This window comes from Stenotrophomonas indicatrix (assembly GCF_050573115.1).
GTDB classification, from domain to species: Bacteria; Pseudomonadota; Gammaproteobacteria; order Xanthomonadales; family Xanthomonadaceae; genus Stenotrophomonas; species Stenotrophomonas lactitubi_A.
In genome coordinates, this window is record NZ_JBNYZT010000004.1 from 171176 (window position 1) to 228698 (window position 57523).

45 protein-coding genes (2 of these 45 cut by a window edge) are annotated in these 57523 nt (G+C 66.5%); 28 read left to right on the forward strand and 17 right to left on the reverse strand.

Going from position 1 to position 57523, the window contains the following annotated elements; genetic code table 11:
- Window positions 1–759, forward strand: partial view of a hypothetical protein gene (locus ACQ5SA_RS11730; RefSeq protein WP_499314323.1) — the end only. The gene continues 807 nt to the left of window position 1, outside the view; only the last 759 of its 1566 coding nucleotides appear in the window; the start codon falls outside the window, past its left edge; its stop codon occupies window positions 757–759.
- Here ACQ5SA_RS11730 and ACQ5SA_RS11735 read toward each other — a convergent pair.
- Complete coding sequence (locus ACQ5SA_RS11735; protein ID WP_499314324.1) at window positions 756–2855, reverse strand: glycosyltransferase; 2100 nt, start codon at window positions 2853–2855, stop codon at window positions 756–758. The two genes, ACQ5SA_RS11730 and ACQ5SA_RS11735, sit on opposite strands and share 4 nt — an antisense overlap.
- Window positions 2856–2950: 95 nt before the next feature.
- Here ACQ5SA_RS11735 and mrcB point away from each other — a divergent pair, with 95 nt between their 5' ends.
- From mrcB to tsaB, 4 genes are all read left to right on the forward strand, one after another.
- Entirely contained in the window at window positions 2951–5392 is a 2442-nt protein-coding gene (gene mrcB / locus ACQ5SA_RS11740) for a penicillin-binding protein 1B (protein ID WP_499314325.1), read from the forward strand.
- Window positions 5389–5925: a hypothetical protein gene (locus tag ACQ5SA_RS11745; protein ID WP_353100124.1), complete on the forward strand. Its 537-nt coding sequence runs from the start codon at window positions 5389–5391 to the stop codon at window positions 5923–5925. The genes mrcB and ACQ5SA_RS11745 overlap by 4 nt, the downstream gene beginning before the upstream one ends.
- Window positions 5926–6497: 572 nt before the next feature.
- Entirely contained in the window at window positions 6498–8546 is a 2049-nt protein-coding gene (yoaA, locus tag ACQ5SA_RS11750) for a DNA repair helicase YoaA (protein ID WP_499314326.1), read from the forward strand.
- A gap of 9 nt (window positions 8547–8555) precedes the next feature.
- Entirely contained in the window at window positions 8556–9269 is a 714-nt protein-coding gene (tsaB, locus tag ACQ5SA_RS11755; protein WP_499314327.1) for a tRNA (adenosine(37)-N6)-threonylcarbamoyltransferase complex dimerization subunit type 1 TsaB, read from the forward strand.
- 520 nt (window positions 9270–9789) lie between these two features.
- Here the strand turns inward: tsaB and ACQ5SA_RS11760 are convergent.
- Complete coding sequence (locus ACQ5SA_RS11760) at window positions 9790–10674, reverse strand: energy transducer TonB family protein (protein WP_230112831.1); 885 nt, start codon at window positions 10672–10674, stop codon at window positions 9790–9792.
- Window positions 10674–11621 carry a glutathione synthase gene (gene gshB / locus ACQ5SA_RS11765; protein WP_165377885.1) on the reverse strand — a complete coding sequence of 316 codons (948 nt, stop codon included), beginning with the start codon at window positions 11619–11621 and terminating at the stop codon, window positions 10674–10676. The genes ACQ5SA_RS11760 and gshB overlap by 1 nt, the downstream gene beginning before the upstream one ends.
- Before the next feature lie 240 nt (window positions 11622–11861).
- Here gshB and pilG point away from each other — a divergent pair, with 240 nt between their 5' ends.
- From pilG to ACQ5SA_RS11800, 7 genes are all read left to right on the forward strand, one after another.
- Window positions 11862–12263: a twitching motility response regulator PilG gene (gene pilG, locus ACQ5SA_RS11770; protein ID WP_005418455.1), complete on the forward strand. Its 402-nt coding sequence runs from the start codon at window positions 11862–11864 to the stop codon at window positions 12261–12263.
- Window positions 12264–12281: 18 nt separating this feature from the next.
- On the forward strand, window positions 12282–12644 hold the full coding sequence (locus tag ACQ5SA_RS11775) for a response regulator (protein WP_025877749.1): 363 nt from the start codon (window positions 12282–12284) through the stop codon (window positions 12642–12644).
- Complete coding sequence (locus ACQ5SA_RS11780) at window positions 12644–13174, forward strand: chemotaxis protein CheW (RefSeq protein WP_025877750.1); 531 nt, start codon at window positions 12644–12646, stop codon at window positions 13172–13174. Before ACQ5SA_RS11775 ends, ACQ5SA_RS11780 begins: the two co-directional genes overlap by 1 nt.
- 41 nt (window positions 13175–13215) lie before the next feature.
- Window positions 13216–15252, forward strand: coding sequence for a methyl-accepting chemotaxis protein (locus tag ACQ5SA_RS11785; protein ID WP_230112830.1), 2037 nt, complete (start codon window positions 13216–13218; stop codon window positions 15250–15252).
- Between the two features lie 100 nt (window positions 15253–15352).
- Window positions 15353–22024: an Hpt domain-containing protein gene (locus tag ACQ5SA_RS11790; protein WP_499314328.1), complete on the forward strand. Its 6672-nt coding sequence runs from the start codon at window positions 15353–15355 to the stop codon at window positions 22022–22024.
- On the forward strand, window positions 22011–23342 hold the full coding sequence (locus tag ACQ5SA_RS11795; protein WP_499314329.1) for a chemotaxis protein CheB: 1332 nt from the start codon (window positions 22011–22013) through the stop codon (window positions 23340–23342). The genes ACQ5SA_RS11790 and ACQ5SA_RS11795 overlap by 14 nt, the downstream gene beginning before the upstream one ends.
- Window positions 23339–23803 carry a chemotaxis protein CheW gene (locus ACQ5SA_RS11800; RefSeq protein WP_230112827.1) on the forward strand — a complete coding sequence of 155 codons (465 nt, stop codon included), beginning with the start codon at window positions 23339–23341 and terminating at the stop codon, window positions 23801–23803. The genes ACQ5SA_RS11795 and ACQ5SA_RS11800 overlap by 4 nt, the downstream gene beginning before the upstream one ends.
- Window positions 23804–24066: 263 nt before the next feature.
- Here the strand turns inward: ACQ5SA_RS11800 and ACQ5SA_RS11805 are convergent, their stop codons facing one another.
- Both ACQ5SA_RS11805 and bioA read right to left on the reverse strand, forming a co-directional pair.
- Window positions 24067–24804: a 16S rRNA (uracil(1498)-N(3))-methyltransferase gene (locus ACQ5SA_RS11805; protein ID WP_117311105.1), complete on the reverse strand. Its 738-nt coding sequence runs from the start codon at window positions 24802–24804 to the stop codon at window positions 24067–24069.
- The gene (bioA, locus tag ACQ5SA_RS11810) at window positions 24795–26186 is read right to left on the reverse strand and encodes an adenosylmethionine--8-amino-7-oxononanoate transaminase (protein WP_499314330.1); all 1392 of its coding nucleotides are present in this window, start codon (window positions 26184–26186) and stop codon (window positions 24795–24797) included. Before bioA ends, ACQ5SA_RS11805 begins: the two co-directional genes overlap by 10 nt.
- A 77-nt stretch (window positions 26187–26263) precedes the next feature.
- Here bioA and nudE point away from each other — a divergent pair, with 77 nt between their 5' ends.
- The 5 genes from nudE (at window position 26264) to ACQ5SA_RS11835 (ending at window position 29184) form a co-directional block, all read left to right on the forward strand.
- On the forward strand, window positions 26264–26827 hold the full coding sequence (nudE, locus tag ACQ5SA_RS11815; RefSeq protein ID WP_265953449.1) for an ADP compounds hydrolase NudE: 564 nt from the start codon (window positions 26264–26266) through the stop codon (window positions 26825–26827).
- The gene (cysQ, locus tag ACQ5SA_RS11820) at window positions 26824–27627 is read left to right on the forward strand and encodes a 3'(2'),5'-bisphosphate nucleotidase CysQ (protein ID WP_499314331.1); all 804 of its coding nucleotides are present in this window, start codon (window positions 26824–26826) and stop codon (window positions 27625–27627) included. The genes nudE and cysQ overlap by 4 nt, the downstream gene beginning before the upstream one ends.
- A gap of 14 nt (window positions 27628–27641) precedes the next feature.
- Entirely contained in the window at window positions 27642–28478 is an 837-nt protein-coding gene (mazG, locus tag ACQ5SA_RS11825) for a nucleoside triphosphate pyrophosphohydrolase (RefSeq protein WP_499314332.1), read from the forward strand.
- A complete protein-coding gene (locus ACQ5SA_RS11830; RefSeq protein ID WP_251476619.1) occupies window positions 28475–28801 on the forward strand; it encodes a YnfA family protein in 327 nt (108 codons plus the stop codon). Before mazG ends, ACQ5SA_RS11830 begins: the two co-directional genes overlap by 4 nt.
- 80 nt (window positions 28802–28881) lie before the next feature.
- Entirely contained in the window at window positions 28882–29184 is a 303-nt protein-coding gene (locus ACQ5SA_RS11835) for an Mpo1-like protein (RefSeq protein ID WP_499314333.1), read from the forward strand.
- A 33-nt stretch (window positions 29185–29217) separates the two neighbouring features.
- On the opposite strand, the gene ACQ5SA_RS11840 is transcribed toward ACQ5SA_RS11835, so the two are convergent.
- Genes ACQ5SA_RS11840 through ACQ5SA_RS11860 form a run of 5 tightly spaced genes read right to left on the reverse strand, consistent with a single transcriptional unit; the run spans window position 29218 to window position 36106 of the window.
- Entirely contained in the window at window positions 29218–30402 is a 1185-nt protein-coding gene (locus ACQ5SA_RS11840) for a GDSL-type esterase/lipase family protein (RefSeq protein WP_499314334.1), read from the reverse strand.
- A 14-nt stretch (window positions 30403–30416) separates the two neighbouring features.
- Window positions 30417–31169: an SDR family NAD(P)-dependent oxidoreductase gene (locus tag ACQ5SA_RS11845; protein WP_499314335.1), complete on the reverse strand. Its 753-nt coding sequence runs from the start codon at window positions 31167–31169 to the stop codon at window positions 30417–30419.
- 46 nt (window positions 31170–31215) lie between these two features.
- Entirely contained in the window at window positions 31216–32520 is a 1305-nt protein-coding gene (locus tag ACQ5SA_RS11850) for an MFS transporter (RefSeq protein ID WP_499314336.1), read from the reverse strand.
- Window positions 32517–34766: an oligoalginate lyase gene (locus ACQ5SA_RS11855; RefSeq protein ID WP_499314337.1), complete on the reverse strand. Its 2250-nt coding sequence runs from the start codon at window positions 34764–34766 to the stop codon at window positions 32517–32519. The genes ACQ5SA_RS11850 and ACQ5SA_RS11855 overlap by 4 nt, the downstream gene beginning before the upstream one ends.
- Window positions 34763–36106 (reverse strand): polysaccharide lyase 6 family protein, encoded by a 1344-nt coding sequence (locus ACQ5SA_RS11860; RefSeq protein WP_499314338.1) that lies wholly within the window; start codon window positions 36104–36106, stop codon window positions 34763–34765. Before ACQ5SA_RS11860 ends, ACQ5SA_RS11855 begins: the two co-directional genes overlap by 4 nt.
- 339 nt (window positions 36107–36445) lie before the next feature.
- Here ACQ5SA_RS11860 and ACQ5SA_RS11865 point away from each other — a divergent pair, with 339 nt between their 5' ends.
- The 6 genes from ACQ5SA_RS11865 (at window position 36446) to gcvH (ending at window position 43942) form a co-directional block, all read left to right on the forward strand.
- Window positions 36446–39337, forward strand: a complete 2892-nt coding sequence (locus tag ACQ5SA_RS11865; RefSeq protein ID WP_499314339.1) for a TonB-dependent receptor — start codon at window positions 36446–36448, stop codon at window positions 39335–39337.
- A 102-nt stretch (window positions 39338–39439) separates the two neighbouring features.
- Complete coding sequence (locus tag ACQ5SA_RS11870; RefSeq protein WP_499314340.1) at window positions 39440–40183, forward strand: FadR/GntR family transcriptional regulator; 744 nt, start codon at window positions 39440–39442, stop codon at window positions 40181–40183.
- Window positions 40184–40304: 121 nt separating this feature from the next.
- Window positions 40305–41264: an SPFH domain-containing protein gene (locus ACQ5SA_RS11875; RefSeq protein WP_191078164.1), complete on the forward strand. Its 960-nt coding sequence runs from the start codon at window positions 40305–40307 to the stop codon at window positions 41262–41264.
- A 1-nt stretch (window position 41265) separates the two neighbouring features.
- Window positions 41266–41700 carry an NfeD family protein gene (locus ACQ5SA_RS11880; RefSeq protein WP_099818856.1) on the forward strand — a complete coding sequence of 145 codons (435 nt, stop codon included), beginning with the start codon at window positions 41266–41268 and terminating at the stop codon, window positions 41698–41700.
- A gap of 639 nt (window positions 41701–42339) precedes the next feature.
- Complete coding sequence (gene gcvT, locus ACQ5SA_RS11885) at window positions 42340–43452, forward strand: glycine cleavage system aminomethyltransferase GcvT (RefSeq protein WP_499314341.1); 1113 nt, start codon at window positions 42340–42342, stop codon at window positions 43450–43452.
- Between the two features lie 94 nt (window positions 43453–43546).
- A complete protein-coding gene (gcvH, locus tag ACQ5SA_RS11890) occupies window positions 43547–43942 on the forward strand; it encodes a glycine cleavage system protein GcvH (RefSeq protein ID WP_089236509.1) in 396 nt (131 codons plus the stop codon).
- Between the two features lie 283 nt (window positions 43943–44225).
- Here the strand turns inward: gcvH and ACQ5SA_RS11895 are convergent, their stop codons facing one another.
- Window positions 44226–44606: a hypothetical protein gene (locus tag ACQ5SA_RS11895; RefSeq protein ID WP_353098580.1), complete on the reverse strand. Its 381-nt coding sequence runs from the start codon at window positions 44604–44606 to the stop codon at window positions 44226–44228.
- Between the two features lie 160 nt (window positions 44607–44766).
- Here ACQ5SA_RS11895 and ACQ5SA_RS11900 point away from each other — a divergent pair, with 160 nt between their 5' ends.
- Window positions 44767–45258 carry a hypothetical protein gene (locus ACQ5SA_RS11900; RefSeq protein WP_346587773.1) on the forward strand — a complete coding sequence of 164 codons (492 nt, stop codon included), beginning with the start codon at window positions 44767–44769 and terminating at the stop codon, window positions 45256–45258.
- A 63-nt stretch (window positions 45259–45321) separates the two neighbouring features.
- Here ACQ5SA_RS11900 and ACQ5SA_RS11905 read toward each other — a convergent pair whose 3' ends face one another.
- Entirely contained in the window at window positions 45322–46242 is a 921-nt protein-coding gene (locus ACQ5SA_RS11905; RefSeq protein WP_499314342.1) for a LysR family transcriptional regulator, read from the reverse strand.
- Window positions 46243–46354: 112 nt separating this feature from the next.
- Between ACQ5SA_RS11905 and ACQ5SA_RS11910 the strand changes: the two genes are divergently transcribed.
- Window positions 46355–47113: an SDR family NAD(P)-dependent oxidoreductase gene (locus ACQ5SA_RS11910; RefSeq protein ID WP_353098583.1), complete on the forward strand. Its 759-nt coding sequence runs from the start codon at window positions 46355–46357 to the stop codon at window positions 47111–47113.
- 119 nt (window positions 47114–47232) lie between these two features.
- Here the strand turns inward: ACQ5SA_RS11910 and ACQ5SA_RS11915 are convergent, their stop codons facing one another.
- Window positions 47233–48633 carry a serine hydrolase domain-containing protein gene (locus tag ACQ5SA_RS11915; RefSeq protein ID WP_089236505.1) on the reverse strand — a complete coding sequence of 467 codons (1401 nt, stop codon included), beginning with the start codon at window positions 48631–48633 and terminating at the stop codon, window positions 47233–47235.
- A gap of 287 nt (window positions 48634–48920) precedes the next feature.
- Here ACQ5SA_RS11915 and ACQ5SA_RS11920 point away from each other — a divergent pair, with 287 nt between their 5' ends.
- Both ACQ5SA_RS11920 and ACQ5SA_RS11925 read left to right on the forward strand, forming a co-directional pair.
- A complete protein-coding gene (locus tag ACQ5SA_RS11920) occupies window positions 48921–50249 on the forward strand; it encodes an NTP/NDP exchange transporter (RefSeq protein WP_499314343.1) in 1329 nt (442 codons plus the stop codon).
- 76 nt (window positions 50250–50325) lie between these two features.
- Window positions 50326–50676, forward strand: a complete 351-nt coding sequence (locus tag ACQ5SA_RS11925; RefSeq protein WP_499314344.1) for a DUF1304 domain-containing protein — start codon at window positions 50326–50328, stop codon at window positions 50674–50676.
- Between the two features lie 501 nt (window positions 50677–51177).
- Here ACQ5SA_RS11925 and ACQ5SA_RS11930 read toward each other — a convergent pair.
- From ACQ5SA_RS11930 to ACQ5SA_RS11940, 3 genes are all read right to left on the reverse strand, one after another.
- On the reverse strand, window positions 51178–51645 hold the full coding sequence (locus tag ACQ5SA_RS11930) for a hotdog fold domain-containing protein (protein WP_499314345.1): 468 nt from the start codon (window positions 51643–51645) through the stop codon (window positions 51178–51180).
- A gap of 64 nt (window positions 51646–51709) precedes the next feature.
- Entirely contained in the window at window positions 51710–54187 is a 2478-nt protein-coding gene (locus ACQ5SA_RS11935) for an acyl-CoA dehydrogenase (RefSeq protein WP_089236501.1), read from the reverse strand.
- A complete protein-coding gene (locus ACQ5SA_RS11940; protein WP_033831779.1) occupies window positions 54184–55101 on the reverse strand; it encodes an alpha/beta fold hydrolase in 918 nt (305 codons plus the stop codon). The genes ACQ5SA_RS11935 and ACQ5SA_RS11940 overlap by 4 nt, the downstream gene beginning before the upstream one ends.
- 142 nt (window positions 55102–55243) lie before the next feature.
- Here ACQ5SA_RS11940 and ACQ5SA_RS11945 point away from each other — a divergent pair, with 142 nt between their 5' ends.
- On the forward strand, window positions 55244–55846 hold the full coding sequence (locus ACQ5SA_RS11945; protein WP_025877807.1) for a TetR/AcrR family transcriptional regulator: 603 nt from the start codon (window positions 55244–55246) through the stop codon (window positions 55844–55846).
- A gap of 138 nt (window positions 55847–55984) precedes the next feature.
- Here ACQ5SA_RS11945 and ACQ5SA_RS11950 read toward each other — a convergent pair whose 3' ends face one another.
- On the reverse strand, window positions 55985–57523 hold the 3' portion of the coding sequence (locus ACQ5SA_RS11950) for a TonB-dependent receptor plug domain-containing protein (protein WP_363732100.1). Its footprint extends 1218 nt past the window's final position; the window shows 1539 of its 2757 coding nt (coding positions 1219–2757); the start codon falls outside the window, past its right edge; the stop codon is at window positions 55985–55987.

Below are 57523 nucleotides of genomic sequence, written 5' to 3' on the forward strand. Positions count from 1 at the left end.
CTGCAGCAGGGCCAGCGTGCGCTCAAACGGCAGCAGCTTGAGACGGCGGCAGACAGTTTCCAGGCCGTGCTGGCGGTCACCTCCGATGATCCCACTGCACTGCGTGGGCGCGAGCAGGCCGTGCAGGCATTGCTGGCGCGCAGCCAGAAGCGGGCCGACGATTTCCAGTTCGAGGCGGCCGACAAGGACGCTGCGATGGCGGCGGGTTTGGGCGCCTCGCAGGTGGCGCAGCAGCAGCTGGCACAGCGCCTGCAGCGTGCGCGGCAGGCTCGCCAGTCGTTGCTGCAGCCGGGCATCAGCGCTGCCCAGCGTGAGCGCCAGCTGCGTGATCGGCTGCGTCAGATCGACCGCGCCGAGCGTGCCGGGCAGTGGATCAGTCCCCCTGGGCACAGTGCCTTCGATGCGCTGCGCGAAGCGCAGGCACTGGCGCCGCGCGACAGCCGGGTCAAAGCAGCGGCAGCGCGCCTGCTGCCCGCCAGCAGGTCCTGTTTCAATGACAACCTGCGACAGAACCGGGTGCAGGCTGCGGGCGCCTGCCTGCAGGCGTGGCAGACGCTGGCGCCGACGGCCGCAGGATTGCCCGATGCGCGTTCCCGTCTTGCCCAGCGCTGGCTGGCGATCGGCAGCGAACGGCTGGGTCGCGGTGATGTGGAATTCGCCGCCTCGGCCGTGGAGCAGGTGCGGCGGTTGCAGCCGGATCTGGCCGAACTTCCCGCGTTCGAGGACCGCCTGCGGCATGCAGGCGGTCACATCGACTAGTCGAAGAACACCCGCTGCACCGTGGCCGACGCAGCATCCAGCGAGAAATGCTCGGCCACGTTGGCCAGGCCAGCGGCGGCCAGCTGCTGCCACAGCACAGGATCCTGGTACAAGCGGATCACCGCATCGGCAAAGCCGGCGGCATCGTCGGCTACCAGCACATCCTCGCCGGCGCGCAGGTGCATGCCTTCCACCGCGCAGGTGGTGCCGACCACGGGCTGGCCATGGGCCATGCTCAGGTTGATCTTGCCCTTCACGCCGGCGCCGAAACGCAGCGGCGCGATGGCGATGCGGGCACCATCCATGTACGGAACGATGTCTTCAACGAAGCCATGCATCACTACGCCTGGCTGGGTAGCAGCCAGGGCAAGCAGCGTGTCCGGTGCGCCGGCACCGATGCAATGCAGGCGCACCTGCGGCAGCGCCGCGCGGATATGCGGGAATACGTCGCCGATGAACCACTCCATCGCGTCCAGGTTCGGCGGGTGGCGGAAGCCGCCGACGAACACCAGGTCGTGGCGCTGCGCGAACGGCGCGCCCGTGCCGGCGACCTCATGCAGGTTGGAGATCAGCTCCACCCGTACCTGGGGTGCATCGGCCTGCAGCTGTTCGCGCTCGGCGGCGCTGACCAGCACAGTGATGTCGCACTGGCCCATCACTGCCAGTTCGCTGGCGCGGGTGCGTTCGGCGTTGCGCAGCAGGCCAGCATCGCCCGCCACTTCCGCACCACGGCGTTCGCGCAGGTAGTGCAGGTCGACGGTGTCGAACACGGTGCGGGCCTGCGGCGCATAGCGCTCGAGCAGCGGCAGGCATTCGTTGGCGACGTGGTGGCGCACCATCATCACCACGTTGAAGCGGGCGCCATGGCTGCGCAGCCAGCCTGCAACACCGTCCAGGAAGGGGGCGTACCAGACTTCCACGCCCATCCGCTGCAGGGCTTCGGTCGCCACGCCGCCGTGTTCGCGCCGTGTGGGCACGAATACCACGTGGGCGCCGCCCTGCAGCAGCAGGCGGATCAGGTTGACCTGCCGCAGCGAGCCGGAGTCGCGCTCCGGGCGCGGCACTTCCTCATCCAGGATCAGCACCTGGCGACGGCCGCGCAGCAACAGCGCCGGCGAGGGTACTTCGCCGATCTTCGGATGGGAGGCCAGTTCAGCGGCCCATCGGGCTGCGAAAACAGCTTGGTTGCGTACCTGGTAGGCCTTTACGCCGCTACCGGTATCGGTGCCATTGCTGGTGCCTTCATCGTGGATTACCCGGCTGGCCGGCTGCACCAGCACGCGCAGGCCCTGTGCCCGCACGCGGAAGGCCAGGTCGGTGTCTTCGTAGTAGGCGGGCTTGTAGCGGGTGTCGAACCCGCCAAGTTGCTGCCACAGCGCACGGGGCAGCATCAGCGCGGCGCCGGAGCAGTAGTCGACGTCGCGCAGACTGGCGAAGCGGGGATCATCGGCCGCTTCGAAACGGCCGTAGCTCCAGCCACTGCCATCGCCGAAGATCACCCCGCCCGATTCCTGCAGGCGTCCGTCGGGGTACAGCAGCTGGCTGCCCACCAGGCCGGCATCGGTGACGGTCGCAAAGGTCTCCAGCAATGCTTCCAGCCAGCCCGGCTGCGGCACCGTATCGTTGTTGAGCAGTACCACGTAGCGGCCGCAGGTGCGCGACACGCCGTCGTTGCAGGCCTCGATGAAGCCACCGTTGCGCTCGCGCACTTCGTAGCGCAGGCCGCTGATCTGCGGCATCCACTGCACCGTTGCGTCGCTGCTGCCGTCGTCCACCACGAGGATCTCGCAGGCCACCGACGGCGGGTGCGCGGCCAGGGCGCGCAGGCAGGCCAGGGTATGGTCGACGTGGTTGTAGACCGGAATGACAATGCTGACGTCCGGCGCATCGCTGGTGGGCACCGCGAAGGGAGCGAACGGCTGTGCCGGTGGCAGGTACAACGGTTTGCGCGGTGCTGGAACGGCGCGCTGGCTGTGCACGCGGATCCGCTGCCAGGTGGCCCGCCAGCCGCGGGTGCGCAGGCTGGCCAGGCTGCGGCGGGCCAAGCCGGTCAGGCGATTGATCAGGTAGCGGATTTCGGCCAGGGACATCGCCATCCGGTTGCAACTCCAGCTTAAGCAGGGGGGACCGGAGAATTCGCCTGCCGCAGCGGCTGGGGTAGACTCGCCAGACCCTACATTGTCGCATTCCCGTGCCCCGACGCTACGATTCAGACGATATCGACGATTTCGACGACGACGACCAGCAGGACACCGGTCCGCTCTGGCGCCGCCGGCTGATTACCTGGAGCATGGCGGCGGTCGCGTTGGGATTGGGTTTCCTGATCCCCTATACGCTGTACCTGAACCAACAGGTGACGCAACGTTTCGGTGAACTGCGCTGGCAGATCCCGACGCGGGTCTATGCACGCCCGCTGGTGCTGTTGCCCGGCAAGGCAATGGATGCGGCGACCCTGAAGACCGAACTGGCCGCCTCGGCCTATCGCGATGATGGCCAAGGCAAGGAGCCGGCAACCTATGCGGTGCAGGGCGGGCGCTTCGTCATCTCCAGCCGCGGCTACAACGATGTCGATGGCCAGGTCACGCCTCGTCGGGTCGAACTGTCGCTGTCCGGCGGCAGCATCGCCTCGCTGCGCGACGCCGACAGTCGCAAGGCGCTGAAGGCGGCCCGCATGGATCCTGCACGCATCGCCACGCTGTACGGGCAGAAGCAGGAAGAACGCCGTCTCATCCGCATGAACGAGGCCCCTGACCTGTTGGTCACCGGCCTGCAGGCGGTTGAGGACAAGGACTTCAACCGCCATCACGGCATCGATCTGTCCGGTATCGCGCGCGCGGTCTGGGTGACGGTCCGCTCGGGTGGGCAAAGCCGCCAGGGCGCTTCCACCTTGACCCAGCAGCTGGCCCGCAGCGGCCTGCTGGGAATCGGCAAGGAACAGACCTATACCCGCAAGTTCAACGAAGTGCTGTACGCCTTGATCATGGAAGCGCGCTATGACAAGCGCACCATCTTCGAGGCCTACCTCAACCAGGTGTATCTGGGCCAGCGCGGCAGCCAGGCGATCCACGGCATGTCCTCCGGTGCCGAGTTCTGGTTCGGGCGCGATCTTTCCTCGCTGGAAACCGAGCAGATCGCACTGTTGATCGGCCTGGTCAAGGGGCCGTCGTACTACGACCCGCGGCGCAATCCCGAGCGCGCGCTGGACCGTCGCAACTTCGTGCTGGGCAAACTGCACGAGGCGACCCTGATTGATGATGCCGAGTACCAGCGGGCGTTGAAGGCGCCGCTGGGCGTGCCCAAGACCCCGGGTCTGGTGGCGGCCAACCGCTTCCCCGCCTACGTCGACCTGGTGCGTCGCCAGCTTGGCCACGACTATCCGGAATCTGCCCTGCAGGGCGCCGGCCTGAGCGTGATGAGCGGCATGTCGCCGTCCGCGCAGGCCTATGCCGAAGGCGCGGTCACGCGCACCATCAAATCGCTGGAAAGCAAGCGTCGCCCCGAGCTGCAGGCCGGTCTGGTGATGACCGACGTGCACAACGGCGACGTGGTGGCGGTGATCGGCAGCCGCGAAGTATCCGAGGTCGGCTTCAACCGCGCCATCGAGGCGCAGCGCCCGGTCGGCTCGCTGCTCAAGCCGTTCGTGTACCTGCTCGCACTGGCGCAGCCGGACCGCTATTCGCTGGCCAGCTGGGTTGATGATTCACCGGTGACCGTGCAGCTCAGCCGCGGCCGCAACTGGAATCCTGGCAATGCGGACAACCGCAGCCATGGCACCGTGCGTCTGATCGATGCGTTGGCTCATTCCTACAACCAAGCCACGGTACGCGTCGGCATGCAGGTCGGCCCGGAACGGGTGACGCAGTTGATCCACGTGCTGGCCGGCATCAAGGCCGAGCCGAATCCGGCGGTGATCCTCGGCTCGACCGACCAGAGCCCGTACGCGATGGCGCAGCTGTACCAGTTCCTGGCATCGGGCGGCGAAATCCAGCCGCTGCACGCGGTGCGTGGCGTCCTCGATCCGCAAGGCAAGCTGCTCAAGCGCTATGACAAGACGCCTGCACCGGCACAGGAAGGTGACTCCATCGCCGCCAACCTGATCAGCATCGGCCTGCAGCAGGTGGTGGCCAGTGGTACCGCGCAGCGTTTAAATGCCGATGGCCTGGGTCGCCTGCAGCCGGCCGGCAAGACCGGCACCACCAATGATGGCCGCGACAGCTGGTATGCGGGGTACACGGGCGACCATCTGGCGGTGATCTGGATGGGCAACGACCAGAACGAACAGGCTGGTTTGTATGGCGCCACCGGCGCGATGCGGGTGTGGTCGGGCATCTTCCAGCGCTTGCCGACGGCGCCGCTGAAGGTCAGCAACAAGGGCCTCGACTGGCAACCGGTTGCAGCGACCGGTACCAACAGCACCGATGAGGGCTGCCCGGGCGCACGGCGATTCCCGTTCGTGGTGGGCTATGCGCCGGCTTACGAGCCGTGTGCACCGGCCGCCGTGCCGGACGCACAGGGCGGTGCGGAAGGTGAGGGCGGCGGCTGGCGCAGCTGGTTCGGCCTCGACCGTAAACCGGAACCTGCCGCCGAACCTGCCGCAGCACCCGCTGCAGCGACTCCTCCTCCAAGCCGATGATGCCGATGACTATCCGTTCGCTGTTCCAGCCCTTGGTCCTGAGTGGCCTTACCCTGGCCCTGGCGGCTTGCGTGAGCAGCGCGCCGCAGGTGGTCAAGCCGGTGGACACCACCACGCCCGCACAGCGACTGGCAGCCGTGGAAGCCGCCGCCGGCCCGGATGACAAGGAAGTGTCGGTGCAGCCACTGCGCGACTCGCAGGTCGAGGATCTGCGGCAGACGGCGCTGAGCCAGCGCCAGTCCAACGATCTGGCGGGCGCGGCTGGCAGCCTGGACCAGGCGTTGCAGATCGTGGCCGGTGATCCGTCAGTACTGCAGGAACGCGCGGAACTGGCGCTGCTGCAGGGCAAGTGGGCAGAGGCGGAAACGTTTGCACGCAAGGCCGTTGACCTGGGTTCGAAGACGGGGCCGCTGTGCCGCCGGCACTGGGCGACGATCGAACAGGCACGCCTGGCGCGGGGCGAGAAGGAGAATGCGGTGTCCGCACATGCGCAGTTGGAAGGCTGCACGGTGCCGGGGATCAAGCGGTACTGAGGTATTCCCCTCCATCGGGCGCTGCCCCCTCTGCGGCGGGCGGGCTGATGGTCTGACGTGGGTTGGCCGGGTGGATGGGCTGGGCAGGGGACGCTGCAAGTACGTCCATGTAAGCTCGGTCGCCGCATCCATGCGGCTCACGCCCCTGCCCAGCCCATCCACCCGGCCACGGACAGTTTCCTGCGGCCGCCGCAGGCAAGAACAAAATCAAAATCAAACGCGGGTCGCGCGCTGCGCGCACTCGCTGAGGGGTCGGATCCGTTTTCCGCAGGAAAACGGATCCGACCCCTTCTACTTTCCCCGTTACACCAACCGCTTCTGCTCCGCCTTTGCCTCCCGTCACCGGGAAACTGTCGAAGGCGGGGGGCTGGGGGTTGCGGGGTGTCCGCGGCATGGATGCCGCGGCCAAGCCCCCATGGATGGGTTCACGGCGTCCCCGCAAACCCCCAGCCCCCCGCCAACCCGCAACAGCAACCCAGAGCCATGAACGCAAGCCGTTGCTGTTGCTTTTGCCTGTGCTCTGGCTTGAAACGGGTGCCGGGCAGCGCCCGGCCGGGTATCCTTTCCACCTGATGTCCGACCTTGTCCATGCCAGCCGCGAAGCCCTCAGCGAAGGCGGCGCGCTCGCCTCCCATCTGGATGCATTCGTCCCGCGTCCTGCGCAGCTGCGCCTGACCGAGGCCATTGCCGCGTCGATGCAGCAGCGCGATCTGCTGCTCGCCGAAGCCGGCACCGGCACCGGCAAGACCTTTGCCTATCTGGTGCCGGTGCTGCTGTCCGGAATGCGCACCATCATTTCCACCGGTACCCGTGCGCTGCAGGACCAGCTCTACCACCGTGACCTGCCGCGCGTGCGCCAGGCGCTGGGCGTCGGCCTGCGCAGCGCGTTGCTGAAGGGACGCAGCAACTACCTGTGCCGCTATCGCCTGCAGCAGGCACGCGGTGAACCGCGATTCTCCAGCCCCGAACAGGCGGCACAGTTCCAGCGCATCCTAGCCTGGTCCGGGCGCTCGGATTCGGGCGATATCGCTGAACTCGATGGCCTGGCCGATGACTCGCCGCTGCTGCCGATGGTCACCTCCACCGTCGACAACTGCCTGGGCAACGAGTGTCCCTTCTGGGATGACTGCTTCGTCGTGCGTGCCCGCCAGCGTGCTCAGGCCGCCGACCTGGTCGTGGTCAACCACCATCTGCTGCTGGCCGACCTGGCGCTCAAGCAGGAGGGCTTCGGTGAGCTGTTGCCCGGTGCGCAGGCCTTCGTCATCGACGAAGCCCATCAGTTGCCCGAGCTGGCCGCGCAGTTCTTCGGCGAGGGTTTCGGCATGCGTCCTTGGCAGGAGCTGGGCCGTGACTGTCTGGTTGAAGCGCGCGGCGTGGGTGGCGCGCAGTCGACGTTGCAGGAACCGGTCGATCATCTGCAGCAGGCCTTGTCTTCGCTGCGTGCTGCGATGGAGGGCTTGCCCGCGCGCGGTACGCAGTGGCGGGCGTTGGCGATGCCGCAGGTACGCGAGGGTTTCGATGCGGTGATGTCCAGCCTGGTGGTGCTGGAGCAGGCATTGCAGCCGTTGCGCGAAGCCGCTGCTGGCCTGGATGCCTGTCATGCGCGTGCACGTGAGGCGATTTCGCGGCTGGGCCGTTGGCTGGGGGATGAGGAACCGGCGCTCGACTTCGATGCCGATCCCGCCGAAGCAACCGCTGCCGCCGGTGACGTGCTCTGGTACGAGCTGACCCCGCGCGGTTTCCGCTGCCAGCGCACGCCGATGGATGTGTCCGCGCCGCTGCGCGAACATCGCGAGCGCAGCCATGCCGCATGGATTTTCACCTCGGCCACGCTGACCGTTGGCGGCGGCTTCGAGCACATCGCCACGCGCCTGGGCCTGGATGATCCGCAGACGCTGGTGCAGCCCAGCCCGTTCAACTGGCCCGAGCAGGCACTGTGCTATCTGCCTGAAGGCTTGCCCGATCCAGCCGCACGCGGTTTCGGAACTGCACTGATCCAGGTGCTGCGCCCGGTGCTGCAGGCGTCGCAGGGCAGGGCGTTCCTGTTGTTCGCTTCGCATCGTGCGCTGCGCGAAGCCGCCGAGGCGTTGCGTGATGGACCCTGGCCGCTGTTCGTACAGGGCGAAGCGCCGCGCGCGACCCTGCTGCAGCGTTTCCGCGAATCCGGCAATGGCGTGCTGCTGGGCTCTGCCAGCTTCCGCGAGGGTGTGGATGTGGTCGGCGAGGCCTTGAGCGTGGTGGTGATCGACAAGCTGCCCTTCGCCACGCCCGATGATCCGGTGTATGAAGCGCGGCTGGAGGCCATCCGTACCCAGGGTGGCAATCCGTTCCGCGACGAGCAGTTGCCGCAGGCGGTCATTGCCCTGAAGCAGGGCGTCGGCCGCCTGATCCGCAGCGAGACCGACCGTGGCGTGCTGGTGCTGTGTGACCCGCGCCTGCTCAACCGTGGCTATGGCAAGGTTTTCCTGCAGTCGCTGCCGCCGTTCCGGCGAACCCGGGCCCTGGCCGATGTGCAGGCCTTCTTTGCGCCACAATGGGCCCCCGTGGCAGATGCCGCAGCCCCGACCACCGCCGTGGCGGGCCCGGAGCCGGCTCCCGGTGCCACGTTCCCCCTGTTCTGACCCGATCCGATGAAACTGCTCGCCTTTGAAACCGCCACCGAAGCCTGTTCCGTAGCCCTGCATGTCGATGGGCAGGTGCTGGAACGCTTCGAGATCGCCCCCCGCCGGCATGCCGAACTGAGTCTGCCGTGGGCGGAGGAGCTGCTGGCCGAGGCCGGCATCAGCCGCCGCCAGCTGGACGGCATCGCGCTCAGTCGCGGTCCCGGTGCGTTCACCGGTGTGCGCCTGGCGATCGCCTTGGCACAGGGCATCGCACTGGCGCTGGATCGCCCGTTGCTGCCGGTGTCGACGCTGCAGGTGCTGGCACTGCGCGCGCCGAAGGAAGAGAACCAGATCCTGTCGGCGATCGATGCGCGGATGGGCGAGTTGTACGTGGCACGCTTCGAGCGCGTGGATGGCCTGCCGGTGGCGCGTGATGCCGAGCGCGTGTGCGTACCGACGGCGGTGTCGTTGCCGGAAGACGCATCCGTCTACGGCGTCGGCACCGGTTTTGCCGCGGCGGAGGGCGCGCTGGTCGCGCAGCTGGGTGCGGGTCTGCACGGCTTCGATGCGACGGCGCTGCCGCATGCAGCGGATGTGCTGGCACTGGCGGTGCCGGCGTTCGCACGCGGCGAAGGCATTGCTGCGGAGAAGGTCGAGCCGGCGTACCTGCGTGACAACGTGGCGCTGACGCTGGTCGAGCAGCAGGCTGCGCGGGCCGCGAAGGCGAAAGCCAACGGCTGAGCCCCTCGTGGCGGGTCGCTGAAAGCAGAAGCCGTGGGTTGGCCGGGCGGGTGGGCTGCGCAGGGGACGCCGTGAATACGTCCCTGTAGGCTCGGGCGCGCCATCCATGGCGCTTACGCCCCTGCGCAACCCACCCGCCCGGCCACGGACAGTTTCCGTGCGCGTCCGCCACGGAAAATCAAAAAAATAAAAATCAAAAGCCGGTCGCTTCGCTCGCATCCACGCATGGCGTGGATCTACCGTGCAGGCATGGCGTGGATACATCGTGTCGACCAAGGTCGACAGCTACCAACAGCGGATTGACGATGCGCCGCGATCTGTCAAAGGTGGGGCGGTGTCGGGTGGCGGGGTATCCGCGGCATGGATGCCGCGGCTAAGCCTACAGGGATGTACTTGCGGCGTCCCCGCCGCCCGACACCGCCCCGCCAAGCTTCAGTACACTGACCGCCGCTCTTGATCTTGCCGTTGCAGTTGCCGTTGCTTCCAGCGGGTCCCGGGCCGCAGGCCCGGGCAGAAACCCTTACCGGTCGTCGCGCAGTTCGCCACCCGGCAGGAATACCCACGTGCGCGTGACCTGCAGGATGTCGATCTGATCATCGCTGTTGGGCAACGGCGGGAACGGCTGCGCCAGCTGGATCACCCGCAGCGCCGCCTCATCCAGCAGTGGCGTGCCGCTGGAGCGCAGGATGCGGCTGCTTTCCACGCTGCCATCGCGGCGCACCCCCACGCTGATCACCACCTGCCCACCCAGCCGGCGCTGCCGCGCTTCGTCGGGGTAGTTCAGGTTGCCGACCTGCTCTGCGCGGTCCACCCACGCGCGAAGGTAATTGGCGTAGGCGTATTCGCGCGTACTGGCCGAAACGAATTTCCGGTTCGGGCGCTTGGCGTACTGCGCCGAACGCAGGTGTACTTCCGCCGCCAGCCGCGCCATCTCGGCATCGCGTTGTTCGCGTGCGGTCAGTGGTGCATCCGGCGTGGGCTGCAACGGGGTAGGGCGCGACTGCGCCAGGGCCACCGTGTCCTCGCCATTGCGGCTGCTGACCACCCGCGCCTGCGGTGGCGGCACCGGTGCTGCCGACTGTTGCTGCTGCGGTACCGGGCTGATGCCGGACTGGGCCTGCGGCACGATGCCGGCCTGGTTGTCGCGAGGACGCTGCGCACGATCATGCTCGCCGCCGCCCTCCTGGCTGGCGGCGGCCAGGAAGTCCGCCTGCTTCGGGGTCAGCGCGGTGCGCGTCTGGCTGAAGATCACTTCCAGGGTCGGCACCAGCGGCGCATCGCCTTTCACGGCAAAGCCGACCCCGAGGATCAGCAGGGCGTGCACCAGCACCGACAGCGCGATGGTGGCGCTCAGCCGCTGCGCTTCGCGCGGCGGCGGGGCGAGGACGGCAGGTGCGGCATCCATCAGTGCAGATCGGCCTCGATCGCGTCGAACAGGGTGCCGGCGATGTTCAGGCCGTACTGTGCGTCCAGTTCTCGCACGCAGGTCGGGCTGGTCACGTTGACCTCGGTCAGGAAGTCACCGATGACGTCCAGGCCGACGAAACGCATGCCACGACGCTTCATCTCCGGGCCGACCTGGGCGGCGATCCAGCGGTCGCGTTCGCTCAGTGGACGGCCTTCGCCGCGGCCACCGGCAGCCAGGTTGCCGCGGAACTCATCGCCCTGCGGAATGCGCGCCAGGCAGTAGTCGACCGGCTCGCCATCGACCAGCAGGATGCGCTTGTCGCCAGCGGTGATGTCGGGAATGAACTTCTGCGCCAGGGCCAGCTTGCGGCCGCCGTCGGTCAGCGTTTCCAGGATCACGTTCAGGTTGGGGTCGCCCTGGCCGCTGCGGAAGATCGATCGGCCGCCCATGCCATCCAGCGGCTTCAGCACGGCCTGGCCGTGTTCCAGCGCGAAGGCCTTCAGCGCCTTGGCATCGCGGCTGACCAGGGTCGGCGGGCAGCACTGCGGGAACAGCAGCGCGGCCAGCTTCTCGTTGTAGTCGCGCAGGCCCTGCGGGTTGTTGACCACGCAGGCGCCGGCGGCGGCAGCGACATCCAGCACCTGGGTGTCGTAGACGTACTCCGCATCGACCGGCGGGTCCTTGCGCATCAGCACGATCTGGCCGGGGCCGAACTCAGTCCGGCTGAATGCGCCCAGCTCGTACCAGCCGGACGGGTCGTCGCGCACCTGCAAGGGGGCGGTCCAGGCCACGGCCACCCCGCCTTCCAGCGCCAGCCCGCCCGGGCGCACATAGTGCAGGGCATGGCCGCGGCGCTGGGCTTCCAGCAGCATGGCGAACGTGGTGTCCTTGGCGATCTTGATGTGGGCGATGGGATCCATCACCACGATGACGTTCAACGGCATGGGCGCACCTGTCAGGCAAGGCGTTGATGGTAGCGGCAACGCCGGCTGTGCGCCTCCCCGGCAATGTGCAACGCAGCGTCCCTTGCCGGGCTGCGCAGTGATTGCCAATCCGGTCACGTTCAGCCCGGCGCCACGCCCCGCGCCACGGACCGCCCTTGAAGCGGGCGCGGGAAGTGCGATATAGATACGCTTTCGCAGCGGCTCCCGCCAAAGATTGGGCCGTGCGCTTGGGGAATGGCAATGACTGAAAACACGACTGCGGGCGGGGAGCTCGCAGGACTCCGGGTGATGGTCATCGATGACTCGAAGACCATCCGCAGGACTGCGGAAACGCTGCTGAAGCGCGAAGGCTGCGAAGTAGTGACCGCGACGGACGGTTTCGAGGCCCTGGCCAAGATCGCCGACCAGCAGCCGCAGATCATCTTCGTCGACATCATGATGCCGCGTCTGGATGGCTATCAGACCTGCGCACTGATCAAGGGCAACCAGCTGTTCAAGGCGACCCCGGTGATCATGCTGTCATCCAAGGATGGTCTGTTCGACAAGGCGCGGGGGCGCATCGTCGGCTCGGAGCAGTACCTGACCAAGCCATTCACGCGCGAAGAACTGCTGGGTGCCATCCGCACATACGTCAACGCCTGACCAGGGGGGAAAGGCACAATGGCTCGTATCGTCCTGATCGAGGATTCACCGACCGACCGCGCGGTGTTCACCCAATGGCTGCGCCGTGCCGGCCATGAGGTGCTGGAAGCGGACAACGCCGAAGATGGCCTGCAACTGGTCCGCGACCAAGTGCCGCAGCTCGTCCTGATGGACGTGGTGCTGCCGGGCATGAGCGGTTTCCAGGCGACCCGGGCGATGGCCCGCGACGCAGCGATCAAGCACATCCCGGTCATCATCGTCAGCACCAAGGCGATGGAAACCGACAAGGCCTGGGGGCTGCGCCAGGGTGCCGCTGACTACATCGTGAAGCCGCCGCGCGAGGAAGAACTCATCGCGCGGATCAACGAGCTGGTGGCCTGATGCGCTCGCCCTTCGACATTCTTGAAGCCTACGAACGGCGCAGTCTGGCCCACGCGGTGCAGCTGCCTGGGCGACAGTTCGCCCAGGACCTGTGGCGTGGCGTCGGTTTCCGTGTCGGCCAGCGCCGGCTGGTGTCCGATTTCCGCGAAGTGGTGGAGATCGTGCCGATGCCGCCGGTGACCCCGGTGCCCTGCGCGCAGCCATGGCTGCTGGGCGTGGGCAACCTGCGCGGCAACCTGTTTCCGGTGGTCGACCTGAAGTACTTCCTGGAAGGTGCGCGCACCGTCCAGCAGGAAGGCCAGCGCGTGCTGATCATGCGCCAGGCCGGTGGCGACGTCGCCCTGACCATCGACGAACTGTTCGGCCAGCGCAGTTTCGAGCTGACCCAGCAGATCGAGGCTGGTTCTCTGGCCGAAGGACGCTACGGGCACTTCGTCGATCGCGCTTTTCATGCCGATGGCAACGACTGGGGCGTGTTCTCGCTCTCGCTGCTGTCGCGCACCCCTGAATTCCGGCAAGCCGCGGCCTGAGGCCGGGCATAGCCCCCTGCATTGAAAATCGAGGTTGAACGATGAGTACTGCTTCGGATGCCACCAAGTCCGGCAAGCTGCGGCTGGGCGGCAGCAACCTCTGGCTGGCGCTGTTGGCGCTGTCGATGATCCTGTTCGGCGTGAACACGGGTGTGTCCACCTGGCAGGGCAGCCGCCTGGCCGATGCCGGTTCCAAGGCGGCGGACCTGCAGGTGCTGTCGCAGCAGCTGGCCAACCAGGGCCGTGACGCGGTCGGCGGCAACGCGCAGGCCTTCACCGCCTTCAAGGCCACCCGCAACGCAATCGAGCAGAACGTGTCGACCCTGCAGGGGCGCTACGGCAACGAGCCCGGCGTGTCGCGGGCGATCTCGACCCTGGCCGACACCTGGACGCCGCTGGGCAAGCAGGCAGGCCAGCTGGTCGCCAGTGAACCGGCGGTGTTGGCGCTGGCCGGCAACGCCAACAACTTCTCCGGCGCGGTGCCGGGCCTGCAGGCCCAGTTGAACGAACTGGTGCGTGCGATGTCCGCCTCTGGCGCCCCGTCCTCGCAGGTCTACAGTGCCCTGCAGCAGGTGGTGGTCGCCGGTTCGATGGCGCGTCGCGTTACTGAAATCCGCGCCGGCGGCACGGCCGCAGCCGCTGCCGGTGACGCGCTGGCCCGCGATATCACCGTGTTCTCGCAGGTGCTCGATGCGCTGCGCACTGGCAACGAGGATCTGGGCATCACCGCCGTGCGCGGCGCTGCCGCCGTGGCTGCGCTGGAGCAGTCGCAGCAGAAGTGGGAGGCGATGAAGCAGGACGCCGACGCGATCCTGGCCAGCTCGCGTCAGCTGTTTGCCGCGCAGTCCGCTGCCGCCACGCTGGGCCAGGGGTCGGCGAAGATGCTGACCGACAGCCGCAAGCTGTTCGAAGCGTTCTCCTCGTTCGGCTCGGTGTCCGACACCCGCCTGTTCCCGAATTTCTGGATCGGCGTGGTGTCCGGTGCGCTGTCGCTGATCGCGATCATCGGCTTCGTCTCCACCAACGTGCGCAGCCGCTCGCGCGAGCAGGAACTGCGTTACCAGACCCAGGTGGAGTTCAACAGCCGCAACCAGCAGGCGATCATGCGGCTGCTGGATGAAATCTCCTCGCTCGGTGAGGGCGACCTGACGGTGAAAGCCTCGGTGACCGAGGACATGACCGGCGCGATCGCAGACGCCATCAACTACGCGGTGGATGAACTGCGCCACCTGGTGACCACCATCAACGACACCTCGGCCAAGGTCGCGCTGTCGACCCAGGAAACGCAGGCAACGGCGATGCAGCTGGCCGAAGCGGCCGGCCACCAGGCCAACCAGATCACCTCGGCGTCGGACCGGATCGGCGAAATCGCCGCCAGCATCGAGCAGGTATCGCGCAACTCGGCCGAGTCGGCCGACGTGGCACAGCGTTCGGTGGTAATCGCCGCCGAGGGTGCCGGCGTGGTCCGCGAGACCATCCAGGGCATGGACCAGATCCGCGACCAGATCCAGGAAACCTCCAAGCGCATCAAGCGCCTGGGCGAGTCCTCGCAGGAGATCGGCTCGATCGTGGAACTGATCAACGACATTTCCGAGCAGACCAACATCCTGGCATTGAATGCGGCCGTACAGGCTGCTTCGGCCGGTGAGGCCGGTCGTGGTTTCGCGGTCGTGGCCGACGAAGTGCAGCGACTGGCAGAGCGCACCTCCGGTGCGACCCGACGCATCGAGAACCTGGTGCAGGCCATTCAGGCCGATACCAACGAAGCGGTCACCTCGATGGAGCAGACCACCGCCGAAGTGGTGTCGGGTGCACGCCTGGCCGAAGACGCTGGTACCGCACTGACCGAGATCGAGCGCGTGTCCAACGCACTCAACACCCTCATCAAGAACATCTCCATCGCCGCCCAGCAACAGTCGTCGGCGGCGTCGGACATCACCCGCACGATGGGCGTGATCCGCCAGATCACCGGCCAGACCTCGCAGGGTGCCGGGCAGACCGCCGAGTCGATCGGCCACCTCGCGCAGCTGGCGGCCGACCTGCGTCGTTCGGTCGCCGACTTCAAGCTGCCGGCGTGACGCGGGCAGGGCGGCGAGCAAGGAACCAGTCGATGAAGCATTTCCATTTCCCACGCCAGGATCCGCGCGACCGTCGCGCGGCGGCGACCGGAGCGCATCCATGAGCAGCCTGCGCGATGCGATGAGCCACGCGGCATTGGGCTGGGTCAAGCCCGAGCTGGACGAGACCCTGCGCCTGGTGCGCAACGAGGTCGAGTACTTCGCCGAAGACCCGGGCGACAGCAGCCGCATGCGCATCTGCGCCGGCTACCTGCACCAGGTGCAGGGCACGCTGCGCATGGTTGAACTGTATGCGCCGGCAATGGTGGCCGAAGAGCTGGAACAGCTCGCCATTGCTGTCGGCAAGGGCGAGGTGGCCGAGCGCGATGAGGCCTGCGCCACCCTGATGCGTGGCAGCGTGCTGCTGCCTGATTACCTGGAGCGCCTGCAGAACGGGCACCGTGACATTCCGATCGTGCTGCAGCCCCTGCTCAACGAGATCCGCGCCGCCCGTGGCGAAGCGCTGATCAACGACAGCGTGCTGTTCGCGTTCGCGCCCGATTCGGTCACTGCCACCGAAGCGGAACTTGACCACGCACGTGGCAGCCTCAGCGGCCGCAACCGCGAGCTGCTGGACACCGTTGGCAACGCGGTCAAGGAAGAACTGCTGCAGGTCAAGGACGCGCTGGACCTGCACCTGCGTACCGACGGCGCGCCGCAGCAGCTGCAGGAGCAGGTGACCAAGCTGGGCTCGGTGGCCGATACGCTGGGCATGCTCGGCCTGGGCGCCGCGCGCGGCGTGGTCGTGCAGCAGCGCGACGCGCTGCGTGGGGTTGTCGAAGGCCGCCAGCAGATCGACGAAGACATGCTGCTGGATATCGCCGGTGCGCTGCTTTATGTCGACGCGTCGCTGGACGACCAGGTCGCACACCTGGGTGCCAGTGGCAGTGGCCAGGATGATCCGAGCGCGGTGGAGAACCGGCGCACGGTGGAAGTGCTGGCACACGAGGCGATTGCCAATTTCGCCGCCGCCCGCGAGCATTTTGTCGCTTTCATTGAAACCAGCTGGAACCATGCGGAGCTGCAGGATGTGCCGCGCCTGCTCGGCGATGTCTCCGGCGCACTGCGCATGCTCGACCTGGGCACCGCCGCCGACTACCTGCGCGGCGTGCAGCAGTACATCGAAGCCGAACTGATCGGCCGCCAGCGCGTGCCCAGTGGGCGCCAGCTGGACACCCTGGCCGACGCCATGGCCAGCCTGGAGTACTACCTGGAAGCCCTGCGTGACCGCCGTCCGGGTCGCGAGGACATTCTCGACATCACCCGCAGCAGCCTGGAAGCCCTGCGCTACTGGCCGCTGCCCGAGCGCGGCGTGGTCGTTGCCGAACCTGTGCAGCCGGTTGTACGCGAAGCCGTGGCCGTGTTGGCCGCGCCGCTGCAGGTCGAACCGCTGGACGCCATCGTGCAGACCGCCGCGCCGGTTCCGGGCGACGTGCCGGCCTCGCTGCCCGATTTCACCTTCGATCCACTGCCGGAGGCCCCGGCCGCCGACAACGGCCTGATGTTCGGATCGCTGGGCACGCCGGCCGTCCCTGCTGAACCGCGCGACACCCCGGCACCACTGTTGTTTGCCGCCTCCACCGCACCCGCGCCGGAAGTGCCGCAGTGGGAACTGGGTGGATTCGACGCGTCGGCTGATGCGGCTGCGGAAGCCGACGACGAACGTGCGCCGACATTCGACAGCTTCGACCCGGTCAGCTTCGATCCAGTGTCCGCCGAACAGTCCAACACCGCTGCCTGGACGCTGTCCGAAATGCCGGTGTTGGAACAGGCCGATACGCAGGTAGCCGCCGTGGACGGCAACGATGACGCCCTCCTGGCGACGTCGTTGGACGAGGCATCGTTTGCTGCGCCGCTGGATGCGGTCAATTCGCCGGCATTCGATCCGGTCGCCGCCGAGCAGGACGGCCAGCCGCTGAACGACGATGTCGTGTTCCGTTTCGACAGCAGCCTGCTGGACAACGCCGATGACGTGCTGTCGCTGGAGGCGATGGAAACGCTGTCGTTGGACGACGAACCGCAGTCGCCTGCGACGCTGGAAATTGTCGATGTTGTTGCGTCCCCGCAGCTTGACGATGGCCTGGTTGTCGCCGAGGTCGCCGACGCCACCGGCGAGACCGAGCCTGAGGCTTACGTCACGCCTACCGCTGATCTGCCCGCGTCCGAAGACCTGCCGGCATTGGCGGCTGTGCCGACCGTGACTGTGGTCGATGTGGACACCATTGCGCCGATCGACTTCAGCGAGGCCGATGCGCAGTTCTTCGCAGAGCTGAATGCCGCCGCCGCCGGCTTCAATCCCCAGGCCATGCCGGCCGCCGTCGAGCTGCCCGGAAACGTGCCGCCGACCGTGGCCGAGATCGGGTTCGATGCGGGGTTCGACGACGATGCCGAGAACATCGACCAGGACATCCGCGAGGTGTTCCTGGAAGAGTTCGACGACGAGCTGGGCAATCTCGGCACGCTGCTGCCGGCATGGCGCATGCAGCCGGACAACATGGATCGGCTGCGACCGATCCGGCGCATTTTCCACACACTGAAGGGCAGTGGTCGCCTGGTTGGCGCACGTACCCTGGGTGAGTTCGCGTGGAAGATCGAGGGCATGCTCAATCGCGTGCTCGATGGCACCCGTGCCCCCACGCCGGCGGTGCTGGCGATGGTCGATCACGCTTATACGGCACTGCCGCAGTTGAACGCGGCACTGCGCGATGGCCAGCGGGTCAGCGTCGACCTGCAGGCGATGCAGGCCATCGCCGATCGCGTGGCTGCAGGCGAAGAGACGTTCTACGTTGCGCTGCCGGGCGCTGCGGCGCCGACGGTGGTGGCAGCGGCCGATGCTGTCGAGCCGCTGGGCGGCACCGAGCCGGTTGTCGATGTCCCGGCAGAGAGCGCTGTCGAAGTGGCAGGAACTCCGGCCAACATCGACAGCGTGCTGCGCGAGATCCTGGAGGCCGAGGTGGAACTGCACCAGGCCACCCTGCAGGGCTGGCTGCGCTCGGCGCAGCAGGCACCGCAGCCGGTCAGCGACGCGTTGCTGCGTGCGGTGCACACCATGAACGGTGCCTTCGCGATGACCGAAGTGCCGGAAATCACGGCTGTTACGGGCGGCGCCGAGTCGTACATCAAGCGCGCCCTGGCTGCCGAAGTGGTGCCGGGTGATGACGCCGTGGCGGCACTGGACGAGACCGCGCAGGCGATCAACGCGACCATGGACGCGCTGCAGGCCGAACAGCCGCGGATTGCGCCGCAGGCTGAACTGGCGCAGCGCCTGCAGGCGCTGGCCGGCGAACTGCCGGAAGCACGCTGGCCGATGGCCGGGCTGGATGTCGAGGATGAAGACGAAGACGATCAGCTGCTTTCGCTGGTCGCCGATGCCGATGCCGATGCCGACGTGGTCGAGTCGCCACATGGGCTTGAGATCGAGCCGGAAACCGTACGTGACACCGATAGCGCCGATACCGACGCTCTGGACGCACCGCAGGTCAGCGAGCATTCGCTGAGCGATGCAGGTCTGGAGTCGGCTGAATTGACGGGCAGCGATGATCTGTCGCGTTACTTCGATGCAGGGTGGCCGTCGATGCCGGACGTGCCGGCGCCGGAATCGACGTCGGAGTTCGCTGCTTCCTCCCTCGTCGGCGCGGAGATCGAAGCCGGGCCGGCAGTGCCGGCAGTGCCGGCATCGGAAGAAACCGTGCTGGAAGACACCGCGCTGACTGCGGTGGATGATCTGTCGCCGTATCTGGATGCCAGCGCGCTGCCGGTTGACGACCGCGATCTGGATGTCGCAAACGACCTGAATACGCCGCTGCCGTTAACACCTGAAACGGCGGTGGATGACGACGCTGCTGCAGTGCCGCTCGACAGCGGGCTGTCCAGCCTGCAGGATGAAATGGCTGTGCCGGGCTTCGCAGACCCGGTCACGCTGGAAGCCGCGCTCGAGGCCGGCCTGCACGTGATCGACGAGGAGCAGGGCCAGGACGAAGACGGGCAATGGCCCGTGCTCGGCCTGCAGGCCAGCGAACTCGCGCCTGGCGAGGCGGAAGCCTTTGCCGAGGATGCGGACGTCGGCGGGGAGGCGGCGGTCGGTGAAGGAGAGAGCACTGACCAGCCGTCCCCGGCGACGGTGGAAGACGTCGAGACTACGGATTCGGCGCAGGACGCCGTTTCGCCCTCGCGTTTCTTCGAACTGGAGGATGCTCCGGGACAGCCTGCCGTGGCGGACAGCGGCATGATCGTGGTGCCGGTCGCGATGGAGGCTGCGGCGATCGACGCCGAACCTGTCGCTGCCGACAGCGCCGATGCGTTGGTGCCGGTGGATACGGCTGTGCTCGAGGCCCAGACCGAATCCGAGTCTGAGACCGAGTCCGAAGACAGCGCCGACCTGCTCGACTTCAGCGTCTATGACCGCGAGCTGGTCGACATCTTCGTCGAGGAAGGCAAGGACCTGCTGGATCATTGCGATGGGCTGATCAGCGAACTGCGCGAAGCGCCACAGGACCGCGAAGCGCTGGCCGGCCTGCAGCGCGATCTGCATACGCTGAAGGGCGGCGCGCGCATGGCGGGCATCAACGCCATCGGCGATCTCGGCCACAGCATCGAATCGTTGCTGGAGGCTGTGGCTGGCGGACGCACCGAGATCGAACGCCGTGATGTGCAGCTGCTGGAGCGCGGTTTCGATCGTCTGCACCAGCTGCTGACCCGCACTGGCGAACACCGCGTTGTCGAGCCGGCACAGGATCTGCTCGATGCCTTTGAAGCACGGACCACGACCGACATCGCCGCTGCCAGCGCAGCTGCAGCCGCTGCTGCGGCCCTGGCAGAGCAGACCCCGCAGGCGGCTCCGGCCGTGGCCGTGGTCGACGCCCCGTTGTCTGCGCCGTTGCCGGTGGAAGGTTCTACCGAAGAAGACCCGCTGGCTCGTCCGCAGCAGGAACAGGTGCGTGTGCGCGCCGACCTGCTCGACCGCCTGGTCAACCACGCCGGTGAAGTGGCGATCTACCGTTCGCGCCTGGAACAGCAGCTCGGTGCCTTCCGCGGCGCGATGGGCGAGCTGGAACGCACCAACGCGCGTCTGCGCGACCAGCTGCGTCGCCTGGACCTGGAAACCGAAGCGCAGATCGTTGCCCGCTACCAGCGCGAGCAGGACCAGGCCGACCAGAAGTTCGATCCGCTGGAACTGGACCGCTTCTCCACCCTGCAGCAGCTCAGCCGCGCGCTGAACGAGTCCGCCGCCGATCTGGGTGGCCTGCAGGGCGTGCTGGATGATCTGTCGCGCCAGTACGATTCACTCCTGCAGCAGCAGTCACGTGTCAGTTCGGAACTGCAGGATGGCCTGATGCGCGCGCGCATGGTGCCGTTCGACGGCCTGGTGCCGCGTCTGCGCCGGGTGGTCCGCCAGGCCGGCATGGACACCGGCAAGCAGGTCCACCTGACCCTGGAAGGTACCCACGGCGAACTCGACCGCAACGTGCTTGATCGCATGGTCGCGCCGCTGGAGCACATGCTGCGCAACTCGGTTGCCCATGGTCTGGAAGCGCCCGAACAGCGTCGTGCCGCGGGCAAGCCGGAAGAGGGCGAAATCGCCATCCGCCTGCACCGCGAAGGCTCGGAAATCGTGCTCGACGTCGCCGATGATGGCGCTGGCCTGGATCGTGAGGCGATCCGCCGTCGCGCCATCGAACGCGGCCTGTTGCCTGCCGATGCGCAGCCGAGCGAGCAGGAGCTGGACAACCTGATCTTCGCTTCGGGCTTCTCCACCGCCGACCAGGTCAGCCAGCTGGCGGGCCGTGGCGTCGGCATGGACGTGGTCGGCAACGAAGTGCGCCAGCTCGGTGGCTCGGTCGACATCCAGTCGGTGCGTGGCCAGGGCGTGCGCTTCACCCTGCGCCTGCCGCAGACGCTGGCGGTCACCCAGGCGGTGTTCGTGCAGATCGGCGAAACCACCTTCGCGGTGCCTGTGGCCTCGGTCAGTGGTATCGGTCGGCTGTCGCACGAACGCTTCGAAGCGGCCGACAGCAGCTACCGCTACGGCGGCGAAGACTATCCGCTGTACGACCTCGGCAGTCTGGTCGGCCAAGCCCCGGCGCGCGCCGACGGCCAGGCCCAGGTGCCGCTGCTGCTGGTCCGCGCTGGCGACCTGCGTGCCGCCGTCGCGATCGATCAGGTGCTGGGCAACCGCGAAGTCGTGGTCAAGCCTGTGGGCCTGCAGATCGCCTCGGTACCGGGCATCTATGGTGCCACCATCACCGGCGATGGCCGGGTGGTGGTGATCCTGGACGTGGCCCCGCTGGTGCGTCGCTTCCTGGCCAATCCGACCGCGCCGGTGCTTATCAACGCGCCGCGCCAGGAACGGCAGGTGCCCTTGGTGATGGTGGTGGACGATTCGCTGACCATGCGCAAGGTCACCGGCCGCATCCTGGAGCGTCACAACTTCGAGGTGAGCGTCGCCCGCGATGGTGTCGAAGCCCTGGAGCAGCTGGAAGAGCGCGTGCCGGACCTGATGCTGTTGGACATCGAAATGCCGCGGATGGACGGCTACGAGCTGGCTACCGCCATGCGTGCCGATCCGCGCTACAAGGACGTGCCGATCGTGATGATCACCTCGCGCAGCGGCGACAAACACCGCCAGCGCGCCTTCGAAATCGGTGTGCAGCGCTACCTGGGCAAGCCGTACCAGGAGCTGGACCTGATGCGCAACGTGTACGACTTGCTGGGGATTGCCCGTGTCCGTGAGTGACCTCGATCCGGTTCCGGCCGTAGCCCTGCTGGCCCGCCCGGGTGCGGCGCGTGAGCGCCTGCGCGAGGCGTTGGCCCATGCCGATGTGCAGATCGTGCTGGAAGACGATCCCATGACGCTGGAACCCGTGGCGCTGCGTGATGCGCGTCCGCAGTTCGTGGTGATCGCGCTGGAAGCGGCGATTGAAGATGCGCTGGAGCGCCTGGAACCGGCGCTGTCGGCGCCCGGATTGACGCTTGTGTTCGACGAGGCTGAACTGGCCGCGCGTCGCGACGGCTGGGAAGCGCAGCGCTGGGGCCGTCACCTGGCCGCCAAATTGCACGGCCATCAGCAGGTGCTGCCGCCCGGCGCCGAAGACGAACCGACATTGCAGCTTGAGCCGGGCCGGCCGTCGACACCTCCAGTGCCGAAGGAAACCGCGCTGCAGCCGCACCTGGAGCAGGCCCGTTCGTGGGCCGACGACGTTCCGGCGGATGGCCTCTATTCGCCGCCAGCACATCTGCATGAACCGATCGCGCTGGAGCACGCACTGGCGGCACTGCAGCCGGTGCTGCCGGAGGCGGCGACGCCCGTTGATGCAGCGCCTGCACCGCCACCGGTGCCGGCAGCTCTACCGGCGGCGTTCACCGATCACACGGCCTGGTCGCTGGTCGACGAGGCCAGTGACGCGCCAGCGGAGCCGCGTGTTGCTGCTCCGGTCGCCGCGCCGGAACCTGCATTCGACACCGAGCATCTTTCACTGGTCGATCTGGACGCCGCCGCACCCGCAGGCAGCCGCGCCGGTGCGCTGCTGGTACTGGCCGGTATCGGCGGTCCCGATGCCTTGCGCCGCCTGCTCGCGGCACTGCCCAGCGGGCTGGCCGTGCCGGTGCTGGTGCACATGCGCCTGGATGGCGGCCGCTACGGCAATCTGGTCAAGCAGATGGCGCGCGTATCGCCGCTGCCGGTGCAGTTGGCCGAAGCCGGCCAGCGCGCCACCGCGGGCGAAGTGCACGTGCTGGCCGATGACATCGGGGTGCACGCTGCTGCCGATGGCCTGTATTTCCAGAGCGAAGCGCAGGGCATCTCGATTGCCGCGTTGTCGGCCGAGCACAGCGCGCTGGTGCTGCTCAGTGGTGCTGACCTGGCTCATGTGGGCCCGGCGTTGGACCTCGCCGCCGCCGGCGCCTGGGTGGCCGGGCAGGTGGGCGAAGGCTGCTACGACCCGGCTGCGGCGACGGCCGTGGTCGCCGCCGGCATGGTGGCCGGTGAACCACAGGAACTGGCGCAGGTGATTGCCGCGCGCTGGGGCCTGGATGACGACGGAGATGCCGAATGAGCTACGCCAGCAATGATGAGATCCGTGGCGTCCTGATCTCGGCCGGTGCCGAACGGGTACTGCTGCCCAATGCAACCGTGGCCGAGATGATGTCGCGGGTGCCGGTAGAGGCGGTAGCCGGCGCTCCGCGCTGGCTGGTGGGTGAGATCGGCTGGCACGGCTGGCAGGTGCCCCTGGTGTCGTTCGCACGGCTCTCCGGCTTGGGCGAAGAGACGGTGGCCGGCCACAACAAGGTGGTGGTGCTCAAGACCCTCAACGGCAATGCGCAGCGCCCGTACTACGCACTGCTGACGCAGAGCTTCCCGCAGCTGATTTCGGTACCGCGCGACGGCCTGCTGGCCGACGCGTCCGAGGAAACCCTGCCCGACATCGTGCACATGCGCGTGCTGCTGGGTGAACAGAGCGCGCTGTTGCCGAACCTCGACGCGCTGGAAGCCGCGCTGGATTCGCTGACGGCGTGAACACCGAACGGTAGTGCCGGCCGCTGGCCGGCAGCCACGGGATGAAGAGGTTGCCGGCCAGCGGCCGGCACTACCACAGGGTGAGGCCCTATCCCAGATAGCGCAGCCGTGACGGCATGAATACCGAACGGTAGTACCGGCCGCTGGCCTGCAGCCATGGGATCAAGAGGTTGCCGGCCAGCGGCCGGCACTACCAGGTTGTGAGGCGGACGCGTTGGCACCGGGCGATGCCCGGCCAACGCAGTGGTCACGCGGTCCTGTGCTTACCCCAGATCGCCAAGCCGTGCCTGCAATGCCGCGATCGCGGCCAGGCCTGCGGTTTCCGTGCGCAGGATGCGTGGGCCCAACTGCAGACCCTGGAAGCCTGCGGCCGCCAGCTGCTCACGGTCACGCGGCGACCAGCCACCCTCCGGGCCGATGGCGATCACCACGCCCCCGGCCGGCGCTGCCTGCAGCGTCGACAACCGGTGCGCTCCCAGCGGATCCAGGGTCAACCGCAACGTATCGGCTGGCAGTGCCGCGCTGGCCTGTGCCAGCGACTGCGGCGCCCCTACCTGCGGAATGCGCGCACGGCCGGACTGCCCGCAGGCCGACTGCACCACGTTGTTCCAGTGCGCAACGCGTTTCTCCGCGCGTGCTGCATCCAGCTTCACCTCGGTACGTTCCGCGTTCACCGGCACGATGGCGCTCACCCCCAGTTCGGTGGCCTTCTGCAGGATCAGGTCCATCTTCTCGCCGCGTGCGATGCCCTGCAGCAGGGTGATGGTCAGCGGCGATTCGTTGGCGATCGGCTGCACCGCGTCGATGCGCACCTGTACCTCGCGCTTGCCGGCCAGCGTCAGCGTCGCGGTGTAGTCGTGGCCATCGCCGTTGAACAGCACGCAGGTGTCGCCCTCGCGCAGGCGCATCACCCGCACCAAGTGGTTGGCCGTCTCTTCCGGCAGGGTCACGGTCTGGCCGCTGTGCAGCGCCAGGTCGATGGGGCAGCGGGTCACGCGCATGCAATTGCCTCGTCGATGGCGGCCAGCGTGGTATGCGCCAGCAGCTCCAGTTGTTCGTCGTCCACGCAGTACGGTGGCATCCAGTACAGCACGTTGCCCAGCGGGCGCAGCACCACGCCACGCTTCAGCGCCGCCTTGTAGGCATGCAGCCCCAGCTTCAGCGCCGGATCGAAGGGCGTGCGCTTGTCGCCGTTGCGGGTCAGTTCGAAGGCCACCACCATCCCGGCCTGGCGCACATCGGCCACGTGTGGATGGTCGGCAAACGGCGCAGCCAGGGTGCCCATCACCGAGGCGATGCCGCGGTTGCGCGTGATCACATCGTCGTCGCGGAAGATGTCCAGCGTGGCCAGTGCGGCCGCGCAGGCCAGCGGGTTGCCGGTGTAGCTGTGCGAGTGCAGGAAGGCACGTTCACGCGAATCATCAAGGAATGCGTCGTACAGCGCCTGCGTGGCCAGCACCGCAGCCAAGGGCAGGAAGCCGCCGGTCAGGCCCTTGGACAGGCACAGCAGATCGGGCATCACGCCGGCCTGCTCGCAGGCGAACATCGTGCCGGTGCGGCCGAAGCCGGTGGCGATCTCGTCGGCGATCAGGAAGGCGCCATGGGCGTCGCACAGTTCACGCACGCGCTGCAGATAGGCCGGATCGTGCATGCGCATGCCACCGGCGCACTGCAGTCGCGGCTCCAGGATCACCGCGCATATCTCGCCCGGGTGCTGGTCGAACAGCGTGGCCAGGCCATCGGCGGCCTGGCGTGCGCGGTCGGCTGCGCTCTGCCCGGGCTCGGCCAGGTAGGCATCGGGCGAGGGCGCGAACAGACCTTCGGCCAGCAGCGGCGCATAGACCCGGCGATACAGCGGGATGTCGGCCAGTGCGAGGGCGCCCAGCGTCTCGCCGTGGTAGCCGTTCTCCAGTGAGACGAAGCGCGTGCGCCGGGTCTCGCCACGGTTCTGGAAATACTGGAAGGCCATCTTCAGCGCCACTTCGACGCCGGCCGAGCCGTTGTCGGCGTAGAACACCTTGGCCAGCGGCGCCCGGCCGGGCTGGCGCGGCGCCAGGGCCAGCAGGCGCTCAGCCAGGGTGATCGCGGGCTCGTGGCCGAAGCCGGCCAGCATCACCTGTTCCAGCTGCCTGGCCTGGGCGGCGATGGCACCGCCGATGCGCGGCTCGGCATGGCCGAACAGGTTGGTCCACCAGCTGCTGACGGCATCCAGGTAGCGGTTGCCGTCGTGATCGATCAGCCAGGCGCCTTCGCCGCGGGCGATCGGCACCAGCGGCAACGTGTCCGGATGCTCGCGCATCTGCGTGCACGGGTGCCACAGCACCTGGAGGTCGCGTTGCCGCCAGTGCTCGACCAGCGGAGATGGGGTTGGGTCTGCTAGCATTTCGGGCTCATGAACATGTTGCTGCCTGCACATTCTATCGGCCTCGGCGCATGCGCCGGTTGCCACGGAGATTCCGCATGAACGATGACCGCGCCAGGCGTCCTCTGCCGATCATCCATCGGATCACCGACGAGGAGAACGGGCCCTTCCAGCGCCAGCACCTGGACCTGGAGTTCTCCAATGGCGAACGCCGCCGCTTCGAGCGCCTGGTCAGCCGTGGCCATGGCGCGGTGGTGGTGGTGCCGATGCTCGATGATGAAACCGTGCTGCTGGTGCGTGAATACGCGGCCGGCATGCACCGCTACGAGCTTGGCCTGGTCAAGGGCCGGATCGATGCCGGCGAAACGCCGGAGCAGGCCGCCGACCGTGAACTGAAGGAAGAGGCCGGCTACGGCGCGCGGCGGGTCGACGTGCTGCGCGCGATGACCCTGGCGCCGACCTACATGAGCCATCAGTCCTGGTTGGTGGTCGCGCGCGATCTGTACCCGGAGAAGCTGGCGGGCGACGAGCCGGAGGAGCTGGAAGTGGTGCCGTGGAAGCTGGCCGATCTGGACCAGCTGATGCTGCGTGAGGACTTTTCCGAAGGGCGTTCGCTGGCAGCACTGTTCATTGCCCGCCAGTGGCTGCAGGGAGCACGATGATCAAGCTGACCACGGAACTGCGCGAGACCGCCATCGCCATCGCCCAGGAAGCCGGGCAGGCCATCATGCAGGTCTACAGCAACGGTTTCGACGTGATACTCAAGGACGACGACAGCCCGGTCACCGCTGCCGACCTCGCCGCCGACCGGGTGATCCAGCAGGGGCTGCGGCAGCTGACCCCGGACCTGCCGATCCTGTCGGAGGAGTCGCCGCTGGTGCCGTGGGAGCAGCGTCAGCACTGGGGCGCGTACTGGCTGGTCGACCCGCTTGATGGCACCCGTGATTTCGTCAAGCGCAATGGCGAATTCAGCGTCAACATTGCGCTGATCTACCAGGGCGCCCCGGCCTTCGGCGTGGTCCAGTCGCCGGTCACCGGCATTGTCTGGCACGCAATGCGGGGCGAGCTGGCGTATCGCCGGCAGGGCGTACATGACACCGTGCTGCGTACCCGTACACCCGCGACTGCGCCCCTGCGGGTCGCCGCCAGCCGTTCGCATCGTACAGCCGAGACGAATGCGTTGCTGGCCCGGATGGGGGACATCGAGACTGTGGTGCAGGGGTCTTCGCTGAAATTCTGCCGGATCGCCGAAGGCGGACTGGACGTCTATCCGCGGCTCGGCCCGACCTCCGAATGGGATACCGCTGCCGGCCAGTGCGTGCTGCACGCAGCCGGTGGTGCGGTGCTCTCGGTCGGCACCGGCAAGCCATTCCGCTACAACCGCCGGCCGACGCTGTTGAACGGTGAGTTCATGGCGCTGGGCGATACCAGCCTGCCGTGGCGGGACTGGTTGTCCGATTGATCCTGGAGAAACGCATGAGCACGCACGACACCCCTGCCACCGGCACTGCCAGCGCGGAGCTGGAGCGCCTGCTGGCCATCATGGCGCGCCTGCGCGACCCACAGGGCGGTTGTCCCTGGGACCTGGAACAGAACTTCGCCAGCATCGCCCCCTATACGATCGAAGAAGCCTATGAAGTGGCCGATGCGATCGATCGGGGCGATCTTGACGACCTCTGCGATGAACTGGGCGACCTGCTGCTGCAGGTGGTGTTCCATGCACACATGGCCGAAGAGCAGGGGGCGTTTGCCTTTGCCGAGGTCGCGCGCGCGATCAGCGACAAGATGCAGCGGCGCCATCCGCATGTCTTCGCCGATGTCAGCGTCGACGATGCCGATGGTGTGATGCGCAACTGGGACGCGATCAAGCGCGCCGAGCGCGCTGCCAAGGGCGAGCAAGACACCTCAGCGCTTGCGGGCATCTCGCGGGGCCTGCCGGAATGGCAGCGGGCGGTGAAGCTGCAGTCGCGCGCGGCCAAGGTCGGTTTCGATTGGCCCGGCCCGCTGCCGGTGCTGGACAAGGCGGCCGAGGAACTGCAGGAACTGCGCGAGGAATTCGAGCGCGGCGACATCGCCGGCAACAAGGCGCGCCTGCAGGAAGAGCTGGGTGACCTGCTGTTCGTCTGCGCCAACCTGGCGCGGCATGCGGACATCGATCTGGGCGCGGCGCTGCGTGGGGCCAACCACAAGTTCGAACGTCGCTTCCGGTCGATGGAGGCGCAGGCCGAGGCACAAGGCGATTCGCTGGCTGCACTCGATCTGGATGCGCAGGAAGCGCTCTGGCAGCACGCCAAGGCCGCGGAAAAAGCGTGAAAACGCTGGGTCTGTTCCTGCTGACCGCACTGGCAGAGATCGTCGGCTGTTACCTGCCGTGGCTGTGGCTGCGCAAGGGCGGCAGCATCTGGCTGCTGCTGCCGGCGGCGGCCAGCCTGGCGTTGTTTGCCTGGCTGCTGACCCTGCACCCGACCGCCAGCGGCCGCGTCTATGCCGCTTATGGTGGCGTGTACATCGGCACGGCGCTGTTCTGGTTGTGGCTGGTCGACGGTATCCGTCCCAGCCGCTGGGACCTGCTGGGTGCTGCACTCTGCCTTGCCGGCATGGCGGTGATCATGTTCGGGCCGCGACAGCCGGGGTAAGCCGCAGGGGTGTAGAGTCGAGCCGTGCTCGACTGCTGTTGGCATGGCCCGGCACCACCCTCAACGAACGGAGCATGCGCATGTCCCGCTTCGCCAGCTTCCGCGAGTTCTACCCGTTCTATCTCAGCGAGCACCGCAACACGGTGTCGCGTCGGCTGCACTTCATCGGCAGCTGCGGTGTGCTGCTGCTGGTCGCCAGCGCCGTGCTGCGCGCGCAGCCGCTGCTGTTGTTGGCTGCACTGGCCTGCGGCTACGGCTTTGCCTGGGTCGGCCACGTCTTCTTCGAGAAGAACCGCCCCGCAACATTCCGCCATCCGCTGTATTCATTCATCGGTGACTGGGTGATGTTTGTCGACATCCTGCGGGGCAGGGTGAAGTGGTGACGAGGCCGGGGGAACTGTCCTGCGACGTACGACTCAAGGCGCGGTGCAGCCCAACATCGCCAGGTTGATCGAATCCGCCATGCGCCGGTAGCCCTCGTCGTTCGGGTGCAGATGATCGCGAGTGATGTTCGCCGGCAGTGATTCCGGCTGTTTCGGATCACGCAGCGCCGCATCGAAATCCACGACGCCATCGAAGCCGGTGTCCTGGCCTCGCGCCCACTGGTTGATTGCGGTGCGGGTGGCGGCCGATACCGGTTCGTAGCGCTCCGAATCGCCGAAGGGCGTCAGTGTGCCGAGATGGGCGCGGATGCCATGCGCATGCAGCCGGGCCGCCACTTGGCGGTAGCCCAGCAGCATGTCTGCCGCGCTGCGTCCCGGCAGGGGCTGTGCACCGCCACCGTGGCGGATGTCATTGATGCCTTCGAACAGGATCACCTGGTCGGCGTCAGCCACCGCGATCACGTCGCGATCCAGCCGTGACAGCGCGCTGTGGCTGCGGCCATGGTCCAGCAGCTTGTTGCCGCTGATGCCTTGGTTGAGCACCACGAAGCGGTCCGGACAGGCCTGCTGCAGGCGCTGGCCGAGCCGCTCGGGCCATTGGTTGAACGAGCCACGCGAGGCGGTCGCGCCTTCGGTGATGGAATCACCCAGTGCCACGATCACCTGCGGACGATCCGCGCGCTGTACCAGCACGGCCGAGAACACATTCTGCTGGTAACCCACGCGCACGCTGTCGGCCACCGCATCCTGCTTGCCGTCGGCCAAACGCACCACGGTGCGGCGCACCGCAGGGCGGGTGGGCTGCGGAAAGTACGCGGTCACGCTGATCTCCTGCAGGGCGGCGACCTGCAGCGGCAGCGCATCACTCAGCAGCGCTGCACCCACCGGTACGTCGATGGACGCGCGTCCATCGACGGTGACCGGCAACGCTGCCGCCTTGCCATCCTTCAGGCGCACCCGCACGTCTTCCACATGCAGCGGCGTGGTGCCCAGCTCGTTGCTGATGCGCAGACGCAGCGCATCGCCCTTGCTGCCCAGGCGCATGTCCTGGCGCACGGTCTGCGCGGCGAACTGTACCGGCGCATCGGCGCTGCCATCCTTGCGGTCAGGCGCGGGCGAGGCAGTCCAGGCGGTGACCCAGACCGGTGCGGCCAGTGCCACGGGGGCGGCCACGGCGCTGCCGATGGCCAGGGAAAGCAGGGTGATCCAGCGCTGCATGGGCTTCGGTCCGGTCAGGAGAAGTAGGTGCCGCCGTTGACGTCCAGATTGGTGCCGGTGACGAACGCTGCTGCGTCCGACGCCAGGTACACCGCCGCATCAGCCGCTTCGTCCGGCTGGCCCTGGCGACGCAGCGGCGTGGCGCCGGCCACCGCCGTGCGCACTTCCGGCTTGGTGAATTCGTCATGGAAGCGCGTGGCGATCATGCCGCAGCACAGCGCATTCACGCGGATGCCCTTCGGCCCCAGCTCCTTGGCCATGGCCCGGGTGAAGGTCATCACGCCGGCCTTCGCTGTGGCGTAGATCGCCGCGCCAGGGCCACCGCCATCGCGACCGGCCTGCGAGGCGAAGTTCACGATCGCTGCGCCTTCGCCCATGTGCGGCACCACCGCGTGGGTGGTCAGGTAGGTGGAGGTCAGGTTGAGGTCGATGACTTTGTGGAAGAACGCCGGATCGATGTCGGCCAGCGGACGACGCTCGACCATGCCGCCGGCCACGTTCACCAGCACATCGATGCGCTGGCCGAATGCCGCCTGGGTTGCTGCGACCAGACCGGCCACCGCGGCCGGATCGGTGACGTCGGCGCGGTGAGCGATGGCCTGGCCACCGGCCGCCTTGATCAGCGCCAGCGTTTCCTGTGCGCTGGCTTCGTCGTTGGCGTAATTGAGGCAGACGCGTGCACCGGCCGCAGCCAGCTTGATCGAGACGGCACGGCCGATATCACGGCCACCACCGGTGACGATGGCCACCTTGTCCTGGAACGACATGCGGGAAACTCCTTGGTTTGCGGGGGAATATGAGGGAAGGGGGGGCTCAACCGTCGTTGCGGTCGAGCTTGTGGATCGGTCCGGTCCACCACCACAGCGCCACCAGCGACAGCGGCACCAGTGCGGCGACGAGGATGAAAATCGGTGCGTAGGAATGGCGGGTCAGCACCGGCACCAGCCAGGTGGTGATCAACGTCCCGGCCACAGCGGCCAGGCCGCCGAGACCGGCCAGCGTGCCGACCGAGCGGCCGTCGAACAGATCGCCGGGCAGGGTCTGGATGTTGCCGATGGCGATCTGGAAACCGAACAGCACCGCAGCGATTGCCAGCACCGCAAACAGCGGCTGGTTGGCCAGTACCGCGCCGAGCAGGGCCGGTGCCATGATCACGCAGCCCAGCGAAATCGAAAGCTTGCGCGCGCGGTCCACGCTATGACCGGCATTGATCATCCGCCCCGACAGCCAGCCGCCGCTGAGGCTGCCCAGCATGGCGCCGACGAAGGGCACCCAGGCGAACAGGCCGATCTGCTTGATGTCGAATCCGAAGGTCTCGGCCAGATAGATTGGCAGCCACGATACGAACAGCCACCAGATCGGGTCCAGCAGGAAACGGCAGGCGAGCATGCCCCAGCTCTGCCGGTGGGCCAGCAGCGAACGCACGCTGACCTTGGGCGCATCCGCGCGCTGCTGGCCGGTCTGGTCTTCCATGATCAGGCGTCGCTCGGCGTCACTCACCCACGGGTGCTTGTCGGGGCCGGCGCGATAGACGAAGAGCCACGGCAGCAGCCACAGGAAGCCAAGCGCACCGACCAGCACGAAGGTGCCGCGCCAGCCCAGCCACAGGTACAGGCCGGCGATGGCCGGCGCCGAAACGATGGCGCCGATGGACGCACCTGCGTTGAAGATGCCCTGTGCGAGGGCGCGTTCACGCGCGGGGAACCATTCGGCGTTGGCTTTCACCGCGCCGGGCCAGGCACCGGCTTCGCTGATGCCCAGCATCGCCCGCACCACGCTGAAGGACAGCATGGAATGGGTGACCGAATGCAGCGCGATCGAGATCGACCACACGCTGATCGACAACGCGAACCCGAGCCGCGTCCCGATCATGTCGAACAGGCGCCCGAACAGGAACTGGCCAGCGGCGTAGAACAGCATGAACACCGTGACCAGCAGCGCGTAGTCGTCCTTGGTCGCGCCGACCTCCTTGGCGATCTCCGGCCACATCACCGCTAGCGCATTGCGATCGATGTAGTTGATTACCGTAGCCACCGCGATCAGGCCGACGATCAGCCAGCGCACGGCCGAACGCACCGGCACCCTGCGCAGCGTGGCCACGGCCGAGGGGCCGTTCATCGCGCGTCACCCTTGCTGCGGTCCATGCGCGCATGGCTGCCGCTCCAGCGGTAGGCATGGCCGTCCACGGTCACGCTGTGTTCGCCCTTCGCCTTGCTGTCGTCGGCCACACCGAGTGCGATGCGTGCACCGCTGGCCAGGCGCAGTTCAAGCACCTCGGCATCATTGCCACGCGTGCGGACGATCTCCTTGATGCGGCTGTCGGCGCCGTGCACGTACTCGGCGGTGCCGTTGTACTCGCCATGCGGCTCCAGCACGCTGAAGAAGGTCACGTCCTTCTGTCCCTCCACACGCTGCAGCAGCGCCGGTTCGCGGCGCAGGTTGAATTCGGGATCGTTGGCGCCGCTTTCCACCAGCAGCGCCTGCGATGACGCGCTGCTGCCGAAGCGGTAGGTGTAGAAGCGTCCATCGAGCAGCCACGCCAGCGTGCGCGGTTCACTGCCGGCCTTGCTACGCGCGTCCAGCCACAGGTGCTGGTAGCCGTTGTCGCTGCCGAGCACCGGGCGCTGGGTGGGGAAATGCTCGGCTTCGAAACCGGTGGTGACGATGTGGCCGTTGAAGTGCAGCGGCAGGTCGTAACGCGCGGCCTTGTCGCCGTGCACCTGCAGCAGGTCCAGCACCACTGGAAGGCCCAGTTCGGGGTGACGCAGCAGTGCCTGGGTGCGGGTGAATACCACGCCCGGGTAGGCGTCGCGCATCGTCGCCGAAGCGATCTGCGTATCCGCGTCGGCCTGGAAGAAGCGCACCGTTGGCGCATGCTCCTCACCGCGCTTCCAGTCGCCCTTGAAGTGGCTCTGCTCGTTCACCACCAGGGTGTTGTGGGCCACGGTCTGCTTGGCCCAGCTGCGGTTCTCGGCCAGGTAGATGCCGCCTCGCTTGGCTTCCACGTTGAGGAAGCGCGCCGCACCGTAGTCGGTCACCACGGCACTGCCGTTGTCGTAGAACAACCAGTTGAGCTTGTCGAAGTGACCGTGGCCCATGCCCTGCATGGTGTCCTTCTGCACCAACGCCTGGCCGCGTTCGCCGCCCATGCGCAGGATTGCCAGACCGCCGCGTTCACCGTCCGGGCCATCGCGCAGCAGCATCGGCCGGTAGTCGAACGGTTTGGCCTTGTTGGCCGCCAATGCCTGCGCCACCTGCAGGCCTTCCGGTGACAGCAGCAGGCGTTTCTGCTGCTGCGCGACCGACAGCAGACGATCATCGCCGGCCTGCGCATAGGCGATGCCGATGCCCGCCACCAGCTCTTCGGTGTCGATACCCTTGTCCAGGATCGCATCGTTGATCGGGAAGAACAGGCCGTCGTAGCTGGTCTGCACCAGCACGTCCACCGCCTTCAGCAGCACGCCGTCGCGGCGCGCGAAGATCTTCCGCTGCGGCTCGTTGCGTTCGATCGCGTTGGCGAACAGCAGGAACGGCGCCAGCGCATAGCGCTGGTAGTAGGGGCCTTCCTCGTAATAACCATCGGGCGAGAACAGCAGGTCGATCTGCCGCAGGAAACCGAACTGGTCATCCTTGCGGCTGCCGCGCAGCGATTTCTCCACCAGTTCCGGATCGCGCAGCACGTAGCCGGTCATGCCGGTGGCGGCCACCGCCCAGGTGGCGTGGTTGTGGATCTGGTCGTAGTTCTTCGGCTCGCTCGCCAGGAACTCGGCCATCGGCCGGAACACCTGCGATTCGATGGTCTGCCGATCCTGCGGCGACAGGGCATCGCGGATCGCGTCATAGCCCTGGATGGCATTGACCAGCCAGACCGAATCGTTGAGCACCTGCCAGAACACCCGGCCGGGAATCTGCCCGCGTCCTTCCGGATGCGGGCCGAGGGTCGGGTAGAGCTTGGCGTACTGCAGCAGCATGTCGCGCGAATAGGTGACATAGGCCTTGTCGCCGGTCAGCCGGTACAGGGTGCCGGCGGCCAGCAGGGCCTGGTAGTTGCGCTTGTGCTGCTCATGGGTGCGACCGCCGCCCTTGTCCTTCGGCACCGGTACGTCGATGCCGGCCTTCATCATCTTCTGCAGCGATTTCTGCGTACGCGCCTGCTCCTTGGCGAACCACGGATAGCGGCTGCCCTCGCTGGCCATCTGCTGCCACTGTGCAGAGGTCACCAGTACCGGCGCGGTATCGCCTTGTCGCGCAGCCGCGGCAGGTGCCGCGTGCAGCGGTGCCGTCGGCATCAGGGCGAAAGGAGCGGCCAGGGCCAGGGCGAGCGCCAGGCGGTGGGAACACAGGGACAGCGGCTGCAACCTCATCGATCAACTCCGGTGCTGGTGCGTGACAGGGCAACCTCGCCCACCTTGGGATACCAGTCCACCCCCGTCTGTTCGCGCGGGGTCATTGCCAGCGCCGGATCGGCGCCAATGGCGGGCAGGGGCGTTGCCGGAACCCACAGGCCGCTGGCGGCCTGCTGCAGGGCGATGCTGGCGCTGCTCACCCCGCCCGGGAATATGCTGCTGGCCTGCGGCGACTGCACGTTGTTGCTGAAGGCGATGCCCGCCAGCGAGCTGGCCGCATTCGGTGGGTTCTTGCTGGTGCGGTTGACGATCAGGTTGCCGCTGAAGTGGCTGTTGCTGGCGGCAACCACGATCCCCTTGGCTTGGTCATGGCCCACGCCGAAGCTGATCTTCGCCACGTCGACAAACGTGTTGCGGCTGATGGTGGCGTTGACCACCGGCGCATAGCCGGACAACGGCGGATTGGCCTGTGCATCCATCACCGCCAGCGCCGAACGGTTGCTGGAGCCGGCGAGCCGTTCGAAGTAGTTGTTGCTGACGGTCTGGTCGGCATTGATGATGCGCACGCCGCCGGTGCCGGCCTTGTCGTCGCCGAGGAAGAGGTTGTCGATCACCCGGTTGCCGTTGCCATGACGCAGGGTCAGCGCGCCGGCCGAACGATAGAACACGTTGCCGCGGAAGGTGTTGCCGCCGGACTTGTTGGAAACGATCTCGGTCTCGCCATCGCAGCCCTCGAACCAGTTGTTCTCGACAGTGCTGTTGGAATCGCTCAGCGAGGTGTCGCTGGTGCCGACGCGGATCGTTTCGCCGCCATTGACGCCCAGCGCCGGCCGCGGGCCGAACCAGTTGTGGTCGATGCGGTGCTGGTTGTCCAGGCCCTGGGTGGCATCGCGCACCACCACCACCGTCGGGCCGGCATTGGTCTTGCCACGCAGCTGGCTGTGGTCGACGCGGTTGTTGCTGCCGTACAGCGACACCCAGTAGTCCTGGTCGCTGCCATCGGGGTTGCTGTAGTCGTCGATGACCAAGCCGGTGACGCGGCTGTGGCTGGCTACCGCCTTGCTCGACTCGCGGAAGGCCACCACCGCGTCACCCGGGGTGTAGCCGTTGCGGAACACCAGGTTGGAGACCTGCAGGTAGCTGCCGGCCAGGCGCAGGTCCGATGCCCCGCTGAGGATCACCTTGCCCGGCGTCTGCGCGCGCAGCACGATCGGCGCGGCGGCCGTGCCCTGGCCCTTCAGCAGAAGGCGCGCGTCGGTCCAGGTGCCATCGGCCAGCACGATCTCATCGCCGGGCTGCAGGGCGGCAGCGGCGGTGGCGAACTCGCTGGCGTCGTGGACGAGCCAGCTGGCAGCCATTGCTGGTGAACTGGTCAGGCATGTTGCCAGTCCAATTGCCAGGCAATATCCAAGCGTAGGTTTAGAAAGGCGGTGCGAAGTCGAGTGAGTGCGCATGAAGTCCTTCCAGAGACGGCGATGCCGTGGTTTCAGAGTGGGTGTGCATACCACTTGTTGGGTGTGTTGTAAGCCACGTTGCGCGCAAAGTCATGCTGCATCAGCACATGAAATGGCGGGCAACCGGTCTGAATCAAAGGTATTACGAAAAATCCAGTCCAGTTGGTTGACATTTCTGTGTCGGCGTGTCGAAGCTGCGTCCCACGCCTACCGTCCGGGCGATCCTTTGGGAGGAGGAAAACCATGCGGCTACCTGCCGGAGTTGTACGTCGTACACCGTTGTCACCCACACCACTGATCGTGGCGCTGCTCGCTGCGCTGGCGGCTTCGCCGGCCGTACAGGCGCAGTCTGCCGCTACCGGTTCCGGGCAGGACGCCACCACCCTGGACCAGGTCCAGGTCACCGGCATCCGCGAGTCGATGCAGAGTTCGATCAACAAGAAGCGCGACGACACGGTGATCGCCGATGTGTTGTCGGCCGATGACATCGGCGACCTGCCCGCGCCGTCGCTGGCCGATGCGATCGAAACGCTGACCGGTGCCGCCTCGACCCGCGACAAGACCGGCGCGTCGGAAATCTCGATCCGTGGCCTTGGCGCATTCCTCAGCAGCACCAACTTCAATGGCCGCGAGATCACCAACGGCAGCGGCGACCGCTCGGTGAACTTCAACATGTTCCCGGCCGAGCTGATCAACACGGTGGCAATCTACAAGACCCAGCGTGCCGACATCATCGAAGGCGGTGTCGCCGGCACCATCGGGCTGGAGACGGTCAAGCCGCTGGAGTACGGCAAGCGCTCGGCGCAGATCGATCTGCGTGGCAGCTGGGCCGAGTATGACAAGAAGTACCGCGACGACGATGGCATCGGCTATCGCGGTACCGCCAGCTACATCGACCAGTTCGAATTCGGCAACGGCCAGAAGCTCGGCATCTCGCTGGGCGTCCAGCGGCTGGAGGGCACCGATCCGGAGGAGAGCATCACCAGCGGTTCCACCTGGTATGCCTGTGATGGCAGGCAGAATGTGGCCAATGCCAACTGCAGTGAAGTCAGCGCGCAGGCCATCGCCAACGGCGCCCCCTATTACCTGGTGCCAAGCAGCCGCATCTATCGCATGAAGCAGGAACGCAATGATCGCCAGAGCGAATTCGCGGCGGTCCAGTGGCGGCCCAACGACGTGGTCGAGGTCAACCTCGATTTCGAGCATACCGAGCGCAACTGGGACGAGAACCGCAGCGACCTGAGCCTGTCCAACGCACGTCGCGGCATCACCCAGCGTGTCGTGGACGAGGACGGCATCGTCCGTCACCTGCATGGCAGCACCTCCATCGATTCGACCTCCAACCGCTATTGGCGCGGCGAGGAATACACCGGCGGCGGCCTCAACCTGATCCTGCGCCCGAGCCCGGCCTGGGAGTTGTCCACCGATGTTTCCTATTCGCATACCAACCGCCTGGACAGCGAGCGCATGACCCGGCTGCGCGCCAACCAGCGCGACGTCAACAACGCCATCGTGCCGGGCATCAGCAGCGGTGCCACCGGCTATGTCGACTACGACTGGGACTGGCATGGCGAGGTGCCGAGCGTGGCGCTGGCGCCGAACTTCGATCCGAACAACTGGGATGCCTACACCGGTGCGGCGCGGGTGACCTCCAGCGCGACCGAGAACGACCACAAGATCAAGGCCGGCCGCTTCGATGCCAGCTTCATGCCCGAGTCCGGTTTCTTCACCCGCATCAAGGGTGGCGTGCGCGCCAGCCAGGCCGACTACCGCCTGCGCGACAACACCCTGGTGACCGACTACGACCAGCGCGTGGCGGCCGACAAAGCGAAGATCATTGCCGCCAACCGTGCCTGCCGTGCACCGTTCCCGCAGGACGACTTCATGGATGCGGCCAGCGGCAACACGATCTCCTCGTGGGCGTACTTCGATCCGAGCTGCCTCTACGAGTCCTTCCGCGGCACCAGCGACAGCGGCCTGGACCCGGATTTCCAGGATCCGAACAACGTCGACGTGACCGAGAAAACCCGCGCGCTGTACCTGATGGGCGAGTTCAGCAGCACGCTGTTCGGATTGCCGGTTACTGGCAATGTCGGCCTGCGCTGGGTCAAGACCGACGTGCGCTCGGAAGGTGTGCGCACCGACCTGGCGATCATCGACAACGGCGACGGCACGATCCGCCTGCAACCCACGGGTGATTTCACCACCCAGGTGTTCAAGTCGGGCAACGACAAGCTGCTGCCAAGCCTGAATGCCGCCTTCGAGCTGAAGCCGGACCTGCTGCTGCGGGTAGGCGCGTATCGTGCGATGTCACGCCCGGATATCGCCGCACTCGGTGCCGGTCGAACCATCAATGTCAGCAGCGATGCCACCTATACCGGCCTGGCCGACGCGCTGGATGACATCAGTGCCAGCGGCAATCCGGCCGCACAGCCGTTGATGTCCTGGAACGGTGATGTCTCGCTGGAGTGGTATGCGAACCCGGACACGCTGCTGGCCGGTGCGGTGTACTGGAAGCAGTTCAACGGTGGCACCGCCACCGCGCTGGTGCCGGAAACCTACACCATCAACGGACAGACGGTGACCGTGCCGGTGCGCCAGCAGGTGACCACCGACGAGGACAGCACCCTGACCGGTATCGAGCTCAGTGCCACCCACCGGTTCTCGTATCTGCCCAAGCCGTTCGATGGTCTCGGCTTCAAGGTCAGCTACAACTATGCCGACGCCGACTACCAGACCCAGGATTCACGGTTGGGCGAGCAGTTGGCTGCCGACGGATCGATCATCCCGGCCATCGTGCCGCCGGCAGGCCTGAGCGGATTCTCGCGGCACGTGCTGTCCGGTTCCCTCTACTGGGATGTGGGCCGCTTCAACATCCAGGCCATCGGCAAGTTCCGTTCGCACTATTACCAGGACTTCACCGGGAACACGGCGCAGCAGAACCGCTATTACGATGACAACACCAGCGTCGACCTGCGCCTGCGTTACCGGGTGAACAAGCAGCTGTCGCTGTCGCTGGAACTGATGAACCTGACCAACGAGCCACGCGTGGCATACCAGCCGCTTTACGGTAATTTCCGCGAGGTGGTGAGCTACGGGCGGCGCGCGTATTTCGGTGTACGATACAAGTTCTGAACAGGGCGGCGCGGCCAATGGTCGCGCCGTCGCTCCAACCGGACCCGCACCGTGCCCGGTGGCCGGGGACGGGCCCGGAGGGAACCGCCAAGGGTCAGCCGCATGTCCGCCAACCGTCTCTACCAGACCATCGCCGCCAAGCTCCGCAAGCTGATCGAAGATGGCGAATATCCGTCGGGTTCGCGCCTGCCGGGCGAACGTGAACTTGCCGAACGCTTCGGCGTCAGCCGGGTGACCATCCGCGAGGCGGAAATCGCCCTGGAAGCGCAGGGCTGGATCGCGATCCGTATCGGCTCGGGTGTCTATGTGAAGCCGCGCCCGGCACAGGCTGCCGGCGGGCTGCCCGATATCAGCGCCTTCGACCTGACCGCTGCGCGTGCCGTGTTCGAGGCAGAAGCTGCCGCGCTGGCGGCAAGCAATATCGATGAGGCCGGCATCGCCGAGCTGCAGGTACTGGCCGAAGCGTTGTGCCGGCGTGACCTCACCGATGACGAGGCCGGCGATTACGACCGCCGCTTCCACCTGGCCATCGCCCGCCTGTCGGGCAATCCGGTGGTGGAGTATCTGGTGCAGCAGATCTGGCGCATGCGCAGCGAGCTGCCGCGGGTGACCGAGGTCTATGCCCGGGTATGCCACGACGATGGCGCCAGTCGCGCCGACGAGCACATGGCGATCTTCGAGGGTCTGCGTGCGCGCGATCCGGTCGCGGCACGCAATGCGATGCGGCATCACTTCCAGCGCCTGTTCGAGGCGATGCTGGAGGCGACCGAAAGCCAGGCGCTGGCCGAGATCCGCCGGCAGACCCAGCAGGACCGCGAGCGCTTCCTGGCCACGACCCGGATCTGACCGGGCCCATGCTGTAGAGCCGGGCCACGCTCGGCTGCTTTCCGCTGGAACGTCCCGCACCCGCACTGCCTGCATCCGCGCGCTATGCTGGGCTCCGGACGTCTCCCATAAGGAAAGCGCGATGTTCCCGACCATGTTCTTCAGCGCGGTACTGGCCTTCGTGGCCGTGGTCATCCTGTTCAAGGCGGTACGGATGGTGCCGCAGGGTTATGAGTGGACCGTCGAGCGGTTCGGCCGTTACACCCACACGATGTCGCCCGGCCTGCATTTCCTGATCCCGATCGTCTACGGGGTGGGACGCAAGGTGAACATGATGGAGCAGGTGCTGGACGTGCCCGGCCAGGAAGTGATCACCAAGGACAACGCCGCGGTGCGTGTCGATGGCGTGGTGTTCTTCCAGGTACTGGACGCAGCCAAGGCCGCCTACGAGGTGTCCGTGCTGGAAGTGGCGATGATCGCCCTGGTGCAGACAAACATCCGTACCGTGATCGGCTCGATGGACCTGGATGAATCACTCAGCCAGCGCGAGGTGATCAACGCCAAGCTGCTCAGCGTGGTCGACCATGCGACCAACCCCTGGGGCGTGAAGGTCAACCGCATCGAGATCCGCGACATCCAGCCGCCGCGCGACCTGCTCGATGCGATGGCACGGCAGATGAAGGCCGAGCGCGAGAAGCGCGCACAGATCCTCGAGGCGGAAGGTTCGCGACAGTCCGAGATCCTGCGCGCCGAAGGCGAGAAGCAGGCCACGGTGCTGGAAGCGGAGGGGCGGCGCGAGGCCGCGTTCCGCGACGCCGAAGCCCGCGAGCGTCTGGCCGAAGCCGAAGCCAAGGCGACCCAGGTGGTGTCGGCGGCGATCGCCGACGGTGATGTCCAGGCCATCAACTACTTCATCGCACAGAAGTATGTGGAAGCGTTCAAGGCGCTGGCCACGTCGCCGAACCAGAAGCTGGTGCTGATGCCGATGGAGGCCAGCGGGGTGATTGGTTCGATTGCCGGCGTGGCCGAACTGGCCAAGCAGGCCCTGTCCAACCAGGAAACCCGGCCGCCGGCCAAGCGCCCGCCGCCGATTGGAGGCTGACATGCGCTGGGAAGTCGTTGCCTGGGGTGCATTGGCGTTGTTGCTGTTCGCCGCGGAAGCGCTGGCGCCCGGCGCGTTCATGCTGTGGATCGGCATCGGTGCGGCGGCGGTGTTCGCGCTGGTGGCGGTGTTCGCCGATATCCCGGTGCTGTGGCAGGTGGTCGCCTTCGTGGTGCTGAGCGTGCTGTCGATCCAGTGCTACCGGCACTGGGGCAAGCCGCGCGCGCGGCAGAGCGACGCGCCGCTGCTCAACCGTCGCGCTGAACAGCTTGTCGGGCGGGTGGTGCCATTGCAGCAGGCCATCGTCGGCGGGCAGGGCCGGGTCAGCATCGATGACGCGTCGTGGCAGGTGAGTGGGCCGGAGCTGCCGGCCGGCACGCTGGTGCGGGTGGTGGCGGTGCAGGGCAGTGCGCTGGTGGTCGAAGCGGCCGGCTGAGTTTTCCAGCCAACGGCGCAGCCCCTCGTGGGTGGTCGCTTGATGCGTCGGGGTCTGTTTGTAGGGTCGGGCGGGTTGGGTTCGCGGGACACGCCGTAAACCCATTCCTGGGGGCTCGATGGCGCCATCCATGGCGCCAACGGTCCCGCGAACCCAACCTGCCCGACCCCCGACAGTTTCCGTGCGCGTCCAGCCCACGGAGAAGAAATTAAAAGCGATAAGCAAAAGCGGGTCGCTGCGCTCCGTGCGCCCGGGGTCGGATCCCTTTCCGCAGGAAGGGGCTCCGACCCTTCTCTCTATATATGTATCGACACCCAAATCTGCTCTTGCTCTGGCATTTGCCTTCCGTCCCGTCACCGGGAACGTTGAAAGGCTGGAGCGGTAGGGGCGAGCGGGACCGTTCGCGCCATGGATGGCGCGACCGAGCCCCCAGGGACGGGTTCACGGCGTGTCCCGATCGCCCCTACCGCTCCAGCCAAGCCGTCGACTTCGCCGAGCCGACACGCTTTGCGCTCTGGCTTGTAGAAAGCGTCCGCCGGCCGCAGGCCGGCCAACACCCCCGCTGCGCTGCGGCGCGACCTGCGGCCGACCGATCTGGGATAATGCGCGTTCTTGTTTCCTCTGCTGCCGGACCCGGTCATGACCCAGAAGACGCTGCTCAACGATACCCACCGCGCCCTTGGCGCCAAGATGGTCGATTTCGGGGGTTGGGACATGCCCATCCACTACGGCTCGCAGCTGGACGAGCACCACCTGGTGCGTCGTGAGTCGGGCGTGTTCGACGTCAGCCACATGACCGTGGTCGACCTGCGCGGCGACCAGGTCAAGCCGTTCCTGCGTCGCCTGCTGGCCAACTCGGTCGACAAGCTCAAGGCCACCGGCAAGGCGTTGTACTCGTGCATGCTGAATCCGCAGGGCGGCGTCATCGACGACCTGATCGTCTATTACCTGGGCGAAGATTTCTTCCGCATGGTGGTCAATGCCTCCACCCGCGAGAAGGATCTGGCCTGGCTGCGCGAGCAGGCTGCGCCGTTCAACGTCTCGGTCGAGCAGCGTCCGGACCTGGCGATCCTCGCCGTGCAGGGGCCGCAGGCGCGCGACATCGTCATCGGCCTGGCCCGCGAAGCCGACCGTGAGTCGCTGGGCAAGCTCGGCCGCTTCGCCGCGCTGCAGGTGCAGTCCGACGACGGCGTTGAACTGTTCGTTGCCCGCACCGGCTACACCGGCGAAGACGGTTTCGAGATCCTGCTGCCGCAGGATGCCGTGGTCGCGTTCTGGAACCGCCTGATCGCCGCCGGCGTGAAGCCGGCCGGCCTCGGTGCGCGCGACACCCTGCGCCTGGAAGCCGGCATGAATCTGTACGGCCAGGACATGGACGAAGTGATCAGCCCGTACGAGGCGGCGCTGGCCTGGACAGTGTCGCTGGACGAAGGTCGCGACTTCATCGGCCGCGACGTGCTGGAGGCGCAGAAGGCGGCCGGCAACGCACGTCAGATGATCGGCCTGGTGATGGATGAGAAGGGCGTGCTGCGCCATGGTCAGGCGGTCACCACCGCCGGCGGCCAGGGCGAGATCCTGTCCGGCACCTTCTCGCCGACCCTGGCCAAGGGCATCGCTTTCGCGCGCGTGCCGGCCGGTGAACTCGGCCAGGTCACCGTCGACATCCGCGGCCGTCAGGTGCCGGTGCGGGTGGTCAAGTTCCCGTTCGTGCGCGAAGGCCAGGCCCAGCCCGGCGTACTCACCGACGCATGATCCAAACGTGCCGGTCGTCACTGCCAGCAGTGGCGGCCGGTTGGTTACACTAGCCCCGTTTTTTCCACCCCCTGCATATCTCTGGAGCAGTCCCATGAGCGAGATCCCCGGCGACCTCAAGTTCCTCAAGTCCCATGAGTGGGCCCGTGTCGAAGGCAATGGCCGCGTTACCGTCGGTATTTCCGACCACGCTCAGGGCCTGCTGGGTGACCTGGTCTACGTCGAGCTGCCGGAAGTCGGCACGACCGCCAAGGCCAACGAGCAGATCGCGGTCGTCGAGTCGGTGAAGGCCGCCTCCGACGTCTACAGCCCGATCAGCGGCACCATCGTCGAGGTCAACTCGGCGCTGGCCGACAAGCCGGAAACCATCAACGAAGACGCCTACGGCGACGGCTGGATGTTCGTGGTCGAAGTGTCCAACAGCGAAGAGCTCAACGAGCTGCTGGACCCGGACGCGTATGCCGAAGGCCTGGAAGACGAAGAGCACTGAGTCGTCGTTTCCCCGGTACGAAAACGGCCACCCTCGGGTGGCCGTTTTCGTTCTGGAGGACGCGTCGAACTTATGCCGACCGGTTCGCCGCATGCCATCGCCATGGCATCAGCCGGTGTTGAGCGCGGCCAAAAGGCGTGCGCAGTTTTGCGCAAATCCGCGTTTCCACCCCCGCGGAGGCACGCCAGGATGTGAAAACTTTTTGGTCTTGTTGCAGGTCCGTTGTGCTGGCGTTGGCGTGTGCGTCGCCATGCATGGCCGCGTCGCCGCGCGACGTTCTGCTTCATGCTCCTACATGACGCAGAGTGCTTATTTCAAGTGTTTTTTCTTCGCTGCTCGTGCGCAGTTGATGGCAGCGACGATGCGCAATGCAGTGTTTGCCGGCGCTCGCGAACGAGCATCGGCAGGCGCGGGAAGGGTTCCCGGGACGCGGCGGATGTGAAAATTTTTCGCGGGGGTTGTTGACAGTAAAAAAAACCGTGATTAGGTTTCGCCTCAGCAGACCTTGCCTGCCAAACCGAGTGCGCAGAATCAATCGTCCGATGCGAAGCAGCCCCTCGAAGACCACCGCGATCCTCAAGACGGTGGACATGGCCCCGCTTCCCCCGGAGAAATGCAAGGCGACCCCTGTTCCGATGCCTGCTCCGCCGATCGTGGCGGGCATCACCGCATCCGTAACGGCGCGCCTGACGCGCCGGCGGTCCCCGCACGCAGCATGGGCGGGTTTGATCCACCTGGGCGTTTCAACTCCCTATCACTGACGAGGAGCCATCACCATGGCAACCAAGAAAGCTGCGAAGAAAAAGCCCGCCGCCAAGAAAGCGGTGAAGAAGGTCGCCAAGAAGGCCGCTGCCAAGAAGGCAGTGAAAAAGGTCGCGAAGAAGGCGACCGCCAAGAAGGCAGTGAAGAAGGCTGCCAAGAAGGTCGCCAAGAAGGCTACGGCAAAGAAGACAGTGAAGAAGGCTGCGAAGAAGGTAGCCAAGAAGTCCACTGCCAAGAAGGCCGTAAAGAAGACCGCGAAGAAGGCCGTCAAGAAGGTAGCCAAGAAGGCCACCAAGAAGACTGCCAAGAAAGCCGTAAAGAAGACCGCCAAGAAAGCCACTGCCCGCAAGCCGGCGAAGAAAGTCGCCAAGAAGGCAGTAAAGAAGGCGGTAAAGAAGACCGCCAAGAAGGCGGTGAAGAAGACTGCGAAGAAGGCCACCAAGAAGGCTGCCCCGAAGAAGGCTGCCAAGAAGGTTGCCAAGCGCAAGCCGGCCGCCCGCAAGAAGAAGGCCGCCCCGGTGGCCCTTCCGGCAACTCCGGCACCGCTGATCTAAGTACTTCCCGATAGCCGTACCCTGAGACCCCTTCCCCGACTGCCCAGCGGGGAGGGGGTTTTTTTATGGGCTGTCTGCGCCTGGCCAGTTGCGATGATCAGCTGCTTCGCGGGGAAACCGCTCGACCATAAACTCCACGAAGCTGCGCAGCCGGGTCGAGTGATAGCGGTCGTGCGAATAGACCACGTGCATGGGCCGACCGTGCTGGCCGTGTGCCGGCAGCAACGGGACCAGGCGACCGGCATCGATGTCCGCCGCCAGCAGCAGGCTCGACTGCAGGATGATGCCCAGCCCCTGCAGCGCGGCCAGCCGCAACGCTTCGCCATTGTTGATCTGCAGGCGTGAGGGTAGCGGCCCTGCCGACATTGCTTCGTTGCCCAGCCAGTGCGACAGCGCCGCCGGGTCCAGTGACAGGCATTGATGCTGCCGCAGCGCCTGCACGCTGTGCGGCGTGCCATGCCGTGCGAGGTAGGCCGGTGATGCACACAGGGTCAGCCGATAGGGGCTGAGCGGACGCGCCACCAGATGCGTGGTGTCGGCAAGCATTCCGATGCGGATGGCGGCCTCGAATCCCTCATCGGTCAGTTCGACCACGCGATCGGTCAGGACCAGTTCGACACTGACCTCAGGGTAGCGGTCCATGTAGGTCGACAGTGCCGGCACCAGCGCATGCGTGCCGAAGATCACCGGTGCACTGATCCGCAGCTTGCCTGCCGGTGCCAGACGATGATGCTGGGCCTGCGCATCTGTTTCCTCCACCAGGCGCAGGATCTCCTTGCAGCGGCCGTAGTAGGCCTCACCGAAAGCGGTCATGTGCTGCCGTCGCGTGGTGCGGCTCAGCAGCTGCATGCCCAGCCGTCCTTCCAGTGCGCGCAGGTGTTTGCCGGCCATCGTCGCGGAGATGTCCAGTGCCGATGCCGCGGCACTGAGGCTGCCCTTTTCCACGGCCAGCACATAGACCTGCATGCTCTCCAACAGGTTCATCTGAAACCCCGGGTTCTGAATGTTGAAACCTCGCCGGAGTTTATCAATCGAGGGTATTCAAAGAGCATGTCCGCACGGCCAGATGGGCCGGCAGAACCTGGCAGGGCAACACATGAAACTCGATCTTGAAGGACGTACCGCACTGGTCACCGGCGCAGGCAGTGGCATCGGCGCCGGTGTCGCGCGGGTGTTGGCAACGCTGGGTGTGCGCGTGGCGATCACGGCGCGGCGGCAGACGTCGTTGCAGTCGGTGGCGGCCGCGATCGAGGCGGCGGGTGGGCCGGTACCGGTGGTGGTGATGGGTGATCTGACCGACGCCGACGATGTGCAGCGCATCGCCAGCGCGTCGCTGGAGGCGCTGCAGCGCGTGGATATCCTGGTCAATGCGGCCGGCGGTGCGCGGCTGGCCGGGGTGTCGGCAGCAGATGAGGTGTGGGACGAGGCGATGGCGCTGAACTTCTCGTCAGCACGGCGGCTGACGCAGGCGTTGCTGCCGTCGATGCGGGCCAATGGCTGGGGGCGTGTCATCAACCTCAGTGGCTCGATGGAGCCGCGTGCGGTGAATGCCGCGAGCCCGGCGAAGGCGGCGCTGCATCTGTGGAGCAAGGGGCTGTCCTGCGACGTGGCGGGCGAGGGCATCACCGTCAACTCGATTGCACCGGGGCGTATCAACAGCGCGCAGATCCTGGATCGCCTGCATCCCACCGAAGAGAGCCGGCGTGAGTTCATCGCCCGCAACATTCCGATGGGGCGTTTCGGTGAGCCGGAGGAGGTGGCGCACCTGGTCGCGTTCCTGGCCTCACCGTTGGCGGGGTACATCACCGGCGCGGTGATTCCGGTGGATGGAGGAATGCACTACTTCGCCCACTAGCATCGTCGATGCGCGGCCGGCGTGGTCGGTCAGGTTTGGCGCCGCGTGCAGGACGCCGACGCGCAAACAAAAAGGGCGACCCGAGGGCCGCCCTTCTGCTTAAGGTCGAGCTCGCCAGCTCAGCGCGGCGAGGCCACCGCGCGGTTGCCCGAGGCACCCTTGCCCTTGCGCTTGTCCTGCTGTGCCGGGGCGGCGCCCTCGGCCATCAGGTTGTCGCTGCCGAAGTCGGTGTCCACGTCCAGCCAACGTTGCGACGGCAGGCCGAGGGCGGCGTCGAGCACGGTTGGCAGCAGGCCGCTGGGCAGGCCGCTTTCACCGTTCCACATGATGGCGATGCCGAGGTCGCGCTCGGGCACCAATGCCACCAGGCCGCGGTAACCCTGCACGGCGCCGGCATGGAACACCACGTCGTGACCGGCGTAGTCGAAGGTGCGCCAGCCCAGCGCGTAGCCGGCCGAGTGCAGGCGTTCGCGGCGCCAGCCCGAGCGCATCTCGCCCGGGGTGTTGATCAGGCTGGAGTGCAGGGTCGCCAGCAGCGGCGCCGGCAGCACGTCCGGGCGGTGGCCGGTATGGGCCAGCAACCACTGCGCCATGTCACTGGCGCTGGCGTTGACGCCGGCAGCAGGGGCTACGCGGTAATAGGTCGGCTTCGGCGTCAGCGATACCCAGCCGTTGCGGCTGCGCACATGCGGGCGCGCCCAGCGCGAGCTGGCCTGGATGCCGGCCAGGCCGAGGCTGGCATCGTTCATGCCCAGCGGCTTGAAGATGCGGCGTTCGACCGACTGCTCGTAGAAACTGCCGGAGGCGGCATACACGACGTCGCCGATCAGGCTGAAGGCCACGTTCTGGTAGGCGTAGCAGTCGCCCGGCAGGCACTTCAGGCCGGTGTTGGCCAGCTTCTGGGTCAGCGCGTAGTACTCGGCGTTGCCTTCGATGTCGCGGTCGTAGGCGTTGTACGGCAGGCCGACGCGGTGGCTGAGTACATCGGCCACGGTCAGGCGGTCGGTGGCCTCCGGCGAGTTCAGGCGGAAGCCCGGCACATAGTCGGTGACCTTGCTGTCCCAGCGCAGTGTGCCATCGTTGACCAGCAGGCCAGCCATGGTGCCGGCGAAGGCCTTGGACAGCGACGCCAGGCGGAACACGGTATGGGCGTCGACCGGCAAAGGGTTGTTGACGTCGGTGACGCCGTAGCCGCGCGCGCTGAGCACGCGGCCGCCCTGCACGATGGCCACCGCCATGCCCGGCACGCGCTCGCCATAGGTGAGCTGCTGCGCCATCGATTCGATGTTGGCGACGTTGAAGCCGGCGGCCGGCAACTGCACCTGCGGCACCAGGCCGGTGCGGTAGGCCGCCGGTTGGGTGTGGGCAATGGCGCCACCGGCAGCGGTCTCGATGTTGGTCGGCATCGGCGGCAGGGCCGGCGGGGTCTGCGCGGTGGTGGACAATGCAAGGGGCATCAACATGCCCAGCAAACCGGTGGCCGCCGAACGGATCGGACGACGCAGGCTGTTCTTTTTCATCGGTTGGAACCCGTGCGCGACTGCTGGGGATGATTCTAGCGCCGCTTTTCGCCTGTGCACAAACAAAGCGAAGATGAATGCGCATCTTGTTGAAAAAGTTGGATTTTTGACACCGCAAAAGCGGGTGTCAGAAGGTGTCATGCGTGGGATGCCGTGACACTTCGTTGCAGCCATCGGTGCAGCCTGCGCTGGCGATGTTGCAGTGCATTGGATAACGTACGCGCTTCACTGCCCCCGGAGCCTGCCATGCCGCTGTCCAACCGCCGTTCGCTGGCGAGGGGAGCCGCGTGAGCGCGGCCGGGACGGGCGGTCCGCTGAAGAAGCTGGTCGCAGCGCTGCGCGAGTCGCCGGCGCTGTGGTGGTCGTTCCTGTACTTCTTCTGCCTGCTCAGCGGTTACTACGTGCTGCGCCCGGTGCGCGAGGCGATGGCCGCCTCGGCCGACCTGGAGACGGTGTTCCCACCGGTGCTGATCGCCTGGTTCGCCAGCCACGGCATCGCGCTGAAGGACTTCGTCCTGCAGTTCCTGTTCTCCTGCGTGTTCGTGATCATGCTGGTGCTGCAGCCGGTCTACGGCTGGCTGGTCAGCCGCTTCCCGCGGCGGGTATTCCTGCCGGCGGTGTACGGCTTCTTCATCGCCACCCTGCTGGGCTTCTATGCGCTGTTCGACAGCCAAGTGCCGGGGCGGGGCATGGCCTTCTTCCTATGGGTGATGGTGTTCAACCTGTTCGCAGTGGCCGTGTTCTGGAGCTTCATGGCCGACGTGTTCTCCAATGCGCAGGCGCGGGCCTACTACGGATATATCGGTGCGGCCGGCACGGTCGGCGCCTTCCTCGGCCCGCTCATCACCAGTGCGCTGGCGCAGCGCGTGGGCATCGCCAACCTGATGCTGGTGTCGGCCGGTTTCCTGGTCATCTGCCTGTTCTGCATCTGGCGCCTGCGGCACTGGGCGGTACTGCGCGAACGCGAGCAGCAGCTGGTGTCGGGTGAAATGCCGATGGGTGGAAGCGTGCTCGATGGTCTGAAGCTGATCGTGCGCGAGCCCCTGCTGCGCTGGCTGGCAGTCCTGGTGATGTTCGGTGTGGGCGTGGGCACCCTGTTGTACAACCAGCAGGCCAGTATCGTACGTGCGGCCTTCAGCGATCCGGCCGCCAGCACTGCGTTCTTCTCGCGCATCGACCTCGCGGTGAACGCATTGACGCTGCTGCTGCAGCTGAGCCTGACCCGCTGGCTACTGTCGCGCCATGGCATCGCCCCGGCCCTGCTGATTCCCGCCTTCGCCATCCTGCTCGGCTTCTCTGTGCTTGCTGCGTCGCCACTGCCGATGATGGTGGCGGTGGTGCAGGTGCTGACCCGGGCCAGCGAGTTCTCGCTGTTCAAGCCAGCGCGCGAAACCATCTACACCCGCGTGGACCGCCAGTGGCGCTACAAGGCCGGCGCAGCCATCGACACGGTGGTCTACCGCGGTGCCGACCTGAGCTTCACCTGGCTGCACAAGGCGCTGTCGCTGTTCGGCTCGCACGTGGTGTTCATCGGTGGCGTTGCCGTGGCCGGGTTGATGACGCTGGCGGCGTTCGGCGTGCTGCGCGAAGAAAAGAAGCTCCCGCGCGACCGTTGATTTTCCGGGGTCAGATCCCTTTCCCGCAGGGAAAGGGATCTGACCCCATTCTCCATCCCTGTTCAAGGAACCGCCCATGTATTGGATCGCGCTCGCCCTGACCCTGCTGGTCGCACTGCTGCACGTTTATTTCCTGGTGCTGGAAATGTTCCTGTGGACCCGCCCGCTGGGCCTGAAGACGTTCCGCAATACGCCGGAGAAGGCGGAGACCACGCGGGTGCTGGCGGCCAACCAGGGCCTGTACAACGGCTTCCTGGCGGCAGGCATCGTGTTGGGGCTGGTGCTGGCGCAGCCGGTGCTGGTGACGTTCTCGCTGGCGTGCGTGGTGGTGGCGGGCTGTTATGGCGCGTACAGCGTGAGCCGGCGCATTTTCATGATCCAGGCGGTGCCGGCGATCCTGGCGTTGATTCTTCGCGCGGTGGCGTGAGTTTCCAGCCAACGGCTGAGCCCCTCGTGGGTTGGTCGCGGAATGCGGGTCATGGGGGTGGCCGGGCGGATGGGCTGGGCAGGGGACGCCGTGAACCCATCCCTGGGGGCTTGGCCGCGGCATCCATGCCGCGGACACCCCTGCCCAGCCCATCCGCCCGACCCCCGACAGTTTCCGTGCGCGGCCAGCCCACGGAGAAGAAAAAGAAGATCAAGAGCAACAGCGGGTCGCTGCGCTCGTGGGTTCTGCGCGCATGAAAAAAGCGGCCACCGGGCCGCTTTTGTTTTTGCTTTTGCTCTTCTTTTTTCTCTTGCGTGGGTGGACGCCGCAGAGAACTGTCAGAGGCTGGGGGCGGTGGGTTCGCGGGGGTGTCCGCGGCATGGATGCCGCGGCCAAGCCCCCAGGGATGGGTTCACGGCGTCCCCCGCGAACCCACCGCCCCCAGCCAAACCAGCGCTTTCCGCGACCAACCCACGAGGGGCTGCGCCGTTCGCTGGAACATCACTTCGCCGGCGACACCCACATGTCGATGACCGCACTGAACACTTCCGTGCCCGCGTGGTCGCGCACGCTCACCGTCACCGGCAACGCGTAGCCTTCCGCTGCCACCACGATCGGCTGCGCCGGCAACGCCACCGCGTGCAGCGTGCCGCGCGCCTTGGCCAGGTACTGCACCTGCATGCCCTTCGGGATCCAGCGCATGCCCTTCGGCAGCGACGCGTCGACCATCAGCCCGGCGGTCAGCTCGGCCAGGTTGCACATCGCGATCGCGTGCACCGTGCCGATGTGGTTGCGCACCCTGCGGCGGTCGGCCAGCGTGCCCTCGCAACGGCCGTTCTCGAGGAGAGTGATGCGCGGGGCGATGCTGGCGAAGTAGGGTGCCTTGAAGCACACCGCGCGCGAGAACAACCAGTTGCCGGCAGGCCAGCGCTGCAGGCGGTGGTAAAGCGTAAGCAGTGGAGCAGACATCGGGTGTCTCCCTAAAGAAACGGCGGACCGAAGTCCGCCGTTGTCGTTTACATGGTGGCTGCGATCACGCGGCCTGCGACTGCGCGCCCTTCTGTTCGCGCTTGTAGTAGCCCGCCGAGCGCAGCTCTTCCGGATCGAAGTCGTCCACGGTGATGGTTTCCAGGGTGAGCGTACGCAGCTCCTCGAGCAGGGTGCGTTCGTCCTGGGTGATCACGCCTTCGGCCACGGCCTCGTCCAACTGGGTGACGAAATCCAGCGCTTCGATGCCCTTGGTCTTGAGCGCCTTGATGAACTTGCGCTCCACCGGCTCGGCCATGATCGCCTTGCTCAGGTAGCTGTTGATGCGGCCACCCGGGTTGTTCTCGCACGGGGTCAGGAACACGCCGCTGGCGAGGCGGTCACGGGCTTCGTTCGGTGCCATCAGCAGCGCAGCCACGCGACGGCTCAGGCGGTCGCCCGGGGCCTCGGCACGACGGCCCAGCGGGAAGATCAGCGCCCACATCAGCCAGCCGATCGGACGGATCGGGAAGTTGCGCAGGGCCGCCGACAGCGATTCCTCGATCTTGTGCACGCTGTCATGGAAGGCCCAGGCCAGCAGCGGCTGGTCGGCCTGCGGCGCACCTTCGTCGTGGTAGCGCTTGAGCATGGCGCTGGTCATGTAGACGTGGCTCAGCACGTCGCCCAGGCGACCAGACAGCGATTCCTTGAACTTCAGCTTGCCGCCCAGCGTCATCATCGAGATGTCGGCCATCAGCGCCAGGTTGGCCGAGTAGCGGTCCAGCTTGCGGAAGTAGCGGCGGGTGTAGGCATCGCCCGGGGCAGCGCCGAAGCGCGCGCCGGTCAGGCCGAACCAGAACGAACGCACGGCGTTTGAGATGCCGTAGCGGATGTGGCCGAACAGGCTGCGGTCGAAGTCCTGCAGGCCGGCACGGGTGTCCGGATCCTGCGCAGCCTTCATTTCCTTCAGCACCCACGGGTGGCAGAGGATCGCACCCTGGCCGAAGATCAGCAGGCTGCGGGTCATGATGTTGGCGCCTTCCACCGTGATGGCGATCGGCGCGGCCTGCCAGCTGCGGCCGGCGAAGTTGCGCGGCCCCAGGATGATGCCCTTGCCGCCGATCACGTCCATCACGTCCGAGATCACTTCACGGCTCATGTTGGTGCAGTGGTACTTGGCGATCGCCGACGGCACCGACGGCACGTCACCGCGGTCCACAGCGGCAGCGGTGGCCTGCGACAGCGCGCTGATCTTGTACGCCTTGCCACCAATGCGGGCCAGCGCTTCTTCCACGCCTTCGAAGCGGCCGACCGAGAGGCCGAACTGCTTGCGGATACGCGCGTAGGCACCGGTCACCACCGCGCCGGCCTTGGCACCGCCACTGGCGGTGGAGGGCAGGGTGATCGAGCGGCCGACGGCCAGGCACTCGTTGAGCATGTTCCAGCCCTTGCCGGCCTTCTCGGCGCCGCCGATCAGCTGGGTCAGCGGGATGAAGACATCCTTGCCACGGATCGGGCCGTTCTGGAAGGTCGAGTTGAGCGGGAAATGGCGACGGCCGATTTCCACACCGGCGGTGTCACGCGGCAACAGGGCCAAGGTGATGCCGATATCGCGGGTGGTGCCGATCAAGCCATCCGGGTCGTACATGCGGAAGGCCAGGCCGATCAGCGTGGCCACCGGGGCCAGCGTGATGTAGCGCTTGTCGAAGGTGAGCTTGACGCCGAGGACCTGCTCGCCGTTCCACTCGCCCTTGCAGACGATGCCGTAATCGGGGATCGAGGTGGCGTCCGAGCCGGCGAACGGGCCGGTCAGGCCGAAGCAGGGCACTTCGCGGCCATCGGCCAGGCGCGGCAGGTACTGGTCTTTCTGTTCCTGGGTGCCGTAATGGTTGAGCAGCTCACCCGGGCCCAACGAGTTCGGTACGCCAACGGTGGAGCTGACCACGCTCGACACTGATGCCAGCTTCTGGATCACCTTGTGGTGGGCCAGCGCGCTGAAGCCCAGGCCGCCGTATTCCTTCGGAATGATCATGCCGAAGAACTTGTTCTTCTTGATGAAGCTCCACAGCTCCGGCGGCAGGTCGGCATGGACGTGGGTGATCTCCCAGTCGTTGACCATTTTGCACAGCTCTTCGACCGGGCCATCGAGGAAGGCCTGCTCTTCAGCAGTCAGCTGCGGCTTGGGGTAGTTCAGCAGGATGTTCCAGTCCGGGTCACCGGTGAACAGTTCGCCTTCGAAGCCGACCGAGCCGGTTTCCAGGGCGATCCGCTCGGTCTGCGACAGCGGCGGCAGCACCTTGCGGAACACCTTCATCATCGGGCCGGTCAGCAGCGGCTTGCGGATGAACGGCAGCAGCAGCGGCACGACGATCACGGCCAGTACGGCGGCAGCGACGATCGTGGCGGTCTGGTTGACGTAAGGAATGAACCAGCAGGCGACCAACAGGGCCACGCTGATCAGCGTCCAGGTCAGCAGGCGCATGCGGTGGTAGGCAACGAACGCGCCTGCCAGCAGCAGGGCGAGGAAGGGAATGACGAGGCTCATGAGCGTGCTCCGGTGACGTGCTCGTTTATGGCGGACGAAGCTGCAGCATCCGCTGCGGGCAACACGTCCAGATAGTCCAACACAGTAGCGGTAAAGGCGTCGTTGTCATCACCGGCGACCATGTGCGTGGCCTGCGGCAACTGTACGTGGCGTGCGTGTGGCGCCAATGCCAGGAATTCGGCCACCGTCTGCGGGGTGACCAGGTCGCTGCGGCCACCGCTGACCAGCAGCAGGGGGCACTTCACCTGGCGCGCGGCCTCGGCCAGTGCATCCTGGTGCTGCTCGCTGTCGCGGGCCAGCTCGGCCACCAGGCGCGGGTCCCAGTGCCAGCGCCAGCGGCCATGGCCATCTTCGCGCAGCAGGGCGCGCAGTGAATCCTCGGATTTGCGCGGGCGGTGCGGCACATAGGCCGAAATCACATCGGCAGCCTGCGACAGCGAGGCGAATCCTTCCGGGTGCGCGGTCATGAAGGCGAGGATGCGTTCGACGCCAGCGGTATCCCAGCGCGGGGTGATGTCCACCAGCACCATGGCCGAGAACAGCCCGGGCCAGCGCGATTCGGCCAACAGGCCGAACAGGCCCCCCATCGAGGCCGCCACCAGCACCGGCGGTCGCGGCTGCTCGCCGGCAAGCACGATCAGGTCATCGGCGAACTGCTCGCCGTGATAGGCCAGATCGGCTGCATTCCAGTCGGAATCGCCATGACCGCGGGCGTCGTAGGCCAGCGTCTGCAGGCCAGCGGCCGACAGTGCTTTGGCCGTGGTTGTCCAAGCATGGCGGGTCTGGCCAAAGCCGTGTGCGAACAGCACGCGCCCGCGACGGCCGGAGGTGCTGGCAGTTGCAGCCAGCGAGGCGCCGTGGGCAGCCTCCAGGCGCAGGTCATGGAATGCAGCGGGAGTAGGGGACATAACCATACTCGTTAGTATGGATTGCTTCTGCAGGAAGTCAATACTGCACGGTATGGTGCGCTGCAGGAATCCCTTCTGGCCCGGTTGACGACGGTTTCGGCCGCAACCGCGTACTGCAACGAACCCCGGCGTATGGTTAAATCAGCAAATGAATCAACCTGACGCTTCCGCCGGCGAACCGCGTGCCGGCCGCAACAGCCGCCTGAGTGCCGAAGACTGGGCCCAGGCGGCCCTCGATCTGATTGCCGAGCAAGGTGTCAGCGCCGTCGCGGTGGAGCCGCTGGCGCGCCGCCTTGGCGTGACCAAAGGCAGTTTCTACTGGCATTTCCCCTCGCGTGATGCGCTGCTGCAGGCCGCGCTGGAACGCTGGGAACTGTTCGAGCAGGAACAGGTGTTCGGCAGTCTGGAAGACGTGCCGGACCCGCGCGTGCGACTGCGCCAGCTGTTCCAGATGGTGGCGCACGAAGTGCAGCCGCACATTATCTACAGCGAACTGTTGAAGGCGCTGGACCATCCGATGGTACGACCGGTGATCGACCGTGTGTCGCAGCGACGGCTCGATTACCTGATCGCCTCCTTCCGCCAGGCGGGCCTGAGCTCGACCGATGCACGCCATCGCGCACGCCTGGCCTATGCGGCCTATGTAGGCTTCCTGCAGTTGTCGTTGCAGCTGCAGCAGCCCAAGCAGGCGCGTGAGGATTTCGAAGCGTATGTCGAGCACCTGATCGATACGTTGATTCCGAACGGCTGAGCGTTTCTTCATCGCTGGATACAGAAAGGCCGCGGCGGTGCCGCGGCCTTTTTCGTTGGCATTGACGCCAGCGGCCAACGCACAAAAAACAACGGCCCCTTTCGGGGCCGTTGCTGCATCAGCTGATCACTGGATCGATCAGAACTTCTGCTTGTACTGCATGTACATGTAGCGGCCCGGCAGGTCGTACTGCGGGTCGAACATGTTGTACGAGGTCGAGTACGAGACCGGCGGCTGCTTGTCCCATGCGTTGTTCAGACCCAGCATGATCGTGCCCTTCCACGGGGTGTTGTAGCGCACCTGGATGTCGTGGTAGGTGGTCGATGCCATGTGGTTCTTGCCGTTCTGGCCGTCGGAGCAGTAGCCCACCAGGTCGGAGTCGCGCACCGGATCGAACGGACATTCTTCGGTCATGCCCGACTTGTAGCGCAGACCGTAGTTCACGCCGAAATCACCGTAGGACCAGTCGACGTACAGGTTGGAACGGATGCGCCAGTACGGATCCTGGTCGAGGTAGCGACCGGCACGGCCGTCGACCGGAGCATCTTCGGTGGACTTGGTGTCCCACTTGGACAGATAGGTGCTGTCCCAGCTGACGGTGAACTGGCCGAACGAGGTTTCCGGCAGCTTGTACAGGACGCCCACATCCCAGCCTTCCACCTTGTACGAGGACAGGTTCTGCAGCGGCATGTCGACGTTGGTGATGGTATAGCGCTGGGTCGCGGTGCCGTAGGTCGGGTCGCGGGTGATCAGGCCGCAGTAGGCTGCCTGTTCCTGCGGTGAACCACCGTAGCAGCGATCCATGATGTCGCCGATCGCCGGACGGGTGATGGCGTCTTCGACCTCGATCTGCCACCAGTCCACGGTGACGTTCAGGCCGGTAACGAAGCTCGGGCTCCACACCAGGCCCAGCGTCTTGCTGGTCGAGGTTTCCGGCTTCAGATCAGGGTTGGACTTCCAGGTGAACGCTTCCGGCGTCTGCTTGTTGGCGCCGCTGCCGGCACCCGGCTGCTGGAAGTTCGCCGGTACGCCTTCAGCAGCGCACTGCGCAGCCACCGCACCGGTGCGACGACCGCTGGAGGCCGAGCACGGATCGGCATAGGTTTCGAACGAATCGGCGTCGCCGCGATACAGGTTGTTGATGCTCGGCGCACGGAAGCCTTCGGAGTAGTTACCACGCACCATCAGGTCATCGATCGGCTTCCAGCGGAAACCGAACTTGTTGTTGGTGGTGTTGCCGAAGTTGCTGTACTTCGAGTAGCGCGAAGCCACGCTGAAGTCGAGCAGCTTGGCACCCGGCAGGTCAGCCAGCACCGGGATCGACAATTCCAGGAAGAACTCGTCCAGGTCGTAGGCGCCCTTGGTCGGTGCCGCGCCGTTGCCGGTGCTCAGGCCAGCGGCAATGAACGCGTCCGGATCGAACTGGCCACTTTCCTTACGGCCTTCATAACCTGCTGCGAAGCCCAGCGCACCTGCCGGCAACTGCACGATTTCACCGGAGATGTTGGCGTAGTAGCTCTTGGAAACCAGGCTGGCCGAGTCATGCGCGGTGAAGGAGGCGTAGTCCAGTGCTTCCTGCGAGATCGAGCCCAGCCCGCCCAGCGGATTCATCGGCACACAGCCCGGAATGACAGCGCCGGCTGCGGTCAGACAGACGGCCTGGCCACCCTGCATTGC

Excerpts from the sequence above, each read along its gene's own strand:
- ACQ5SA_RS11735 (WP_499314324.1), bottom strand. The coding sequence starts at position 2,855 with ATGGCGATGTCCCTGGCCGAAATCCGCTACCTGATCAATCGCCTGACC.
- ACQ5SA_RS11745 (WP_353100124.1), top strand. The coding sequence starts at position 5,389 with ATGATGCCGATGACTATCCGTTCGCTGTTCCAGCCCTTGGTCCTGAGT.
- yoaA (WP_499314326.1), top strand. The coding sequence starts at position 6,498 with ATGTCCGACCTTGTCCATGCCAGCCGCGAAGCCCTCAGCGAAGGCGGC.
- tsaB (WP_499314327.1), top strand. The coding sequence starts at position 8,556 with ATGAAACTGCTCGCCTTTGAAACCGCCACCGAAGCCTGTTCCGTAGCC.
- ACQ5SA_RS11760 (WP_230112831.1), bottom strand. The coding sequence starts at position 10,674 with ATGGATGCCGCACCTGCCGTCCTCGCCCCGCCGCCGCGCGAAGCGCAG.
- gshB (WP_165377885.1), bottom strand. The coding sequence starts at position 11,621 with ATGCCGTTGAACGTCATCGTGGTGATGGATCCCATCGCCCACATCAAG.
- pilG (WP_005418455.1), top strand. The coding sequence starts at position 11,862 with ATGACTGAAAACACGACTGCGGGCGGGGAGCTCGCAGGACTCCGGGTG.
- ACQ5SA_RS11775 (WP_025877749.1), top strand. The coding sequence starts at position 12,282 with ATGGCTCGTATCGTCCTGATCGAGGATTCACCGACCGACCGCGCGGTG.
- ACQ5SA_RS11780 (WP_025877750.1), top strand. The coding sequence starts at position 12,644 with ATGCGCTCGCCCTTCGACATTCTTGAAGCCTACGAACGGCGCAGTCTG.
- ACQ5SA_RS11785 (WP_230112830.1), top strand. The coding sequence starts at position 13,216 with ATGAGTACTGCTTCGGATGCCACCAAGTCCGGCAAGCTGCGGCTGGGC.
- ACQ5SA_RS11790 (WP_499314328.1), top strand. The coding sequence starts at position 15,353 with ATGAGCAGCCTGCGCGATGCGATGAGCCACGCGGCATTGGGCTGGGTC.
- ACQ5SA_RS11800 (WP_230112827.1), top strand. The coding sequence starts at position 23,339 with ATGAGCTACGCCAGCAATGATGAGATCCGTGGCGTCCTGATCTCGGCC.
- ACQ5SA_RS11805 (WP_117311105.1), bottom strand. The coding sequence starts at position 24,804 with ATGCGCGTGACCCGCTGCCCCATCGACCTGGCGCTGCACAGCGGCCAG.
- bioA (WP_499314330.1), bottom strand. The coding sequence starts at position 26,186 with ATGCTAGCAGACCCAACCCCATCTCCGCTGGTCGAGCACTGGCGGCAA.
- nudE (WP_265953449.1), top strand. The coding sequence starts at position 26,264 with ATGAACGATGACCGCGCCAGGCGTCCTCTGCCGATCATCCATCGGATC.
- cysQ (WP_499314331.1), top strand. The coding sequence starts at position 26,824 with ATGATCAAGCTGACCACGGAACTGCGCGAGACCGCCATCGCCATCGCC.
- mazG (WP_499314332.1), top strand. The coding sequence starts at position 27,642 with ATGAGCACGCACGACACCCCTGCCACCGGCACTGCCAGCGCGGAGCTG.
- ACQ5SA_RS11835 (WP_499314333.1), top strand. The coding sequence starts at position 28,882 with ATGTCCCGCTTCGCCAGCTTCCGCGAGTTCTACCCGTTCTATCTCAGC.
- ACQ5SA_RS11840 (WP_499314334.1), bottom strand. The coding sequence starts at position 30,402 with ATGCAGCGCTGGATCACCCTGCTTTCCCTGGCCATCGGCAGCGCCGTG.
- ACQ5SA_RS11845 (WP_499314335.1), bottom strand. The coding sequence starts at position 31,169 with ATGTCGTTCCAGGACAAGGTGGCCATCGTCACCGGTGGTGGCCGTGAT.
- ACQ5SA_RS11850 (WP_499314336.1), bottom strand. The coding sequence starts at position 32,520 with ATGAACGGCCCCTCGGCCGTGGCCACGCTGCGCAGGGTGCCGGTGCGT.
- ACQ5SA_RS11855 (WP_499314337.1), bottom strand. The coding sequence starts at position 34,766 with ATGAGGTTGCAGCCGCTGTCCCTGTGTTCCCACCGCCTGGCGCTCGCC.
- ACQ5SA_RS11860 (WP_499314338.1), bottom strand. The coding sequence starts at position 36,106 with ATGGCTGCCAGCTGGCTCGTCCACGACGCCAGCGAGTTCGCCACCGCC.
- ACQ5SA_RS11865 (WP_499314339.1), top strand. The coding sequence starts at position 36,446 with ATGCGGCTACCTGCCGGAGTTGTACGTCGTACACCGTTGTCACCCACA.
- ACQ5SA_RS11870 (WP_499314340.1), top strand. The coding sequence starts at position 39,440 with ATGTCCGCCAACCGTCTCTACCAGACCATCGCCGCCAAGCTCCGCAAG.
- ACQ5SA_RS11875 (WP_191078164.1), top strand. The coding sequence starts at position 40,305 with ATGTTCCCGACCATGTTCTTCAGCGCGGTACTGGCCTTCGTGGCCGTG.
- ACQ5SA_RS11880 (WP_099818856.1), top strand. The coding sequence starts at position 41,266 with ATGCGCTGGGAAGTCGTTGCCTGGGGTGCATTGGCGTTGTTGCTGTTC.
- gcvT (WP_499314341.1), top strand. The coding sequence starts at position 42,340 with ATGACCCAGAAGACGCTGCTCAACGATACCCACCGCGCCCTTGGCGCC.
- gcvH (WP_089236509.1), top strand. The coding sequence starts at position 43,547 with ATGAGCGAGATCCCCGGCGACCTCAAGTTCCTCAAGTCCCATGAGTGG.
- ACQ5SA_RS11895 (WP_353098580.1), bottom strand. The coding sequence starts at position 44,606 with ATGCCCGCCACGATCGGCGGAGCAGGCATCGGAACAGGGGTCGCCTTG.
- ACQ5SA_RS11905 (WP_499314342.1), bottom strand. The coding sequence starts at position 46,242 with ATGAACCTGTTGGAGAGCATGCAGGTCTATGTGCTGGCCGTGGAAAAG.
- ACQ5SA_RS11910 (WP_353098583.1), top strand. The coding sequence starts at position 46,355 with ATGAAACTCGATCTTGAAGGACGTACCGCACTGGTCACCGGCGCAGGC.
- ACQ5SA_RS11915 (WP_089236505.1), bottom strand. The coding sequence starts at position 48,633 with ATGAAAAAGAACAGCCTGCGTCGTCCGATCCGTTCGGCGGCCACCGGT.
- ACQ5SA_RS11925 (WP_499314344.1), top strand. The coding sequence starts at position 50,326 with ATGTATTGGATCGCGCTCGCCCTGACCCTGCTGGTCGCACTGCTGCAC.
- ACQ5SA_RS11930 (WP_499314345.1), bottom strand. The coding sequence starts at position 51,645 with ATGTCTGCTCCACTGCTTACGCTTTACCACCGCCTGCAGCGCTGGCCT.
- ACQ5SA_RS11935 (WP_089236501.1), bottom strand. The coding sequence starts at position 54,187 with ATGAGCCTCGTCATTCCCTTCCTCGCCCTGCTGCTGGCAGGCGCGTTC.
- ACQ5SA_RS11940 (WP_033831779.1), bottom strand. The coding sequence starts at position 55,101 with ATGGTTATGTCCCCTACTCCCGCTGCATTCCATGACCTGCGCCTGGAG.
- ACQ5SA_RS11945 (WP_025877807.1), top strand. The coding sequence starts at position 55,244 with ATGAATCAACCTGACGCTTCCGCCGGCGAACCGCGTGCCGGCCGCAAC.